Genomic DNA, 55,128 nt, shown 5'->3' with positions numbered 1-55,128 from the left:
CGCGGTCGAACCCGGCCTTGCTGGCGGCGATGAACTCCTTCGCCGGGCCCTGGAACCAGGTCGCCGTCATCCAGCCGTCGACCGGGTGCCAGACCGTGGCGAAACGGTCCCAGTCGCCGGAATCGCGCCACAGGGCCCAGTTCTCGACGAGCTCCCGCACCGCGAGACGGTCTTCCATCGCATTCTCCTTGTCGGTCAAGGGATGAACGGCGCGAGGTGCGTCCCGGCCGTGACGTGCAGGACTTCGCCGGTGATGGCGCGGGCGCGGTCGGAAAGCAGGAACGCGACGGCCCCGGCGATGTCGGCGGGCTCGACGAGCCGGCCCAGTGGCGACGCGGCGGCGAACCGGCGGGCGTAGGCCTCGACGAACCCGGCGTCGCCCTTCTCGGCGTTCAACGGAGTCCGCACGAAACCCGGCGCCACCACGTTCACCGTGACCCCGAGCGGGCCGAGTTCCCGGCACGCTTCCCGGGTCAGGCCGACGAGTCCCGCCTTCGACGCGGAGTACGAGCCGGTCGCGCCGCCGCCAAGCCACACCCGCGAGCCGATCGACACCACCCGGCCCCCGCCCTGACGGCGCCACCGGGGGACGCAGTGCTTGATCAGCAGCGCGGGCCCGGTCAGGTTGACTTCCAGCGTGGCGCGCCAGGTCGCCGGGTCCAGGTCCTCGAGCGAGTGCTGCGGTTCGATCCCGGCGTTGTTGACCACTGCGTCGATCCGGCCCCAGGTTGCCTCGACCTCGTCGAGCGCGGCGCGGACCGCGGCTTCGTCGGTGACGTCCGCGGTGACGCCGGTGGCGGATTCGCCGAGCCGTCCGGCGGCTTCCCGCGCGCCGTGCCGGTCGAGCAGCGCGACGCGGAAGCCGTCGGCCAGCAGGGCCGAGGCGATGGCCTGGCCCAAGCCGCCGGCTCCGCCGGTGACGATCGCGACGGGAGCGTTCACGCCGTCGCCTCCTTCGCGAAGCCGGTGATCACGCCGGCCAACGCGGCCGGCATGGACAGCATCGGCGAGTGGCCGGCCGCGAGCTCGCTCCACGAGCCCGTCCGGCTCGCCAGCCTGCGCTGGACGTCCGGGGTGCACGCCCGGTCCGCCGTGCAGACGACGAAGTGCGACGGCACGGCCCGCCAGGCCGCCCGGGTCACCGCGGTGGTGCGCGTGCTGACGTGCTCGGGGGTCAGCCGCTCGGCCGCGCGAGCCGCGTCGGCGGGGTCGCAGTCGTGGTAGAACGCGGCTCGCGCGGTCTCCTGGCCGATGACGAGGTGGTCGCCGACCTCCCGGATGTCGTCGACGCCCGCCTCGGAACCCGCTTCGGCGTCGTTGACCGACGCGACCGACTCCCCCGGTTCGAGGCAGAACGCGCTCACGAACACCATGGCCTGAACGCCTGCGGCGTCGCCGGCCTCGGTCAGCACCGCGCCGCCGTAGGAGTGGCCGACGAGCACGACGTCGCCGGGCACCTCGGCGAGCACCCGGGTGAGGTGGGCGCAGTGCCCGGTGAAGGTCTCGTCCCCCGGGGCCCGGTCCCGGCCCGGGAACGTGACCCGCACGCACGGGTGGCCATCCGCTTCGAGGAGGGCCGCGACGCGGTCCCAGGCCCAGCCGCCGTGCCACATCCCCGGCACGAGCACGATCGTCGGTTTCACGCGACTGTCCTTTCCGGAGCGTGGGTCGTGGTGGCCACCCGGGTGCGGTCCCGCAGGCAGTAGGTCAGGCCGATGCCGAGCACGTAGGTACCGGAGATGACCCAGACCGTGCCGCCGACGCCGAGCGGGCCCACGAGCCCGGCCACCGCCGGGCCGAGGAACTGGCTGACACCCGCGCCGAGGTTGAGGATCGCGACGGCGCCGCCGACGTGCTGGGGCGCCAGCGACGGCAGAATCGCCGAGAGCGGGACGAACCCCGCGAGCGCGGCGCCGTAGACGGCCGCGACGCCGAGGATCGCCCAGAAGTCCGGGCCGATGAGGTGCGGCACGTGGTAGAGCGCGGGCACGCTGATCGCGCAGGCCAGCCCGCCGCACCAGGCCACGGTCCGCACCCGGCCGATCCGGTCGGCGACGTAGCCGAACAGCACGTTGGCCAGGACGTTGACGAGCAGCATCGTCCCCCACACCGTCTGCCATTCCGCTGTGGACAGTCCGACGTCGCGGATCATGTAGGTGGTCAGGAAGACCACGAAGGCGTAGAAGCCGAGCGTGTTGATCACCCGGACGATCCCGCCGATGCCGACCTTCGGGCGTTCGAAGACGATGGTCACCGCACCGAAGACCGCGCGGAGCCCACCGCCGCGCTCGGCCCGGCCGCGGGCCTTGACCAGCAGCGCGACGATGAGCCCGCCCGCGCCGATGAACGCCAGCGACGACGCCAGCGTGGCGAACTCGCCGATCAGCGGGATGACGAGCCCGGCGTAGTAGGAGCCGAGCACGCCCAGACCGAGCATGGCGAAGAACCAGTACCAGCCGACGGCCTTGCCCAGCACGGCCTGCGGCGTTTCCATCGCCACCCAGACCAGGAAGCCGTAGGAGAACAGCGGGTAGCCGATCCCGCGCACGCCGAAGGTGAGCACCATGAGCCCGAAGTCCCCGCGCGCCAGCGCGACCAGGAACGCCACCTCGAACAACACCCAGACCGCGAACCCCGTCAGCATCGCGCGCTTGGGGCCGAAAGTCTCCGCCAGCGCGCCCGCCAGCCAGGCCGCCACCGCGACGACGAGCCCGTAGACGCCCCACAGCAGGGACACCTGCCCGGAGCCGAAGCCGCGCTCGTCGAGGTAGGGCGAGAGGAAGCCGGACTCGATGCCGTCGCCGACCATGAACAGGGTCAGCGCGGCGAACCCCCAGCGGAGGTTCGGGACGATGCCCTGCCGGGCCCAGAACCCGCTCATCGCGGCGACCACTCAGTGGCAGTGCGAGAGGGGGCACGCGATTGTTCTTCGTGACCGGTCAGCACGGCGAGAACCTCCTTGTTCGAGTCGTCCGTGCCACTGATCCTCAGCTCCAAGACCTTCGGAAGCCAGCGCGCGTTGCCACTCAGTGGCAGACCTGGCTATCCTCGCTGCGTGGCCGGACGGACGAACAACCCCGGGCAGTCCGTTTCGCGGCGGTTGCTCTCGGTCTTGGACTGTTTCGACGTCGCCCACCCGGCGCTGTCACTCACCGAAGTGGCCACGCGCAGCGGCCTGTCCGTGTCCACCGCCCGCCGGCTGATCGGCGAACTCCGCGCGTGGGGCGGCCTGGAACGGCTGGAGGACGGTCGCTACCGGATCGGCATCCGGCTGTGGACGATCGGCTCGCTCGCCCCGCGGCAGCGCGACCTGAGAGAGGCCGCGCTGCCCTACATGCACGACCTCTTCCAGGCGACCCAGGAGAACATCCAGCTGACCGTCCTGGACGGCACGGAAGCGCTCTGCATCGAGAAGATCTCCAGCACGAAGGCGGTCCCCACCCAGACCCACGTGGGTGGACGGCTGCCGTTGCACGCTACCGGCGTCGGCAAGGCGATCCTGGCCTTCTCCGGCCGGGACCTGCTCGCCGCGGTCGCGGCGGCCGGGCTGCCCCGGATGACCCCGAACACCATCACCCAGCCCGGCCGGCTCGCGGGGGCGCTCAAGGAGGTGCGGCGGACGGGCGCCGCCTACTCCTACGAGGAAATGACGCTGGGCGCGGCGTCGGTGGCCGCCCCGATCCTGCGACTGGACGGTGGGGTCCGGGCCGCGCTCGGCATCGTGGCCCATTCGCGCGCCGCCGTCGACCGGCTCGCTCCCGCCGTGCGCACCGCCGCGCTCGGCATCGCGCGCGCGACGAACTGAGCATCCGGGCTCACCACCGGTCCCAGTGCAGCACTTCGTCGACCGGGACCCGAGGCGCGGGCCGGAACCGCGTCCCGACGGTGTGCGCGACCGGGACGACCGCGGCCTGCATCACCGAGTCGTACGGAATGCCCAGCAGCGCGGCGACTTCCCGCTCCACGGCCATGTTCCCGGTGGTCCACACCGTGCCGAGCCCGTGCAGGCGCGCGGCGAGCATGAAGCTCCACACCGCGGGCAGCAACGAACCCCACTTGCCCGCCTGGCGGTCGGCTCCGAGGCCGTCGGTGCGCCCCTCGATGCACGGCACCACCAAAGCGGGCGCCCGGTGCAGGTTGTCCCCGAGATACCGCAGTCCGCTCCAGACCTTGTCCATCGACCCCGGTTTCGCGTACGCGCGGCGCTGGTCGTCCGCGGACATCGGGGTGTCGCCCTGGCCGAGACCGCGGCGCCAGAGCCGGGCCAGTTCGGCGCGGCGCTCCGGATCGGTGACCACGACGAAGCTCCAGCCCTGGCTGTTGCGCCCGCTCGGCGCCTGCAAGGCCAGTTCCACGCACCGGCGCAGGACCGCGGGGTCCACCGGCCGGTCGAAGTCCAGCCGGTGCCGGACCGCCCGGGTGGTGGTCAGCAATTCTTCGGCGGTGAGATCGAGTCGGTCCACGGCACACCTCCAACGGGTTCAGCGGTCCCGCGGCGCAGACGCGCCGTAGCGACAGCGGCGAGCAGGAAAACGAATGCCTCGTAGCCCATCGCCGCGCCCATCGCCCCCTCGGCGTAGAGGACACCGGCCAGAGCCACCCCCACCGTGCCGCCCAGTTGCTGCGCGGTCGGCAGCAGGCCCGACACCGAACTGGCGGCTTGGGGCGGTACCCGGCTCAGCACCAGGGAAAACGCGGACGCGGTGAACAGACCGAACGCGAACCCGCCCGCGCCCAGCACCGCCCACAGGACCGGCGCCGGCGCGACCAGCGCCGGAACGAGCAGCAGCGACACCGCGGCGAGGCAGCCCGAGGCGGCGGCCAAGGTCGCGGCGCCGAACCGGCGTGCCGCCGCTTCGGCGAGCCGGCTGCCCGGGACCGCACCGATCGCATAGGGCGCCACCGTCATCGCGGTCACCAGCGGATCGCGGTGCAGCGCACCCTGCAGGTGCAGGGAAAGCAGCAGGCTGAACGACGGGATGCCGGCGTTGAACAGCAGCACCGCGGCGATGCCCCAGCGGGTCGTCGCCGCGGTCAGCGCTTCGGGGTGCACGAGGGGGTGCCGGACTCGCCGCTGCGAAACGCCGAAGGCGGCGAGCAGGCCGATGGCCAGCACCGCGCTCAGCCAGGTCCACGCCGGCCAGCCCGCGTCTTGGCCCAGGGTCAGCGGCAGCACGAGCAGCACCAGCCCGGTCAGGGACAACGCGGCGCCGACGGGGTCGACCCGGCCGGTGCCCGCCGGCCCGCGCCCGCCGGGCAGGATCCGGACCGAGGCCAGCGCGGCGAGCCCGACCGGCACCGGCAAGGCCAGCGCCACCCGCCAGCCGGCGCCGAACGGGTCGAAGTGCAGCAGGACGCCGCAGCACAACGGCCCGGCCAGTGACGCGATGGCCATCGTCGCCCCGTACCGGCCCAGCACACCCGCGCGCCGGTCCGCGGGCACCGCGGTCTGGATCAGCGACAGGATCTGAGGCGCGACCACACCGCTGCCCGCGCCCTGCAGCAGCCGGGCGATCACCAGTGCCCCCACGTCCGGCGCGGCGGCGGCAGCCAGTGACGCGGCGGTGAACACGACCGTGCCGAGCACGAACAACCGCCGGTAGCCGAACCGGTCCCCGAGCCGAGCCGCGGTGATCAGCGCGCACGCGAAGGTCAGCGTGTAACCGGCCAGTGCCAGCTGCCCGGCGCCCGAACCGGCGGCGAGGTCGTGCCGGATGCGCGGGACGGCCAGCTGCATCACGGTGACGCTCATCAGCTGCACGAAGGTCCCCGACAGCAGCACGGCTTGCGCGGCGGGCCTCATGCCTGTTTTGCGATCCGCGCGACGAGCTCCGCGAGCTCACCGGGCCGGGTCAGGAAGGGCGAATGCCCACCCGGCAACGAGTACACCGAGAACGGGGATTCCGGCACCAGCCGGTCCGCCTCGGCGATCATCAGGTCCTGGGTGGCCGGAGGCAGGGCGAGGTCGTCGGTCAGCCGGATGTAGCTGCGGGGGACCCGGCCCCACCGCCCGGCGGTCACGGGGAACTCCCCGGCCAGCGACACCAGGGGTTCGTCGGGGTGGAGGGTGAGGCGCCAGCCGTGCCGGTCCGCGGGCCAGTCGTTCAGGAACGCCCGCCGGATGACCGCCACCTCGGCGGGATCCGGGGAGAGCGGGTTGATCCGGAACGCGCCGATCACCTCGGGATCGCCGGAGTTGGGCACGCGCACGGCACCGGCGTTCTCCGGCGCGCCGACGTAGTCGACGAAGCGCGACCGGCCCGCCGGCACGAACGCCGACAGGTAGACGACGTGGTCGGCCAGCTCCGGCTGCCGTTCGAGGGCGGCCGAGACCGGGCCGCCCCCCGCGCTGTGGGCCACGAGGACCACCCGCGCGAACCGGTGGCGTATCTCGGCGAGGTCGGCGACCAGCGCGTCCACCAGCGCGCTGGTGGTGAGCCCGGCCAGCGCGGACGGCTCGGTGGCCAGGGCGGGCTGACCGGGCCGCAGGTATCCGGAGGGCATCGGCGCGGTCACGCCGTGGCCGGGCAGGTCGACGGCCACGCTGGACACGCCGTGGGCGGCCAGCGCCCGCTGGGTCGCGGTCCAGTGCAGCGAAGAGTGCCAGGCACCGTGGACGAAAACACAGGTGGTGGTCTCGTTCATGACGGCCTTTCGACGGAGGGAGGTACCGGCTCCACTCCACCGCGCCTCGGCTTCGGTCATCCACTTTTATATCTGGATCACCCGCGCTTGATATGTTGAAAGTATGGAGTCGCGACACCTCCGGTACGCCCTGGCCCTCGCCGAGCACCAGCACTTCGGCCGCGCGGCCGCGTCTCTCGGGATCGCCCAGCCGCCGCTGTCCACCCAGATCGCCGCGGTGGAACGCGAAGTCGGCGAGCGGCTGTTCGACCGCACGCCCCGTGGCGTGTTCCCCACCGCCGCGGGCGCCGCGTTCCTCGCCCGGGCCCGCCGGGCACTCGGGGAAATGACGGCCGCGGCGGTCGAAGCGGGCCGCGCGGCGCGGGGCGAAACCGGCCGGCTGCGGATGGGCTTCATCGGCTCGGCCTTGCTGGCGCCGCTACCCGGAGTACTGGGCCGCTTCCGCCGGAGCCGGCCCGACGTGCGGCTCGACCTGCGCGAGATGAGCAGCCCGGAGGCGGCCGCGGCCCTGGTCGCAGGTGAGCTCGACGTGGCGGTCGGCCGCGGTGCCCCGCGCGGCGCCGGAGTCGAAGGGCTCGTGACCGTCCCGATCGGCGCGGACCACCTGGTCGCCGTCGTCGGGGTCGCGCACCCCTTCGCCGGCCGCGCCGAGATCCAGCTCGAGCAACTGGCGGCCGAGCACTTGATCATGTCGGCTCCCGAGCAGGAGCCGGCGGTGGCCGCTCACCTGCGCAGCCACTTCGGCCCCGGCACGACGGCGCTCGACGCGGCCACGGTGTCTCGCGACGTCCACACGATCATCGGCTTGGCGGCCTGCGACGTCGGCGTGGGCCTCGGCCCGGCCCGCATGCGGCTGGTCACCCGCAAGGACATCCGGTTCTGCGACGTCGTTCCCCGCGTCCGCCTGCCGGATCTCCAGCTGTCCTTCCGCGCGGCCGACGACTCCCCCGTGCTCGCCGCGTTCCTGGACATCGTCCGCACGAACTGCGCCGAAGTCGGCTCCCTCCTCGACGACATCCTCGCCGACCGGCAGAAACGCACCATCGAACCGGTTCCCGATCGCGGCTGACCACGCGGGAGTTCCCAAGATGAGGCACCAGCCGCTCACGGATCGGCGCCGTCGAGGTGGACCAACGCGCCGTCACCGGAAGCCCTCATCCAGCACCGCGACGACCTCGGCGAGCGCCGCCATGCCGGCCGGGTGTTCCGGGTCGGGGAGGTGGCCGCGTTCACGCCCGGCCGGACCTACCCGATCCGTGCCACGCACCAGGCGGTCACGACCACCCGAGAGGCCACCGCCGACCCGGAAGGCCGGCTGCACTTCGCACTCGACGCCGCCACGGGAGAGTTCGGGACCACTGGTGGGGCGACACCGGGAACGACGACGCTCACCATCACCTGACGACCGCGCCGCCCTGCCACGATCTCCGTGGCAGGGCGGCAGTAGCTCGCGAAGAGCGCACCGGCCAACTCGGCCACCACGACCAGGTCGGCGGGCGCAACACCGGCGCAGGTGCCGCATCGACAAGCACCCCGAGGCGCTCCGCACCATGGTGCCCGGCGCTCGTGGACCCGATCAGCTCGCCGCACCGCTCGCGGGTTCGCCGTCGGCCGCAGGCAGGCCGCAGCTGGAGAGGATCTGCCTGGTCCGGGTCACGTGCGCTTCGAACCTTGCTACGGCCAAGTCGGCATCGCGCGCGAGCGCGGCCTCGAGCAGACCCCGGTGCTCGGCGGCGACGTCGCGGTGCACGTGCCGAGTTCCGGCGGCGGACCATGCCCGGTAGAGCTCGGCGGTGTCGGTCAACCGAGCGCAGATGTCGAGCAGGATCGGGTTGCCGCAGGCCTTGATCAGGGCGTGGTGGAAGTCGATGTGCGCCCGAGCCCACTCGTCGTTGCGCGGCGGCGGGTCACCCGGCAGGAACAGTGGCTGGCTGGCCAGCCGGTGGTGCGCCGCCAGGACTTCGGACTCCCAGCTGACGTCACCCCGCTGCACCGACAGCCGCACCGCCGCACCTTCATTGATCAGCCGGGCCTCGGTGACGTCGGCCAGCGTCTCCTCCGTCAGCGGGGTGACGTGGAAGCCGCGGTTGCGGTCGATGCGCACGAGTCCCTTGGCGGCCAGCATGCCGAGCGCCTCCCGGACGACGCTGAGGCTCACGTCGTAGCGGCCGCTGAGGTCCGCGGGCTTGAGCCGCTGCCCCGGGAGCAGTTCGCCGCTGTTGAGGATCGCGGATCGCACCTGCTCGTACACGGCCACGGCCAGGCTCTCCCCACCCGCACGCTTCACCATGCCGGCAACGATACCACACTCTGACTTGCAGAATCGATTCTATGGTTGACTATCGAGACTTGGTGATGAACTATGAAATCGGAGGTCCTGCCCAGCTGAGCAAGGAGGCCATCGATGGGGCTGCACCGCCTGACCGACATCACCATCGGCGTCCCGAACGTCGAGGAAACCGCCGGCTACTACCGGGAATTCGGGCTCACCCACTCCGGCGAAGGCAACGGGCACCGGTTCGCCACCGTGGACGGAGGCGAACAGCTGCGGATCAGGCACAGTCCGCGCCGGCGGCTGCTGACCCTCGGCGTCGGCGTCGACGACCCGGACGACCTGGAGCGCATCACGGCGTCCTTGAACCGGCTGGACGTCGACGCTCGGCGCGAAGGCGACGTCCTCCGCACCGCCGACCCGGTCACCGGCCTCGAGGTCGTGGTGTCGGTAGCGCCTCGGCTGCAGCAGACGCCGACGCCCGCTCCCCCGTACAACACGCCCGGCGCGGCCACCAGGCCCGACGAGCGGGCACCCGGCGTCGAGCGGCAAGAGCCCGTCCGGCCCCGGAAGCTGGGTCATGTGGTCTTCGGGTCCGCCGACCAGGCCGCGACCCAGCGATTCTTCACCGAAGGTCTCGGCTTCAAGGTCAGCGACGAGGCCCCCGGGCTCGCGTCGTTCATGCGCTGCTCCACCGACCACCACAACGTCCTCGTCCAGCAGGCGCCCGTCAGCTTCCTGCACCACACCTCGTGGGAGGTCGACGACGTCGACGAGGTCGGCCGGGGCGCGACCGCGATGCTGGAAGGTCACCCGGAGCGGCACACCTGGGGGCTGGGCCGCCACTACATCGGCTCGAACTTCTTCTGGTACCTGCGCGACCCGGCAGGCAACTTCTCCGAGTACTACTCCGACCTCGACTGCATCGTCGACGACCAGCTCTGGAAACCCGGCATCGTCGCCGGTGAAAAGAGCCTCTACGCCTGGGGACCGCCGCCCCCGCCGTCGTTCCTCAAACCCGAGGACCTCGCGGAACTGATGACCGACTCGCACGAGAAAGCCTGATCCACCATGCGAATCGCCAATGTGGCAGGACGCCTGAACCTCGTCGTCGCCGACCGTGCCGTCGACGTGGCCAGTGCGAGCGAGGGCCGCTTCGCCGCGGACCCGCAAGCCGTGTACGAGGTCTTCGACGACTTCAAGCAGTGGGCAGCCGGGCAGGGCGACCACCTCGACGCGGCCGAGCCGGCCCCGGCGTCACTCGGCTCGCCCGCGCCGGCACCCCGGCAGGTCTTCGCGATCGGTCTCAACTACGCGGACCACGCCGCCGAGGGCGGTATCACCGAGCTCCCGGCGGAGCCGACGGTCTTCACCAAGTTCGCGAGCTCCTTCTCCGGGCCGGTCAGCGAGGTGCGCCTGCCGACCGCGGCCGTCGACTGGGAGGTGGAGCTCGTCGCGGTGATCTCCCGGACGGCTCGCCACGTCGACGTCGAGCACGCCTGGGGCCACGTGGCCGGGCTGACCGTGGGCCAAGACCTTTCGGAGCGCCGGTCGCAGCTGCGCGGACCGGTCCCGCAGTTCAGCCTGGCCAAGTCCCACGCCGGGTTCTCCCCCACCGGCCCGGTCCTCGTGACACCGGATGAGCTGCCCGATCCCGACGATCTGGAGATCGGGTGCACGGTCAACGGCGAGGAAGTGCAGAAGGCCCGAACGGCCGACATGATCTTCTCCGTCCCGGAGCTGATCGCCCACCTGTCGTCGGTCGTCACCCTCTACCCCGGGGACGTGATCTTCACCGGCACACCGGCCGGCGTGGGCATGGGCCGGAAGCCCGAGCGGTACCTGCGGCCCGGAGACGAGCTCCGCAGCTGGGTCGAGGGAATCGGCGAGCTGCGGCAGCGTTTTTTGGCGCACTGACAGAAGGAATCCCGATGAACACCCGGCAACGCATTCTCGCGCGGATCGAAAGCAAGACGCACCTGGGGCCGGACGCCCAGGTGGACGACCGGTACGTCGTCATGAGCCCAGCGCGTCCGGAGCTGACCGATCCTTTCCTCGTCCTGAGCGAGGACTGGTTCTCCTCTCCCGGCTTCGAATGGCACCCGCACCGCGGCGTGGAAACCGTGACCCTGGTCGTCGACGGCGTTCTCGAGCACGGGGACAGTGCCGGCAACAGCGGCGCGCTGGCCACCGGCGACGTGCAGTGGATGACCGCGGGCCACGGCATCATCCACCGCGAGCTCGCCTTCCGCGACGAACGGGCACACACCCTGCAGCTGTGGGTGAACCTTCCCGCCGACCGGAAGCTGACCGGGCCGCGCTACCAGGACCTGCTCGCCGGGCAGCGCCCCGTCATCGAGCGGGACGGGACCCGGATCGACGTGATCTCGGGCCGGGTGGGCGAGCTCAGCGGACCGGCTGTCAACGAGTGGCCCATCTCCGGCGCGATTCTCACGCTGGAGCCGGGTCGCCGGCTCGACCACCTCCTGCCCGGCCGCGACCGCGCGTTCCTCTACGTCCTCTCCGGCCGGGCGTCGATCGCCGGACACGCCGTCGAAGCCGGTCAGATCGCCTGGTCCGATCCCGTCCCACAAGCGCTCGTCTCATCGATCGCCGTGGAGGCGCGGGGAGAGATCCCTGTCGTCGTCATGGCCTACAGCGGCGAACCGATCGGCGAGCCCGTCGCCGTCGGGGGCCCGTTCGTGATGAACACCCAGGACGAGATCGCCCAGGCCTTCCGCGATTTCCACCGCGGCGATTTCGGTGACGTCCCCCGCCAAGCCCGCCTCCAGTACCGCTGACCGAACGGGGAAACCATGCGCCTGGTCACCTACGTCGCCCCCGGAGAGCTGCCGCGGGTGGGCATCCAGCACGGCGACGTCGTCGTCGACCCCGATCGCGCGCTGCGGGGTGCCGCGCGGCGCGGCGCGGGCGAGGAACCACGCGTTCCCACCGAGATGGTGGCCTTTTTCGGAGAAGGCGCTCGCGGGCTCGACCTCGGCGCGCAAGCACTCCTCCTCGCCGACGAGCACGGACCCGAGCTGAGCGCGCCGGACGGGAGACCGGCGGTCCTGCCCATGGACGACGTGCGGCTGCTGGCACCGGTCCCACGCCCGCGTCGCATCCGCGACTACCTGACCTACACCGACCACGCGGCAGGATCGGGGCTACCGGTTCCCCCGGCCTTCACGGCCATGCCGATCTGCTACCAGGGCAACGCCGAGACGGTCGTCGGCCCCGGTGATCCGCTGTTGTGGCCGTCCTACACCGGACAGCTCGACTTCGAACTCGAGCTGGGCTTCTTCACCTCCGGTGGCGGCGTCGACGTCACTCCCGACGAGGCGGGCCGCCTGATCGCCGGCGTGACGATCTTCAACGACGTGAGCGCACGGGACATCCAGTTCTTCGAGATGAGCCTGACCATCGGGCCGTCCAAGGGAAAGCACTTCTGCACCGCGATGGGACCGAGCGTGCTCACCATGGACGAAGTCGACGAATGGTCGATCGGGCTGACGGCCCGCGTCAACGGCGAAACCTGGTCGAGCGGAACCACGGCCAACCGGCAGTTCTCGTTCGCCGAGGTGCTGGCCTGGGCCTCCCTCGACGAACCCGTCCACCCCGGAGAGTTCTTCGCCCTCGGCACCGTAGGCGGCGGCTGCGGCCTCGAACTGAACCGCTGGATCCAGCCCGGTGACGTCGTGGAGCTGGAAGCGTCCGGCGTCGGCGTGCTGCGCAACCCGGTCGGCGCCCGGCAGATCCCGCCGCCCGGCGCCGGCCTGCCCAGCTACACCGGCGCGCCGCGCGCCCGGGCACACGAATCTTGAGGAAACCATGATCCGCGGCGGCAGCACCTCCGCGACTTCCCGCTGTCTTCCCAGCCCACCGAACCAGTCATACATAGAGGAGTACAGCCATGCCCGAAAACCCCGCCCCAGCCCCGCTCGACACCGGCCGTCCGGGTCGGCGCTACCTCATCCGCGGCGGAGCCGTCATGTCCATGGACCCGGATGTGGGCAACTTCGAGGTCGCCGACGTCCTGGTCGACGGGGACAAGATCGCCGCCGTCGCCCCCGCGATCGAGGCGAACGACGTGGACGTCGTCGACGCACGCGGACGGATCGTCATGCCCGGGTTCGTCGACACCCATCACCACCTGTTCGAAACCGCGCTGCGTTCGTTCCTCGCCAACGGCCTCCTGGTCGACGACGGATCCGGCACGCCGAGTGCGGACCCCGCCTACGTCGGGCACGTCCTGCAGCGGTTCGCACCGGTGTACCGGCCCGAGGACGTCTACATCAACTCGCTTTTCGGCGGGCTCGCCCAGCTCGACGCCGGCGTCACCACCGTGCTCGACGTCTCCCAGATCCACCACTCCCCCGAGCACACCGACGCCGCGATCCAAGCCCTGGCCGACGCCGGCCGTCGCGCGGCCTTCGGCTATTTCGAAGGCGACGGCCGCGCCGAAGCCCGCTACCCACAGGACGCCTACCACATCCGCAAGCAGTGGTTCTCCTCCGACGACCAGCTGGTGACCATGGTCATGGGCGGCGAGGTCCACCTCGGTGAGGAGGTCTACTCGAAAGCCTGGGGCATCGCCCGCGAGCTGGACCTGCAGATCGCCCTCCACGCCGTCGGGTCGTTCGGCATGCGACCGCGCTTCGACGACCTCGCCCACGGCCGCGGTGGGACCGGAAAGGACATCGGCTTCGGCCCGGACGTGCTCCTCATCCACATGACCGGCATGTCAGACTTCGCGTGGGAGCGCATTCGCGACGCCGGTGTCCACGTCTCGGTCGCCACACCGATCGAGATGACCATGCGCCACGGCACCCCTCCGCTGCTGAAAATGCAGGAGCTGGGCTTGGAACCTTCTCTCAGCTCCGACGTCGAGACCACCATGGCTCCCGACGCCTTCACACTCATGCGCTCGACGATGACCATGCAGCGCATGCTGGTCAACGAGAGCGTCCTCGCCCAGGGAAGTGTCAACCCGCCCGGCCACTACCCGACTCCTGCCCCGGGCACCCCGCAGCTCTTCACCGTCCGCGACGTGCTGCGGTTCGCCACCGTCAACGGCGCCAAGCACCTGCGTCTCGACCACAAGACCGGCTCACTGACGCCGGGCAAGGAAGCCGACATCGTCCTGCTCGACGCCACCGCACCCAACGTCACTCCACTCAACAGCGTGCCGGGGGCCGTGGTGTCGCTCATGGACCGGAGCAACGTCGAGACCGTCATCGTCGCCGGCAAGATCCGCAAGTGGCAGGGATCCCTGCTCGACGCCGACCTCGCCCGTCTGCGCGGTGAGCTCGAGGTGTCACGCGATCACCTGTTCCGCGCGGCGGACATCCGGCAGGACCTGTTCGCCTACAGCTGACGCCGGTCGGAGGCGCCGTCGAGGACTTCGCGCCGGGGCGCGCTCACCTCCGCGTTCGCGTCGCGGGTGCGCCGCGGCAGTGCGCCCGCGGGTCGAGGCGGGCGAGCCGCTCGAGCAGAAGGTCGACTTCGGCGCGTTCGGCCGCACTGAGCGGCCGTCCCGGCCTGCGCTGGATGTCGCTGCCGAGCAGCCCCCGGCGCCAGAGGACGTACTTGCGTGCCGCCAGCCCGATCCCGGGCTGCTGTTCGTAGCGGATGAGCGGCAGGTGGGCGTCGAAGAGGTCGTGCAGCTCGGCGGTGCGGCCCTCGCGCGCGAAGCCGGCCAGGTCGACCAGCAGCTCGGGGAAGCAGTACCCGGTCATCGCCCCGTCCGCGCCGCGCGCCAGCTCGAAGTCGAGGAACAGCCCGCCATTGCCGCACAAGATGGCCAAGCGTGGCGTCTCACCGGCTTCCTCGGCGGCTCGCAGCGCGCTGATCTTCTCCAGGCCCGGCCAGTCTTCGTGCTTGAGCATGACCACCGACGGCACCTCGCGCGCGATCCGGCACAGGACCGGCACGGACATGACGACGGAAAAGGTCAACGGGTAGTCCTGCACCACGATCGGCACGCCGGGCCCGAGCACGGAAGCGGCTTCGGCGTAGTAGCCGGCGATCTGGTCGTCGGTCCGCAACGTGGGCGGCGGCGCGATCATCACGCCCGCCGCGCCGCGGGACATCGCCTCTTCGGTCAACGTCCGCATCGCGCCGAAGCCCGGCGCGGACACCCCGGCGACCACCGGGAGACGCGCGCGCACGCCGTCGCCATCGCCTACGACACCGGCATCCTCCACTGCCGACTCCCGCACCTGCCGCTGACACAAGCAACACCGCAGTCGTGTCTTCCGTCGCCGTGCGGGCCGAGGCGACGAGACAGCGCCGTGAACACCTGACCATGCACCGGCCGACCATTTCCGGACCGTTTCATCCAGAACACCGGCACGTTACCAGATCGGGGACAGGTAACGCATGACCGCTTGATCCCGTAACACCTCCGGAGAGCACCGTCCCTGCACCGGAAGACAAATAGGTGACACGTCCTTTCAAGGGAACGACGAGCCTACAAAAGGCACAGCCAGGCGATTTCGCACAGTTGTCACCCGCTCCACCATTGTCGGCCCCGGCACCTATTTCGATGGTCCGGAAATTTCACTCGACTGGGCGGCGTCAATCACTTAACCAACCATGGAAAATGCGGCTCAGGTCGACAACATTTGATCCGACGTACGGTATATTCGGCCGCATTGAGCAGCACGGTTCACTCGCCACACCCGGCAGTCTGTCGTTCAGGTCCCCTCGCCCGGACAGCACCAGGAGGAACGGATGGGGCCATCCCGGATCGCCACCGTCGCCGCCCACTTCGGCCGCGACCTCGCGTTCGGCACGGCGCGCATCGCCACCCTGATCGAGGAAGCCCGCCAAGCCGGAGCGGCGGTTCTGGTCATGCCGGACGGCACGCTCGGCGGCTCCTTCGCCGACTTCGGCCGGACCGATCCCGAGCACCAGGCACCGGCGCTCGATCCGGACGGGCCCGAGGTGCGGGCGGTGGCAGCGCTGGCCGCGGAAATGGTGGTGTGCTTCGGGTACACCGAAGCAGGCCCGCGCGACGAGCGGTACTCGGTTGCGGCGTGCGTGTCCGGCGACGGCGTGCTCGGCCGGCACCGCAAGGTGCATCTCTCCGCGGCCGAGGCGCTGCACCGGCAGCCCGGCCGGGGATTCGCCGCCTTCGACACCCCCGCCGGCCGGGTCGGCATGTTGCTCGACTACGAGAAGGCCTTCCCCGAGCCCGCCCGCGGCCTCGCCGTCGACGGCGCGGAGATCGTCGCCTGCCTGTGCTCGTGGGCGACCGGCAGCCGCGCGCCGACCCTCGCGCGCGACCGCCAAGCCCGCCTTTTCGATGTCTACGACTGTGTGCGGGCCGTGGAGAACCAGGTGGTATTCGTTTCCGCCAACCAAGCCGGTGTCCTGAACGGAACCCGGTACCTCGGTTCGGCCAAAATCGTCGGCCCGGACGGCACCACCCGGGCCCGGACCGGTTCCCGTGCCGGTCTCGTCGTCGCCGAGCTGGACGTCGAGGCCGAAATCGCGGCGGCACGCCGCGTTCGCGACCACCTCGAGGAACGAAAGGGCGCTACGCCGAGCGTCGCTTGACCCGGTTAAGCAGAGCGTCGAGGGCCGAGAACACCACCAGGCTCGCGCCGATGAGCGGCAGGACCCAGGCCAGCACCGCGATCCCGAGCAGGGTCACGATCAGCGGGCCGCCGGCCAGCTGCCGCCACACCGGACGCGGCAACGACGTCCACCGCCCCTTGTACGGGTTGTGGATCCACCACATGCGGTACCCGAGCGCGAGCAGGACGAGCGTCGCGACCGCCACCAGCGCGAGGACGATCTGGTTCGCCAGCCCGAACAGCGTGCCGGTGTGGAACTCGGTCGCCAGCGCGCTGAGCTTCGCCGGCAGCGAGTAGTCGTTCCAGCCGATCCGCTCGGTCACCTCCGCCGTGTACGGGTCGATCGTGACCGCACCGCGGTGGATCGGCAGTCCCTCCGCCGGTTCCGTGGCGGTGTAGGGCGCGTCCGGCCGCGACGGCGCGACCACGGCGAGCTCGCCGCTCAGTCCCGCGGCCTGAGCGGCCGCCACCGCGCGGTCGATGCCGATCGGCTCGGCGCCCGGCCGGACCGGCACCGGGGCCGCCGCCAGGACCGGGGCCCGCAGGTGGATCGGGTCGGTCGCCGCGTCCGCGCGCCCACCCGCGAACTGGCTCATGGCCAGCCCGGTGACCGCTACCGCCAGCAATCCCGCCGTCAGCCACAGGCCACCGGCGCCGTGGACCGCGCGCAGCCGGGTCCACCCGGTCTTGTCCCGGGTGGCGGGTAGGAGCACCTCACGCAGCGGGCGCTTGCGGCGAGCACGGGCCAGCCACAGGATCACGCCGCCCACGGCGACGAGGGGTACCCAGCTCGCGGCGAGCTCGGCGTAGAGCCGGCCCGCCTCGCCCAGCTGCAGGTTGCTGTGCAGCTGCCGCAGCCACGTGTTGGCGGGCAGCCGGTTCTCGACGGTGCTCAGCTCGCCGTTGATCAGGCCGGTGTACGGGTCGACGAACACGGTGCGGTCCGCGGTCCCGGGCGGGCCGGGGACCGTCAGCACCACGCGAGTGGTGCGGTCGGCGGCGGGCGGCGTGAGGACCGACTTGAGCGTCGCCTCCGGGTGCGCCGTGAGCGCGGCGCGGACCTGCTCGGCGAGCGGGCGGCGCACCTCGCCGACGTGGTTCACGTGCAGGTCGGACCGGTAGAGGCTGTCGTGGATCTGCGGGCTGAACACGTAGACGAGCCCGGTGAGGCACAGCACCGCTAGGAAGGGGGCGACGACGATGCCCGCCAGGAAGTGCAGCCGCCGGGAGACGAGCTGGAGGACGGTGCTCAGGCGCGGCCGCGGTGACGGCCGAGTGGCCCGGTGCGAGGGGACGGTGGGGGTCGAAGACAAGGCGGCTCCCGCGCGGCTGGATGGGGCGTTCATCTCACGTCGATCGGCTGCTTGACCGTCTGCGTGCGGCCGTCGCCGGCCCGCAGTGTCAGCGCGAGCTCCCACCGGCCGGGTCCGGGCGCGCCCGCCCGCCCCGTCCAGTAGCCGGATCCGGCGCGGTCCAGCGGCACGGGCGTGGGGCCGAGCGCGGCGGTCACGGTGGTGTCGGCGCGCTGCGGGCCCAGCACCGACACACGCACGTCGAGCCGACCGGCCGCCGGGATGACGACGAGGTCCAGCGCGCCGGTGTCGTACGCGAGCCGCGCCGGCGCGGCCTGCTGCCGGATCGCCGCCGGAGCCTGACCCGCCGGGCCCTGCGCATGCGCGCTCTGGCCGGGGTCGAGCGCCAGCAGCGTCGCCGTGGCCACGGCGATCACCACCGCCGATCCCGCCACCGCGGTGATCCGATGGCCGAGCCGCGCCTTCACCGGATGGCGTGCGACGAACCAGGCGAGGACGGCGAGGACCGCCGCGAGCACGAGGGCTCCGGCGGGGAGCCAGCCGAGCCTGTGCCCGGACCAGGCTTGGGCGGTTCCAGCGACGGCGAGCAGCGCCCCGCACCCCGCCACCGACCGCGCGAAGCGGGACACCGTGTGCCGGTGGCGGGCGACGGGGGACCGCAGCAGCACCATGCCACCGGCCGGAACCGCGAGGGCGACGAGGAGGCCGATGTCCGCGGCGAGCGCGAGCACCGGCGGCGCGCCGGGTGGCCGCGGGTCGGCGAAGGTCCAGGTGGCGAGGACCGCGGCCGCGCAGCCCAGCACCGCCGCGCCGCGCAGCCGCCGGTCACCTGCGGTGGCCGCCGGCGTGCTTTTCACCAGCAGCGCGAGGCCCAGCGTGGCGGGGACGAGCGTGGCCAGGCGGGCGAGCAGCGCTCCCCCGGCGTCGGACTCGAACGCACCCGCCAGCAGCCGCGGGTCGAACGCGTCGCGCCACGGCACCCACGCCGCGTACGGCCCGAACGACACCAGGGCGACGAGCGTGCCTCCCGTCAGCAGCCACCAGGTGGTCTTGACCAGCCGGCGGGTGACCCGGGCCCGCGCGGCGGCGGGCCCGATCGCCGCGGTGAAGAACGCGAGGCCGGTGAGCACCACCATCGCCGCGACCGCCAGGGTCCGCGCCGTCAGGTGGACGGCCGCCACGACCGGGTCACGGGTCGTCTCGATCTCGGGCACGCCGTCCGGCCGGATCGGGTAGGACACGTCGAACGTGAAGGAACCGCTGACCGGCTCGAGCCGGCTCGACGGCAGCGTCCACGCCACGGCGTACGTGCCTTCGTGCCGCTCCGCCGGCATGGGCACGGAGATCGCGTCGTCGCGACCGTCCACGTGGGACGGTCGCGTGTAGACGACCTGGCTGCCGTCGGGGTCGAGGACGCGCACGGTGGCCAGCGCGGCCGGCACCGGGCGGTCGAAGGTCAGCACGACGGCGTCGGGCGACTTGACCACTTCGGTGCTGCCCGGGGACGTCGTCACGAGCACTGGATCCCCGCTCGCCGACGGGGTCACGGCGAGCAGGGTGCCCCAGCAGGCGGCGACCAGAAGCAGGAGCGCGACGAACCGCCCGGTCCCGTCGCGCGGCCGCGGGACCGCGACGCGGGGACGCTCTTTCACCGCCGTCATTCGACGCCTACCTCCGCGCGCGGGGACTCGGGTTCCGGGACGGGCGCGCGCAACCGGCGGCGGTGGGCCCGGTACCCGACCACCGTGATCACGACGAGCGCGAGGCCGAAGGCTCCCCACAGCACGGCGAAGGGCGGGCCGCCGGTGCTCTGCGGCACCTGGTCCGCCGGGACCGCGGCGTCGCCGACGGCCGGAACCGGTTGCTGCGCACCGGCTTCGGCCGCGGGAGCGACGGGTCCGGCGCCGAAGGTGATCGCCGGGGCGGGCGAAGTCGCCTGGTTCCAGTGCGCGACCGTGCCGTTGGCGAAGGCCTGCGTCGCCTCGAACAGCAGCTTCCCGTCGGCGGGCAGCGGCCCCATGGTGACGAGGAACTGCTCGAACTGCCTCGGCGCGACCGCGCCGCCTTCGACGACGAGGGTGTCCGCGACCTCGCGGACCACCGTGCCGCCGGCTTCGACCGGCGGGTTCAGCGGTCGCGGGCGGACGGTGGCGGTCCACCCCGGCGGCGCGTCGACCTTGACGTAGGCGACCGGTGGGGTCGGCGGGAAGACCAGCTCGAGCCGGGTGGACTTCGTGTCGGCCCGCTCGTTGGCCAGCCGGAAGGCGAAGGTGTGCGTGCCGCCGCCGTCGACGCGATCGGGCACGATGGACACTTGGGCCGCCGTGGGCGGGGCCAGTGCCAGTACGCCCAGCACGGCCGTGAGCAACGCGAACGTGGTGCGGGAAAGAGCTGTCCGGCGGTGCGCCATGGGATCTCCTCGGTCGGTGGGGTCCGGGGCCGGGTGCGAGACCCGGCCCCGGACCACTACCGCGATCGTCAGCAGGCGGACTGGCTGATGGGGTTGAGCTGCCGGCAGGTCAGCTGCGCCCGCCAGTTCCCCTTGTTCTGCTGGACCCATCCGTTGTAGACCAGCGGAACGGCCAGCACGCCCTGGCCGCCGTAGCCGGCCTTCCCGGCGATCGAACCGTCCATCTTGGTCGTCGCCGTCGGGTCGAGCGTCAGCTGGCCCGCGACCTTCGCGTCGTCGATGGCACCGTCGCCGTTCGGGTCGACGTCGATGATCTGCATGACGTTGGCGAACTTGTTCGACACGTAGCCGTAGTAGCCACCGCCCTTCTTGGCCCCGAAGTTGATGCCGTGGCAGCCCGCCGCGCACGGCAGGTCCTTGACGATCTTGTCGGTCCTCGGGTCGATGACGCTGACCGTCTGGGACAGCACGTTCGCCGCGAGCATGGCCTTGCCGTCCGGGGTCACCGGCAGCTGGATCGTCAGGCCGCCGAACGGGGCGCCGGGCTTCGGGCCGTCCTGCGGGCTGTAGTTCGCCCACAGGTCGATCGTCTTGCTGTGCACTTTCTGCCCGTTGTCCACGCAAGCGGGCGCCGCGAGCGAGACGCAGGTGATCGATTCGCCGGTGAAGTCCGCCGTGTAGAACTTCGAGGAGTCCGGGGTCATGCTCGAGGCGATCGGGAACTGGCCCGTCTTCTCGGTCCGGACGGTGCCGGTCGGCAGGTCGATCACCGACGCGTTGTTGGTCAGCACGTTCGGGGTGACGACGGTCTTGCCGTCCGCGCTGGTCCAGTGCGCGTGCGGGTGCCGGACCTCACCGGTCGGGCTGACCGTGATCTTCCGGAGCACGTTCGTGCCGCCGGGCGCCAGTTCGACGACCTCGTTGCCGGCGTTGATGCCGATGACGAGCTTGTCGCTGCCCGGCTCCGTCATCACGTGCGCCGGGTTCTGTCCGACCTGGGTCTGCCGGACGAACGCACCGGTCTCCCGGTCGAACACGTCGACCTTGTTGGAGAACCACTCCGTTTGGTAGAGGTACTTGTAGTCCTTGTCGGTCCACATGTTGTGCGGGTTGTTCATGTTGATCGACGGGGCGCCGATCTTGCGGTCGACCGTCCAGTTCGTGACGTTGACCTTGGTCGCCGAACCGACCGCCTTCTTGCCGGCCCACTCCTCGACCTCGGTGTCGATCCACACTTCGCCGACCCCCGGCGTCGCGGGGAGCTGGTTGCCCTTCGACAAGGTCTTCGGGTAGGAGAACTTCTTGTCGAAGTAGGCGTCCAGGTTCGGGATCAGCACCGGGTTGCCCGCGGCGTCGTACTGCAGGATCGGCACCGGCGGCTGGATCGGGTTGAAGCTGTTCTCCGAATCCGGCTTGAACTGCTGCCAGTTGTTCGGGTTGGTGATGTTGAAGAAGGTGTTCACCAGCCGGTTGACGATGTCGGAGTTGGTCGGGACGACGAGGTTGCGCGAGTTCACCATCGACGCCTTGCCGAAGTCGAGACCGATGGTGAGCGGGTCGTCGACCACGACCGCGCCCAGCATGTACGGGGTCACCATGTCGGTGAAGGCGTACAGCCCGGGCTCGGTCAGCTGGATCGACCGCTGGCCGAACATCGCCCCGCCGGGCATGTCGTAGGGGAAGCCTTCCGCCCCCTCGGGGGCGATCAGGCCCATCGGGTCCCGGGCGCCGGTGGACTCCTTCGGGTCGACCACGAAGTTCACCGTCACGGGCGGGCCCTTGACGGCGAACTGGGCCAGGTCGTTGAGCGCGCCCTGCAGGTCGAGGCCGATCGGCAGGGAGTTCAGGTTGAGCGGCTGGTCGGCGTGCATCGTGGTCAGCTGCTGGCCGAACTGCGCCAGCAGGTTCTCCGCCTTGAGGGCCGCCGGCGCGGCCTGCCGGTTGGTCGCCCCGATCGACTTCACCGCGGACAGGGTGCTGTCGAGGTTCAGCGCCTTCCCCAGCTCACCGCCGAGCGAACCGAGCAGCGGGACCTGGCCGAGGAGGTTCTGCGTCAGGTTCCCGACCGCGCCGGCGAGGTCGGAGTTGAGCAGGCTGGACAGTTCACCCCCGGTCGTCAGGCCGCCGAGCGTGCCGAGGCGGGGCATCTCCGCCACGGCCAGCGACTGGTCGCCGAACAGGTTCAGCCCGGAGTCGAACCACTTGCCGTTGTCGTCCTTCATGTGGAACGTGATCGGCACGGGACCGACCCCGATCGGCTGCTGCGCCGAGGCCGGGACCGCGGCCACCGCGGAGGCGCCGAGGGTGGCGACCGCGAGGGTGACCGTGACCGCCGACTTGGCGCGACGCCGCCTCGTGCGGGCTCCTGGCGGAGCTTCTGGGGACATGAGCTTCCTTTCGGTATTCGTTCGGGCCCGGCGGGAAACGGGCCGCCCGGACGAAGGAAAGTGAATCACGGACAGTGCGGCCGATTCCGGTTTTCTCTGTTAACGAGACGTGAAATAATTAGCCGAGAAATGCGGTGCCTTGGTGAGTAATTGTGTCCATAAAAGCGGAGAAACTATTTGCGTTGAATAGTTCCCTCGCTCAGCCGAGCAAGCCGAACACGGTGCACAGCAGCGGTCCGAGCAGCCCGCTCGAATCGCATTCCGGGGCGGACGGCGGGGCGGGTTCGGTGGGCGGAGGTTCGGACGGCTCCGGTGGCGCCGGTGACGTCTCGGGCGGCGGCTCCGAGGTCGGCGGCAGCGGCGGTTCCCCGGACGGCGGCGGGTATTCCCGGGTCGGCGCCGGCGGCCCGGGTGTTCCCGGTGGCGTCGTGACGACCGGGTCGCGGCCGGTCACGACGAGCCCGTCGGGCAGAGCGGGATCCGGTCCGGGCACCGATGGTGGAGACGTCGGAGCCGGCACGACGGGAGGCGGGCCGGGCGGCGTGACCGAGGGAGGAACCGGCGACGCCGGCTGCGGGGCGGCGACTGGGGACACCCATGGCCGGTGCTCCTCGCCGAGGTGACCGGCCACCGTCCACAGCGCCCAGCCGCAGGACGCGGCGGCCAGCAGGGCCGCCGCCCAGGTACCGAGTTTCTTCATCGTCACAGGCATTTCAGAGGTCCAGTACCAGCTTCCGGCCGCAGGAGCGGGACACGCAGATCATCATGGTTTCGTTCGCGGCCTGCTCCGCTGCGGTGAGCAGGGAGTCGCGGTGGTCGGGAAGCCCGCCGAGCACCGGGGTTTCGCACGTACCGCAGGTGCCCTCGCGGCACGACGACAGCACCGGCACCCCGGCGTCTTCGGCCACCTCGAGGATCGACCGGTCGGCGGGTACCGTCAGCGTCAGTCCCGACCGGGCCAGCTCGACGTCGAACCCGGCCGCGATCCCGGTGGCCTCCTTGGGCGAGAATCGTTCCAGGTGCAGTTCGAGGTGCGGTAAGCCGGCGCAGGCTTCCTCGGCGACGGCCAGCAGCGGCTCGGGTCCGCAGCAGTAGACCGCGGTGCCGGCGACCGCGGCACCCAGCACCCCGGGGATGTCCGGCAGTCCCGCTCGGTCCCGCGGCCACAGCACCACCCGGTCGCCGTGCTTCTCCCGCAACTGCTCCGCGAAAGCCATCGACGAGTGCGACCGTCCGCCGTAGAGCAGTTGCCAGCCGGCGCCGGCCGCGTCGGCCGCCGCCACCATCGGCAGGAGCGGGGTGATGCCGATCCCGCCGGCGAGGAACAGGTACCGCTCGGCGGCCACGAACGGGAAGTTGTTGCGGGGACCGCGGATCCGGACCCGGTCACCTGGGCGCAGCGCGTCGTGCACGAACGCCGATCCTCCGCGCCCGGCGTGCTCGCGCAGCACGGCGACTTCCAGCACGGAGCGGTCGCCGGGATCACCGCACAGGGAGTACTGGCGCACGATGTCCGGCCGCAGCAGCAGATCCACGTGGGCGCCCGGCGCCCACGGCGGCAGCAGGTCCCCGGCGGGGTGGCGGAACACCAGCCGGACGACGCCGTCGGCGATCGTTTCCTTGTGCGCCAGCAGCACTTCGAGGTCGAGGTCGGCCGAAGGAAGGGTGTTGACGGTCATGGCTCTCCCGGTTGTCCGCGTCGGTTCGCTCACCAAGTCAAACCAGCACCGGAAACAGCGGCATGGCTGAGAAATGAATTCCGTGTATCGCCGAATGCACGGCGCACGGGAGGAGCGGTGAAGTTTTTCATGACCTCAACTCGGCTCTGTTGTCAAATACTACTCGTTCGCGGCGGCACCGCAAGACGCACCTATTCGATTCCGGAATTTTCAGCCGAGCGAGAACCGCACCGACAGCCGACCGGCCCGCGGCTCCGGCCAGGTCCGCAGCAGTTCGTCGTGCTCGACGGGCCATTCGCAGACGACGAGGTTGAGGCCCCGGCCGAATTGACCGGTCAGCCGCGTCAGGAACTCGTCCGCCTGCCGTCCGTCGAAGGGCCCTCGCTGCGCCTGGAAGAACACCATTCCCCGGTGCGACAGGGCGAGCAGGAGGTTGACGTCGCCGTAGTAGTCACGGAACCCCGTCAGCAGGTTCTGCCGGCCCGCGACCGGGCCGCGCCGCGAACCGGCCGGCTTGTGCGGGGTCGTCCAGGCCAGCCAGAGGACTTCCGCGTCCGGGATCCATTCGTTGCCGGGCAGGGGTTCACGCGGCCGGCCCGACAGGACCCGCCCGCGCCGCATCTCCAGCAACCGGTGCTCTTCCACCAGCCCCCAGCGGGTCAGGTACTGCGACACCGTCGGCGAGCTGATCAGGATGCCGAACTCGCGGCGGACCAGCTCGGAGATCGCCTGCCGGGTCCAGAGCCGCTGGGGCAGCCCGCACAGCTCCGGCGGGCCCGCCACGATCGTCCGCACGACCCACGCCTGCTGCTCGGCCGACAGCGCGAACTGCTCACCGGGCCGCCGGCCCCGGCGCCGCGGCCGGAACGCCTCGTCGCCCTGGCGCTGGTAGGCCGCGACCCACGCGCCGACGGTCTTGCGCGAGACCCCGAACAAGCGAGCGACCTCCGCCCGCGTCACACCCGCTTCGACAGCCGCGACCGCCCGCCGCCGGAGGGCTTCCAGAGCGTCCGCGGACAGGCTGCGCGCGTCACGATCGGTCACGGTCAAGTCCCTGATGGTGGCAGCTGCGCTGTTCATGAGGAACGTCCTTTCGTGAACGGGATGTCACCACTCGTCCCTCCTGCGAAGGTCCCCGTAACCGGGCGGTAACGGAGCTTCGCGGCCGGGGAGGATCAGTGGGAGCGGCGGACACCCCATCTGCGCACCAGCTGGGCGCTCACCGCGGCCAAGAGCAGGATTCCCGCCAGGACCGGCCAGGAGAGCTCGTCGCGCGGCGGCGCGGCCAGCGCCTCCCCCGAGCCGGCCGAGCGCCGCGCGTCGAGCACCACCGGAGCCCCGCTGCCCGCCTGCGGCATCCCCGAACCGGCGGGCCCCGGGAAGCCCACCCCCGGCAGCTGACCCGGGATCGGGGTGCCGAACACCGCGCCGCCACCCGACGTCGACCCGGGCACGGCCGCGACCGTCCACTGCCGGCCCGCGACGGGCGTGCCACCGTCTGGGGCGCCGTCGGCCGCTCCGGGCGGCGCGGGGTTCGCCGGGGACGTCGGCGAGGAGCCCGCGGGAGTGCCCGGAGCCTGGCCGCGCACGAGGATGCCGCAAAGCGAGGCGAGCGAACCGCGCACCGTGGACACCAGCGGGGTGAGCACCGGTGCGAGCACGGGAAGCTCGCCGAGGCGCGTGACGACGGCGTCCGCGATCCGGGTTCCCGGGATCTCCGCCTCGCCGGCGGGGACGGTCCCGACCGGGATCGGGGCCGTGGTGGCCCAGATCGACCGGAAGGTGCCCGTCAGCAGGCCCAGCGGGTCCAGGCCGGACAGCGCGGACACCAGCGGCTCGGTCACCGATGCGGGAGCCAGCGCCACCTGCTCGCCCGGCACGCCGGTCACCGTGGCCGAGCATCCCGCCACCGTCGCCGGGGCCTCGGCCGCGATCGCGGGTGTCGCGCTCAGCAAAGTGAGCGCGACCGCGCCCGCGGTGAGAAATGGTGTGGTTCGCACGTGCCGCCTCCTCGGGCGCCGGACTCTTGGCCCGGTCTCAGGTATTCGCGGTCCCGATGTGCCAGTCTGGGAAAACTCCGACGTCGGCATGGTGGCAGCTTCGCCGCTTTCTTGACCAGTACGGCGAAAACGGGCCGGAGAGTTCGTTGCGGCCGTGTTGCCACTGCCGGACACAGCGCTCCTACCAGGACTTATGAGCGCTTCCGCGGAATGTGGACGGAAACCACGCACGGACCGCGAGGGGCAAATACCGGACGTCCCACCGGCCGGGCGGGCGAGGTCGTGATCGGGGCTGCTGTAACCCTTTCAAAGCGACCTCGGCACTCCTTTCTGGTGAAATCACCGGCCGCGTTCCGGAATCCGGTCAACTGTTTACGCCGGGGTAACACACCCTGAGCGCAAAAAAACCGCCGATCCGGAATCCGGATCGGCGGTTGGGGGCGCCGGGTTCAGGCCGGCAGTGCCTCGCCGTCGTCGAGCAGCGCCGCGTGGGCGGCGGGCCAGTCGTGCGGGACCAGCCGGACGTCACGGCCGCACTGGATCCGCAGCCGGCGCCGGAACTCGGCGATGCCGGTGAACGGTGTAGTCGCGGCGAGGAACTGCAGAGTGCCTCGGCCGCTCACCGCGACCAGGGCGTGCAGCGCACCTTCGCCCGTGGGCGACCGCGGGCGGGTCCAAGTCACCAGCAGCGTTCCCGGCGGGCAACCGGGTCGCCGGGAGAACACCCCGTCCCGGCCGGTCAGTTCCCACCGCAGCAGGTACTTGTCGATCGTCGTCCCGGCCAGCGCGAGGCCGCATTCCCGCGCGATCAGCTCAGCGACGGCTTTGCGCGTCCACACCAGCCACGGCAACCCGGCCTCGTCGGGTGGCCCGGCGGCCAGGACGTCGACCACCCGGCCCTGCTGGGCCGTGGACAGGACCAGCTGCTCCCCGGCCCGGCGGCCGCGGGGCCGGGGACGCAGCGTCGACTCGCCCCCGGACTCGTAGGCCCGCACCCAGGAGCCCACCGCTTTCCTGGACACGCCGAACATGCTCGCGACCCTCGTCTGCGACAGCCCCGAGCCGACCGCGGCGACTGCCTGCCGTCGTAGCTGCTCCAGTGCGTCCGTCGGCAGGCTTCGAGCGCCCGGACCCCGCTGAACCTCCACCATCGCCACCCCATCCGGTTCGTCGGGCTACAGCCGGACCTTCTCCCGCTCGGGAGTTTCATCGGCGGCTTCGGACCGGCCGCCGGGGCGCCGGCGCAGCCACGTGAAGCCCGCGGCCACGACGGCGACCACGAGCGCGCCCCCGCCCAGCACGCGACCGAGAACGTCCACATCGGACACCTCGGCCACGGCCGGGGCCACGGTGACAGCGGGCGCCGGGTCCTCGGGTCGTCCCGGCTGCGCGGGATCGGCCCAGCGCACGACCTGGCCGTCCGAATAGGTCTGCAGAGCTTGGAAGGTGAGCGTGCCCGCGGCGGGCAGGTCCCCGATCCGCACCGGGAACTCCTGGAACGTCCCGGCGGGCACGGTCCCGCCTTCCCACACGATCGACGTCACCGGCTTCTCCGCCATCCCGTCACCGCCGCCGGGCCGCATGCTGATCTTCCAACCGGGCAGGTTCTCCGGAACCGCCGAGCCGACGGCGGGCCGGTCCGGGAACACCACCTCGAGCCGCACCGTCGTCGCGCTCGTTGGGAACCCGGAAGGAGAGCGTGGCCGGTGCCCCCCGGGGCGACGGTGTCCGGCGTGACCGACACGTGGGCGTCCGCCACCGCCGGACAGGCGAACACCACGGCGATCCCGGCGAGGGCAGCCAGAGCGAAACGCGGCGGTTGCGGCCGCCCGATCCGCGGCGAAGGTACGCGCATGGTCTTCCCTTCGTGGTTCCACGTCGTGACCGGACCATTCCCGGTGCGGCCGGATGGCGGAACGGAGATCGTGGTCCGGCCAATAGTGCGGGACCACATGACCGATGGATGACGGCGCTGTTGACAACTCTTTACCGAAAGCTCCCCGTCACCGCGGAGCGCGGTGATCCAGCGCGCCTCGCGGCCGAAAGCGACCGGGCTGCCGAGAAAGGTGTCACATCGCCTGCGCGGCGCCGGACATTCCCGGCGCGTTCTTCCACGTCAGGCTAGCAGTGCCGCCGCCCTCTCACTCGATCGAGTGAGACACCTATTTGCCTGCGCGTCTTTTCCTTGACTCGCCCCCGTCGATCGGCAGCTTCCCGGCGGCCGGCTCGACGGACTGGGCATGAGCCCTGGAGAGATCCCCGTGAGCACCGCTGCCCAGGCCGGCCGCGACAGCGATCAGTCAGTGCTCGTTCCCGCGTACCCTGCCGAGGATGGAGGTGGAGGCCGCGATGCCCTGCCGTCGTTCTTGAAGCCGGCTCACACGATCATCAACCCGATCGCCCTCCGCCGCGGCGATATCGTCGCCATCGGCGCAGGCTTCGGCACCACCCCGGCGGCCGGGGCGAGCACCGTGTCGATCGGCGCCTACGGTCAGCTGCTGTTCCCGACCGCGCAGGTGCTGCGGCCGTTCTGGCGCGACCGCCAGCGCCGGGTCCGCTTCAGCATCGACGCCACCGTCGAGAACGCTCTCGCCTTCGCCGCGCTCGTCGGTGAACGCGCCGCCGCCGACCACACCGCGCCCACCGGGCCTGATTCCTGCCGCTGATCTTCGGCGTTGCTGTCTCGCAGCGATGAACGACCCCGACTCCTGCGCTTTCCCTGGCGCCGGAGTCCTTTGCCCTGCCTGGAAGGACGATGTCATCGAAGCTCGGACCCATGTGATCACCCTCGACGACTCCCAGGCCCGGATCGTCGACATCCGCGTCAACCTCAGCGTCGGCGACGCCGAGCTGCGCGTGCACGGCCTCAGCCCGATGGTCTCGCGCGAGACCCGCGACCGGGTGCGCGCGGCCATCCGCAACAGCGGCCTGTCGTTGCCGGACGGCGTCGTGCACCTCACCGCCTCCACCGTCTACCCACGAAGTGGGCGATGAGGTGACGCATCAGGGTCGGTGAGACCGGTTGCCAGCGTTCGGTCTCGCCTTTCTCCCGCAGCAGGATCGTGCACTGCGTCCGATCCAGGTCACGGCGACGCAAGGCCAGCGCACCACCACGTCGGCAGGCGCTCTCCTCGTGCAGCCGGCAGACCAAAGCGTCCAGCTCCGGGTCATCACCGGTGCTGGAAACGACGTCGTTGAGCTCGTTGACCCGGTCGGAGACGAGAGCCCGACGGGTGGAGGCGTTGCGCCGAGGCTTGGTGACGCGCATGGCGGGGTTGGCGCGCTCGTCGAGGCGTCCGTCGTTGACCAGGTGCTGTAGAGGCAACGCATGGCGGCGACGAAGTTCTCCGCGGCGTTGCGTCCGCCGCGGGAGTTGCGGCGGACGCGAGCGGCGTTGCGGACGTGCTCGGCCATCGCCTTGATCTCGGTGGCCGTGATCGTCGCCATGGGCCGCTCGCCCCACCGGGCTTCGGCCTTCTTCCAGTACGACCCGTAGGAGCTGACCGTGCTCGGCGGCACGAGGTCCGCGACGACGGGGATCCATTCGCTCAGCGTCGGCATCGGCGGGCGCTCGCCGTCGGTGTTGCCGGTGGGTGCGTCGCCGATGAGGTCGGCGGGATCGACGCCGAGGCGCGAAAGCAGTAGCCGCGCGGCTTCGAGGTCTGGGTGGTGGCGGTCATGATGCCTCCTCGGGGGCGGCGAGGGAGGTGTGGAAGGTGCGCAGCATCGCCTGTACGGCGGCTTCCGGATGCACGATGAGCACGTCGTGGCCGGGGTCGGCGACCAGCAGCAGGCGGCCGCCCGCCAGGGCTCCGCAGCCGCGGCGCACCGGCGCAGGAAGTGCGACGTAGGGCTTGCGGGGCATGACGAACACCCCGTCCGAACGCCGCCGGATCACCACCGAGGTCCTGACAAGCGTGATCAGCAGGCGATCCCCCGGGCTCCAGCCGAGGGCGGCGACGGCACCGCGGTCCTGCAGCCGCCCTCCCCCGTCCATCAGCGCGATCGACAACCGCGGACCATCAACCGCACCGAGATCACGCAACGGCGGGAGGTCCATCGGGACAGGCAAGGAAGCCACGCGTTCCCCATCTGGCGTGGCGACCCGCCCGGGTAGAGGCAGGGAAGGGATGCGGGTCATGCGGCACCTCCCCTGCGTGCTGCGCGAAGAGAGGGCGCGTACAAGATCAGCGTAGCCGAGACCAGCGGCAGCTGAACGCGAGAAAGACCCGCCGTGGCGGGCCAGTTACTCTGTGGTTTGGGAGATCTCCCACGTATTTGTGTCCGAGGACCGAGTTGATCTACAACCCCACGCTTAAGTTAGCTGCTGACCTGCAGCTTGAGTGCCCCAGGTCCGCGCGGGAAATTTTCACGTATGCTTGTTCAAAGGGTACTTGAACCCCATTAATGGGTATCTCCCCCCGATTTAGGAGATCATGCCGACGGTAGCGCAGAGTCACAGGCTGCTGTTCCTGCCCCTGTGCCCCACCGCCGATCCGCCGCCCGAGTGCGACCTGCCCGGTCGGCAGGGCGGTCGCCCGCAGCTGCCCATCGTCCCCGGTTTCCGGTTCGACCTTGCGGCCGGCCACGTCGGCGATCTGCGGGTCCAGCAGGTGGAAGTCGACACGCAGCGGGGTCATCGGCCGGCTCCGGTGACGACCTTCGAAGGGATCGCGGCGAGAGCCGCGACCAGGATGACAACGAGGTAGCTGAACGTCCAGCACATTGCGGGTCTTGCCACTGACCTGGTCGCCGCGGTGAACGCGGTCTTTGCGACCACGAGGATCGCCAGGCACGTCAACAGCAGCACCACCGCCGCCGGCAGCAATGTGTACTCGCTGAGCTGAACCGGGTCGATGGTCCGGCTCGCCAAAACCCGGGCGGCCTCCGAGGGGCCTGACCCAGTGTGTCGACCGGGGTCTTTCACGGGCGCGAATCGCACGAGCGGGTCGCCATGCTGGTGCATATCCAGAGAGGGGGTCCGGCGAGGGCCATACCGCCTCCCCTACCTGGATCTGTTCGTGCCGGAATTCGAGGGAAAGTCCGGGGCATGAGATGACCACGCTCGAGCAGCGAACGAGCCACGCGATCCGACCGTTCACCGTGTCCTTCCGCAAGGGGGCGCTCGACGACCTGCACCACCGGCTGGCGGCGACGCGCTGGCCGCGCCGGGAGCTCGTGGGCGATCGCTCCCAGGGGGTGCAGCTGGCGACGATCCGGGCGCTGGTCCGGTACTGGGCGAACGGGTACGACCTCGGCCGGGTGCAGTCCCGGCTGAACGCGCTGCCACAGTTCACCACCGAAATCGACGGGGTGAGCATCCACTTCATCCACGTGAAATCGAAGCATGCGGATGCGCTGCCGCTGATCATGACGCATGGCTCGCCCGGCTCGGTCATCGAGATGATCGACTCGATCGGCGATGCCGGACCCGTTCCGGGTCTCGGTCGTTCGGCAGGCCCGCTCACCGAGCCGGCCGCCGGACCTCGCAGGACCTGCTCGACCACGTCGCCGCCACCGGCCACGAAGGACTCTTGTAACCAGAGCTTGCCATTGACCGTTTGACCGCGAGTGTCGGCATCCAGTCTGTGATCATCCGCCGCTTCAAAGCACCACGCCTGTCGGAGAGCGGATCCCGCCACGGCCAGGCAGCATGCAGGAGGAGAATTGTCCCGACAGCCACAGTTCACGCCATCCACAGGATCTGGCCAGCGAACAGGAGGTGTTGAAGTAGCGGAACGCCAAAGATAGTACGGAAAGCGCCGCCAGGGGCTCGGCGACGTGGCCGAACCAGCGGGCCGACGCGCCGACGAATCCACCGCGCCCGAGCTTGGCCAAGGTGGCCAGGACGAGCGGGCCCAGGTGTCGGCAAGTGCGGCGCCACGGCGACCGCTTCCGGGAATGCCATTGGGGTTGGCCACGAACCCGCAAGCGTGACCAGCCTTACCTCGACTGCGGCGGTGACGGTCAGCGTCGTACCCGTCATGGGGACCGACGCGATGGTGGCGACCCGAGGATAAGCTTCGAGAAGTCGATTGTTGAGTAGTCTATGGCCTGGCCCCGCGGTGCCGCTGCAGGAGGGGCTGCCAGAGCAGGCGGGGTCGTGCCCGGAACTAGAAACGCGACTACTGGCTTTGTATACCCACCTGATGGCTCGCCGATCTTGAGTGCCACGCGGCCCCGCGTCGGAGTCCACAGTGTGGCATTTAGCCGTTGTCCTTTATAGACAGTCCGCAGGTCAGTGGTGAGCGGGGTGGACCGGGACACCGACTGTGCACCCAGCCAGGCATCGACCGAGGCCAAGTGTTCATTGTGCAGCTCGACCGCTGCGGTGGTCCCATTCGCGGAGCCGGACGACGCCTTGCCCGCTTTTGCCCACAGCCCCAGACAGTAGGCCCACTTCTTCGCGTTAGCCCGGACGCTCAGCACGGCGTCGATCCCTGGCACCTCGCTTGGGTCGACCGGGATCGACCAGTGCGTGGGCACGGCCCCCAACTCGCGGCTGAGTTTCAGGATGTCGATGTAGTCGCGCACCATGAGCGTCGTCGGGAATGCGCCCCGGAGCTCAGCCTCGAGCTTCTGGCGTGCCGTGTTGAGGGTGCGTTGCACGTCTGGCAGCGACGGCACCCACAGCCAGCAACCAGCGATCGCCACCTCAGCCACCACGAGCTTATGCACGGCACCCGACTCGGAGGCGATTGCGCTGGCGCGCACGAACTCAGCCCGCGCATCCCGTATAATCTCAGCCCTTTCCCGTGCCTTTCTCCAGGACACCGGAAGGTCCTGGAGGAACCGCCTGCCCGCGGCGATGTGCTGGTTGTACTCGCGGTCCGGGATGGCTGCCAGCTGGCGTTCGATCCGGACCAGCGCCGGGCCGTAGTCAACCGCCTTGCTCTGGCCGGCATGGTTGATCAGCTCGGCAGCGACCTCTGCGGTGAACCCGGCCAAGTCCTGCTGACTCGGCGAGTTGCCCTGGACGAGCGCACGCACCGCCGTGCTCGTCGTGAGCGCGAGCAACGCAACGGCAAGGTCGACTGCCATGCCCAGGGAATCGTTTGTCGGAGCTCAGATGCTACAGGGCCGTAGTTCCGCAGGCCCGCGCAGTCGAGTTCAGCCGCGTCGGGCCGGCGCGGCTCGCGGCAGGCGGGTGACCTGCTGCGCTTCGGCAAGCGCGGTGTGCAGCCGGGAGTTGTCGATGGCCAGCCGCTGGATCGTGGCGACGGCGAGATCGACGTGCTCGGTGAGTTCGCGATTCCGGCGGCGGAGGCGGGCGTTGTCCTCCTGCAGCCGGGTGTAGGCGTCGAGCGCGCCGGTGTCCGCGGCCGCGCGAGGAGCGCGGCCGAGTTCGGCGCACACGTCCGGGAAGTTGCGGCGGAAGGTCGTGTTGGCCAGCCCGAGGCGGGTGGCGAGCGCGAGCGCGCTCGGCGTCCGGCCGGTCTCGATCCGGGCGGCGTCGATCGCCGCGCGGACCTCTAGCTCGCTCGGCAGGGGGACATGGTGAGACACGGTCAGTTCTCCGATGTGGTCTGCAGCATCGCGGTGATCTTGTCTCGGCGGGTGGCGAGGTCGGCCAGCAGCAGGGGCGGCAGCGTCGGCCGGTGCGCGGCCTCGCCGGCCAGCCGGTCGGCTTCGGCCTGCAATGCGTCGGCGTTCGCCGCGGTGACCGCGACGTTGCGGCATTCCAGCGGCTGGCAGTCCGCGGGCACCGGCCGGGCGACCCCGGCGCCGTCCGTGCGGGGCCGGCACAGCGCCTTGTCCGGGTTGAACACGCAAGTGACGTAGGTGCCCGGGTAGACGTGCGGATCGTGCCGCTTGAGCACCCGGCGCAGCCGCGGGAGATCGGTGATGACGGCGCCGGCGAACCCAGCCCGAGCGGCGAAGGACTCCAGCCGGGTGGCGACGTCGGCGGCCGCGGGGCCGGTCAGGTGGTGTTCGTGCTGGGTGGTCATGGCCAGCAGGTGCTCGCCACGCGCGAGGGCCTGCTCCGCTTCGACTTCGGCGCGGAAGCCCGATTCACTGGTTCCGGCGTAGCCCTCGAACATGCGGATGCTCAGGTGGCGGTATTGGAGAGCACCGGCGATCGCGCCGCCCGGGCGTCGGGCGATGTACCAGGCGAGGGTGCGGCGGAACTGGCGGGTGGTGAGCTGCCAGGCTGTTCCGTCGACGTCCGGCACGGCGTCGTCGCGGCCGTGGTCGGCGCAATAGCGCTGGATCCAGACCAGCAGATCGCGCAGCAGGTCGTTGGTGTCTTTGACCCGCGGCGGCCGTTGGGCGTTGTCCGTCCTACCCGGGAGGGTGAGCAGCAGGTCGACCTCCGGGCGGTGCAGCTGCTCGAGGGTGTGGACCGCGCGGGCGGCGAGCCTGCCGACCACCCAGGTCGCCGGCACGCCGGCGGGGTCGTGCTCACCCTTGAACGCGAGGCTGGTGATTGTCCACCGGTAGGCCGCGCCACGGGCGTCGCGGTGGGTGCGCAGGCAGCCGCGCCGCAGGTGCTTGATCTCGCTGTCGCGCATGCCGGAGAGGTAGGCGATCGCGATGTAGCAGGCGGTGTGGAGAACACGGACCAGGCGTTCACGGCCGTAGGGGCCCTGGGATCCGCCGGTGATGGCCCGGATCCACGGTCGTCCATCGAGCCGGCCGGTGACGGGCACGTCGAGGTCGTGGCCGTCGGTGAGCCCGACCAGCACGGCGGTCTCCGCGAGCGCCTTCCGCTGGGCCGCGGTCATTCGGCTGAACTGGCGGATGCCGGCGGCGATGTTCACCAGTTGCATGTTGGGGCGGCCCTGAAATCCTGGCAGGGGTGTGCCGCTGACCTGGTGTTCGCTGAGCAGGCGGTGCAGCCGGGCGGTCCGTTCAGCCGGGGGCATCGCGTCGTGGCGGGTCCTCGACGGCGCTGGAAGCGGGGCGGGGGTGTGGTGGTGTGCGGCGAGGACGTCCGGGCCGAAGGTCTCGATGATGCGGGTGCACCAGGCCAGCAGCGGGCCCATGACGTCCTCGGGGATCCGCGGTGTGGTGTTCTCGCCGCGGGCGCGGCGCGTGCTCTGACCCCAACCGTCGGCGAACAGCGGGTCGACGGTCAAAACGTCTCCGGGCAGCACGGTGCGGTAGCGCCACAGGAACCGCACCGCGCTCAGCGCGACCTCGCGGCTGGCTTCGCCGCGTAGGGTGCCGCGGACGTGCTGGACGTACTCGGCGAGGTCATCCAGCGTGATCTCCGCCAGCCGGGGCGGCCCCGGCCGGGTCACGGCCCAGCGGGTGAAGCGGACGAATTCGGTGAAGTGCCGCTTGATCGACATGATTTTCGGCCGGGGTTCGTGCGGCGGCAGCGGCCCGGACAGCATCGCGAAGACCAGCTGTTTGATCGCCGGGATGTAGGAGTCCGGGATTTGCCGGAAGTCCACCCGTTGGTGGCCTTGCTGGCGTTGCAGCAGCGCCGCGCCGAGCTGCCAGGCCTCGTCGGCGTAGCGCGAGGTCGTGGCGAGATCGGTTCCCGGCCGCAACGGGCGCCCGGACAGCACGAAGGCGTTGTTATCGGTGAACTCGGGCGGGGCCGCGGCGGTGTGCGGGGTCAGGGGCGATGCCATGGGGCCTCCACGAGGTCGAGCAGCGCGTCGGGCGCCGGTTCGGTGCGGGCGAGTTCGAGTTCTTCTGGCGTGAAGCGAGGCAGGATGTCGTGTCGGATCGCCGACCACGCGGGGCCGTAGCGTCGCCACCAGTCGGCGACCGCCATGGCTGCTCGGCGGTCGTCGAGCGCGTCCAGTAGTGCCAGCAGCCGCGGCAGGTGGGTCCGGGTGATCACGCAGTTGCCGCAGTGGAAGCAGTCAAGGAACGAAGCGCGGCACGCGCGTCGCGTCGCGGGGTGATGCTCGTGATCGCGGCAGCCGGACCAGGCAGTCGCCGTTGCCGCTGGGTCGGTCTCCTGCCCGGGTAGGACGGTGAGTGCGCCGTCGTGGGCGTCCAGGGTGCGGCGGTGCGCGGCGAGGGCCGCGGCCTCCGCGTCGGCGATGGCGTCGGTGGTGATGCCCTGGGCCCAGTCCATTGTGGTCGGATCGTCGCGCAGGTAGTCGCGGAACAGCACCGGGACGGTGTTGCTGCGCGCGGCTGAGGGGAGGTGGCCGCCGAGCGTGCGGGTGCGGCGGACCTCGACGCTGGTGCGCAGCCGGTTGGCCGAGACGATCAGTGGCTCGCCGGCGTCGTCGAGCAGCTGGTGACTTCGCGCCCACGGCAGCAGGTCGATGCCGGCGGTCATCGATGCACGGAACGGGTTGTCGTGGCGGTGGCGGCGGAGCTGGTGGCGGCAGGACCACAGCCACCGGGGATCCTCGGCCAGGGCACGACTGCGGGCCATCAGCCGGTGCAGCAGCAGGTAGAGCCCGCCGGGCCGGCCCAGTTGCTGGCTGGGTTTGCCGATTTCCCAGGTCACGGTCTCTGACCAGCCGTGGCCGCGACCGCGGCGCCGTTTGGTCAGCCGCAGCTCGACCGCCCGTCCCTCAACAACGCGATGTTCGGCGGGCAGCTCCTTGATCGTCTCGATGTTGCAGCCGGTGACCGCGACCATCAGCAGCAGCATCGCCGGCAGGTCCGCGCGGGTCACGAACAACGCCGGAGCCAAGGTCTTGACGTTGTCCTTCTTGGACAGCTCCGCGCCGAGCGCCAGCTTGCGCAGCGTGCGCGCGCGATCGAGATCGGAGCCAGCAGGCATGCCTGGGCGGTCCAAGCTGGACAGTGCTGCCTCGCCCAGCACGAGACGTTTTCGTACCCGCGCGACGTCGCCGCGGGCCGCCGAGACGAGACGATGCAGCTCCCCGTCGGAGTACCCGGCGACCGCCGTGACCCTCAGCGGGACCCGCTGCCGCAGCGCGGAGTGGACCTCCGGCGCGATCACCGACGCGATCGGCTCCAACCGCAGCAGCGCCGCCACGTTCTCGACCTCGCGCAACCCGTAGAGCTGCTCCCGCTGCCGCGTCCGGTCCTCGATGAACCAACGGACGTGCCCGACCCGCAGCTGCCCCGGCTGCTGCGGCGGCGCCGGCGCGTTGGCCAGCGCCTGCAGGAACAGCACCAGGGGCCGCCAGGCTCCCGAGACCGCCGACGCCGAGGTGCGCAACCCACCGCCCGGACCGACCCGTTTCGCCAGGACCGCGGCGAGGTCGCGATGCCAGCCCGGCAGCGGGCAGCCAGCGAAGTCGAAACTCCGGCGCCGGCCATCCTCGCCGGTGAACTCGACAACGACAGAGCCCCCTGCGATCACCGAGACCGCGGCCGGGGCTTCGTAGGAGCCGTCGGGCAGCGCGGCGCGCATGCCGGGGCGGGTGCGCCGACGTCCGCGGGGCGTCACCGTGTTTCTACCGCGCGGTCGAGCGGGTCGGCCAGATCCCAGCCGTCGGGCACCAACGCCAGCCGCGTCTCCATCTCCAGCTGCGCCAGCATGTGCAGGTAGATCTGCGTCGTCGTCACCGACCGGTGGCCCAGCAGGCGCCGGACCCAGTCCAGCGGATCCCCGAAGACCCGGGTGTAGTGCTCGCGTTGCTCCGGCCGCTGCTCGGCCAGCGCGGCGATGTGTCCGCGTTGCAGCAGCTCCAGCGTGACCGCGGCGAAGGTGTGCCGCAACATGTGCGGATGGCAGCGCAGGTCGATCCCGGCCGCCGCGCACCGCGCGTTCGCCGTCGAGAACGTCTCCTTCCACGCCGACACCGTCAGCGGCCGCCCGCTCTCACCGAGCCAGAACATCCCCGGCTCGAGCCCGTCGGCGGTCTCGACCAGCAGCAGCCGCCGCTCCGCCGGCCGCAGATGCTCCACCTTCACCCGCTCGCCCGCCCCGACGCGCCGGGCGACCGGCACCGCCGGGTCCGTCACCACCCACGGCCGCCTCCACCGCGCGTACCGTCCCGCCGCTCGAGCTTCGGCAACGACAGCTGACCGGTCCCAGCGGGCAAGAGCCTCCACGTCAGCCAGAACCGACATCGGGACGTAGACCCATCGGGCGGAGCCACCTTTCGCGATCGCGGCGGGTAGCCAGAAGCGGCGATGACCGCTCGTTTGCGTGCCGCGACGCGGCAGGTCGAAGACCGTCAGTGACGCCTGTTCGGACAGGCGCAGGCCGGTGCGGACCATGAGGTCGGCGAAGGTGGCGTTGCGCGCGGCCCACCGTCCCCGAAAATCACTCCGTGGCAGCCCGTCCGCGCCGTAACCACGCAGCCCAGCGTCGCGCCAGGACCGGTAGGACGCCGGCGGCAGCCACTCGACCCGTTCCCGCACCGTGTCGTGCGCGTAGGTGGCTGGGCGGTGCTCATCGAGCGTGCGCCGCCCCAGCGCGCGGCCCAGGCCCGGCCGGCGGGCAACCTGCGGAACGGGACCGGTGACCATGTGCCCGTGTCGAACTGCCCAGCGGTAGAAGGCATCGACTGCAGCGACTTCCCGATCCCACGTCGCACCGGCAACCATCGGGCCGGCCGGATCCCGGCGCCGCCACGCCAGATACGCCAAGTGGTCCTCTTCGACGGCGTCCCGCCACGCCGTCCGACCGCGCGCCGACCACAGGAACGTCAAGAAGCCCGCCAGATCTCGGGCGTAGCCGGCCTGCGTCGTTTCCGCCTTCGCCCGCATGCCGGGCGAGCGGAAGAAGTCGTTCAACGTCACGTCGTACTCGAACGTCGGCGAGATCAGAAACGGCGTTCCAGGCTCCAAACCGACCCGGCGCAGCCAGGCGTCCCGATCCACGCCGGCAAGCTCGGCGTCGAACGGAGGCAGCGCCGACGGCCGCGCGAGGTCCTCGGTCGTCGTCTGCACCGTCCACACGTTGTTGATCATGGATGATGATCATTCGGTCATTGACCACCTGTGCACAAGGCATCGTCGCCAAGCGCGGGGCGTCCAGGCACTGACCGGTTTCGAGGGCGAACCGTTCCTTGTGTAGGCTGCGGCGATCTCGCTGCCGCCGATGACCAGGTCCCACTTCTGCGCCAGCCGACTGTCGTGGCCGCATGCCTTCGCAAGCGGGGACGGCCCGACCGGGACGCCGACGCAGAAGGTCGGCGCGGTGGTGGCAGCCTCGACGAGGTGGTCGCAGAGCTCCAGCAGGATCTCCTCGGCGCCCGCACCGCGACACCATGCTGCTCGGCGAGCGCGCGCAGCGCGAAGGCGGGTGCACCCGGGTCGACCGGGTAGTCCACTGCGGCGCTCACGGCGGTGTTGAACGCCACGACCGGCCACTCGGGCCACGCCGAGCCAGGCGCTGACGACGGCGCCGGGCTGCTACCCTGACACCAGCCACAAGATCCTCGACAAAGCCACCCGCACCACTGGCTCCGATGCTCGAAGAGCGACCGCGGCCGGGTCGCCTGCCCGCCCCGTCGCCGGCGCTCGTGCCGTCTCGCCCGGCTTCGATGTCCGTCCTCGACGCGGTCGGCACCGTCGTGCACTGCAGCGAACGCGGTGAACGCGGCTGCCTGCCGACCACGGTCGCGATCGGCGACGGACCGCCGCGCCGGGTGCTCGCGACAGCCGGGCCGTGGCTGATCCGCCCGACGCTGCCAGGGAGGCAACGGCGGGCTGTGGTGCGGTTGCAAGTGGTACTGGAATGCGACAACGACGACATCGCATTGCTGATCGCGGGCGCTATCGGCGGAGATCCACAGTGGACAATCGATGGCGAATACGAATATCGGACCCGATCGAGCATCGAGCCCGGAACCAGCGCAGGCGCTGATGATCCGGCCGCGGACGGCCACGTGATCGGTGCCTGTCGCGCTGGAGCCGACGATGCCTGGGGCTTGGACCCGGCTGCGGCTGCTCATCCTCGTCCAGATGGGCTGCGACCCCGGTCTCATGGATGCGGAATGGGCCCGGCGCGATGTCGCACACTGCGCTGATCAACTCGCGGGCGTGGAGGGTTCGGCGCTTTCGTCGTCGACGGTGACGACAGGGCAGGGGTACGCGCGAGCGACGACCTCGGCGTTGCTGGAGTGGTTGCGGGGGGCACCGGGCTCAGGACCGTCGATCTGCACGCGCTCAACATGGGGTCCAACCGCTCTTGACAGAAGCATGTGTGGTGTGGCGCCAACCGCTCGGCGCCACGCGCGGGTGACGAGCGCGGGCGCACCTTGCCCCGGATGAGGGCTCGAGTCCACTCTCGCAATTGGCCATCGGGAACGGCAAGCAGGACGGGACGCCGAGCAGAACCGTCAGCCGTGCCACCGATTTCCGCGTGCCCTCCGCTCAGCTGGATTTCGAAAGGCTGACGTCTATGTTGGATCCGCAAAGGTCACCATCCGAGGACGACCAGCCGCTCGTCCTCGAGGGCGAACCCCTGCCTCTGCCCGCCGGGACGGTGGCCGCCGCCGACTCCGATGGCTGGTACTACCTGCGCGCGCACTACCTGAGCGAGTCCGGGCAGGACCTCGTCGGGTACCTCTGCCCGTTGGGCCCCAACGCGACCCAGTCCTTCTGGGACTACATCGTCATGCGTCCTGACGTCGCCGGCGCCTGCCAGTTCAAGCTGGAGGACACCGATGACCGGGGCTGGTCGAAGTGGTTGATCAAGGAGGACGGCAACCACCTGTGCCTCAAGGCGACCGGCTGGTACTACCGGGCCTCGGCGTACACGGCGAGGTTCGCCATCATCGACGGCGAGCTGCACAACGACTACTGGCGGGGACCGGCGGGCGCGGTCTACCACAGCTTCCTCGTGTCCTCCGGCTACTACGTCGGCCAAGACCTGGGTGATCGCGCGACGTTGACGAACTGCGCACTGGTCCCGGTGGGCGCCGAAGCGGATGTCCCTGCGTCGGTCGGTGCTGCGGAGCCCCGCGCGGTCAGCCCTTCCTGAGGGTCACCGCCTTGTCCGGTGCTGTGTCCTCGGGGTTCTCCGGGGTGGTCGCCCCGGGCCGTGACCACGCTGTCGACTCGACGAATGCGTGCCGGGACAGTTGAGTGCCTCAGTCGCGTGGGTAGCTCACCAGTACTCGGGACGCGGGGTCTCGGGGACCGGCGGCGGCCTGCCGGGATGACCACGCCGCACCGTCGGGGCGGTGCCGGATAGTACGGGTCATCGCAGCAGGCCGCCGCGCCCTATCTGCCGACTGCGCGGAATCGTCCCGCCTCGCCGAACCCACGCGATGCGGCCTGCATCAGGTTGAAGCGGCCCGGCAGCTGCGCTCTCGACCACACCGTCATCGGCGGCGGTCCAGGAAGCGAACGGCGAACCCGGCGGCCTCCGCTTCGGCAGCTGCGTCGCCATCGCCGCTCGGTTCGCCCGCGCCGCCGGCGGCGATCTCACGCTCCACCCAGCACCCGGAGACGGCCTCGACGCCACCGTCCACTCCCGCGGCGCGAGCACACGGGCCATCCTCGCAAACCGGCGGCGGGAGGCCGTATCCCCTGCGATGGAACCGGGTGAGAGGTGTCCCGTACCGGCTGCCCATCGCGCGGGCCGCGACGCCGGCCAGTGGTCAGGTCGCGTGGCGGCCGCCGTCCACGTCAAGGACTGCACCGTGGACGAAACTCGCGTCGCGACCGGCGAGGTAGACGATGGCGGCGGCGATCTCTTCGGGCGCCGCCGCTCCGGCCGGCCGGAGCGGCGGCGGCCATGCGGTCGAGTCCTGGCCCGAACCCCTCGGTCCCTTCAGTCCGGGCGGGGCCCGGGCTGACCGCGTTGACCCGTACGCCGCGGGGCCCGTATTCGGCTGCCCATGCGTGGGTCAGCGACATCAACGCGGCTTTGCTGGAGCCGTAGACAGCGAACCCGGACATTCCGAACCGGGCAACCATGCTCAGGACATTGACAATGGCTCCCTGACCGTGGTCGGCCATCGCGGGATCCAGTTCGGCCACCAGGCAGCAACGGCGCCCGGACGTTCACCGCGTACACGGAGTCGAAGTCGTCCTCGCGGACCTCGGCCGTCGATGCGGGAGCCGGATAGGCGGCAGCGTTGTTGACCAGGACGTCGACGCGTCCGCCGCCGACCTCGGCGGCCTCACGGGCCAGTGCGCGCACGGCGCCGGCGTCGCCGAGGAACTCGGCCTTGCCGCCGGCCCGGCGCATCGCCGAGACCACCGCGTCGCCGCGCTCGGCGTCCCGGCCGCCGGTGATCACGTGGGCGCCGGCTCCGGCGAGCGCGAGCGCGACCGCGCGCCCGATTCCGCTGGTGGCGCCGGTCACCAGGGCCGTGGCTCCCGAGAAGTCGGTCGACGTCATCCGAAGAGACCCTTTCGGTGGGTGCGGCACGGTTCAGGCGCGGTCGTGGACGGTGATGGCGTAGCCGTCGGGGTCGGTGAACGTGAACGTGCGCCCGAACGGGCCGTCGAAGGGGGCCGCCGTGATCGGGACGCCGTCGGCGGCCAGCCGGTCGTGCAGCGCTTGCGCGTCGTCGGCGCCCAGCCACAGGACCACCCCGGCACCGGGGCCCGGGGTGACGGCATCGAGGTCGATGCCGGGCAGTGGCTCGCGGACCGCGAACGCCGGTGTCGTGGCGAAGACGACGGCGTGCGCGGGCGCCCCCGGCGCCCGCTTCAGCCCGAGCCGGGACCGGGCGGCTACTACCGCGAAGGCCCCGCCGTCACCGCCGAACTGATCACCGCCGCCCCGATGCCCCATCTGAACGGCGTCATCGGCATCGCCGCCGACCCCGACCCCGGCGAGATCGCCGAGTTCACCGGGTCGGAGCGGCTGACCGCCGTCGCGTGGAGCATCCAGGTCCGCGGCGAGCGGGTGGCCGACCCGATCACCGCCACCGCCGCAGCACACGGCTTGACCCAGCGGATGCACCTGCCGTTCATGCTCAAGGACCTCGACACCCGCGACACGCGCGAACCGGCGGGTGACGTCGAGGTCCGGCGGATATCCAGTGTGGACAGTGAGCTTTACCTGACGACGATGGCCGCCGGGTACGAGGTGCCGGACCCGCTGTTCACCGCGTTCGCCCGGCCGTCCGTGCTCGACCACCCCACCATGCGCGCCTACGTCGCCGAAGTCGGCGACACGCCCGTCGCGACCTCGTTCGGCGTCCTCGTGGACGACGTGGTCGGCGTGTTCAACATCGGCGTGCCACCGCAGTTCCGCCGCCGTGCTGCGCGAGGCCTACGCCCTCGGTGCGCGAACGGCCTTCTTGCACGCCAGCCCGCTGGGCGTCCCGCTTTACGAAGAAATGGGTTTCGGACACGCCGAAACCTGGACCCTGTTCACCTCCTGAAAGAGGACGAAATGCCCGAACCGAAGAACCTGGTGCTCGTGCCCGGCGCCTGGCACCGACCCTGGTGCTGGGAACCGCTGCTGCCCGAACTGGCCGGCCGCGGCTGGACCGTGTCCACGTTGGACCTGCCGAGCACCGCCGGCGACCCCGCCGCCGGGATGCACGCCGACGCCCGCGCCATTGAAGCGCACCTGGCCACGATCGACGGCCCGGTGACCCTGCTCGCGCACTCCTACGGCGGCATCCCCGCCACCGAAGCCTCGGCACCGAACGTCCGCGCGCTCGTCTACCTCTCAGCACACGTGCTGAAGGCGGGCGAATCCTTCGTCTCCCCGCTGGGCGGCCCCTGGTTCCCACCGGAGACGGAGTTCGTGCCCGGTGCCGATCCGCACGCGGCTCTCTACCACGACGTTCCCGCCGGCCTGGCCGCGGAAGCGGTCGCGCACCTGCGGCCCCAGAGCGCCAAGGCGTTCACCGAGCAGCTGACCCGCGAAGCCTGGCGCGACACCCCCTCCGCGCTGATCGTCTGCGACGACGACCGGGCCATGCCCGAACCGATCGTCAAGCGCGCCATCGAGGAGGAGCTGACGGACGTCGTCCGCCACCTGCCCGGCAGCCACTCACCGTTCCTGGCCCGGCCCGCCGAGCTGGCCGGGCTGCTCGACGACGTCGTCGCGGCGCTGCCGCGACGTCCAAACCCGCCCGGTCAGGACGTCACGGCCAGCCCCTCCGGCTCGCTGCCCACCGGCACGGTCGTCGCCACCGTGTTCGTCACGATGTCGATCACCGACATCGAGCCCGACGCCGAGTTCGTCACGAACACGTGGCCGGCGTCCAGGGGCCGCCGGAGTGGCGCCGTGTGCCCCGGTCTCCAAGCCGACTTGCTCTTGCGACCTCTGTGGTGCTCCGGCCTCGAGCGTTGACGTACGCCAGCACCGTCAGCACACGGCGGTGTCCGCTGTCGCTCGCGGGCAGGCTCAGGTCGCGAGCGCGAACTCGGGCAGGGTGAGTGCCGAGTGAGCCGGTCGTCCTTCCTTGGGCGGCACGGCGGTGAGGCTGCGCAGTCGGTCGTTGCGCTGTTGCAGCGCGTCGGCGGTGACCGGGAAGAGCGTGGCGCTGCCCCTGCCGACCAGGTCCTGGTTCATGGTCACGAAACCGCGGGTGCTCTCCTCGTAGGCGGCTAAGCCCTCGGCGTGGTCGCGGCCGGCGAGTGAGCCGGCGAGCATGTAGGCGCCGACGAGTGCGAGGCTGGTGCCCTGGCCGGTGAGGAACGAGGGTGCGTACGCGGCATCGCCCGCCAGCGCGACCCTGCCGCTCGACCAGCGGGGCATGCGGATCTGGCTGACCGCGTCGAAGAACAGGTCGCTCGAGTCGCGTGCGGCGGCGAGCATGCCGGGGACCTCCCAGCCGGCGTCGGCGAAGACCGTGGTGAGCAGGTCCCGCTGGGCCGCCGGGTCACCGAACGCGTGGAACGGCGGCTCCGGCTGGGCGAAGTTCAGGAACGCGTGCACCTCGTCGTCTCCGACGGCGTACAGCGCCGCGGCCCGGCCGGGGGTGTTCCACATGACGGTCTCGTAGGAGAGTCCGAAGGTGTTGGGCATGGTGAACACGGCGAAGCAGTAGCCGAGGTAGCGGTGGAACTGCTCCTCCGGGCCGAAGAGCCTCTCGCGGGTCTGCGAGTGGGTGCCGTCGGCGCCGAGCACCAGGTCGAACGTGCGGGCGCCGCCGCCGTGGAAGCGGACGTCGACCCCGTGGCCGTGCTGCTCGAGGGTGCGGATCGAGTCGTCGAACAGGAACTCCACGTCGTCGCGGACCGCCGCGTGGAGCGCCTCCGTCAGGTCGCCGCGCCGGACCTCCAGGTCGCGTCCCTCCACGCCGCCGGTGATGGCGTGGGGGTGCAGCGAGGTCACCTCGCTGCCGTCGCTGTGGAGGAAGGTGAGCCGGCGCAGGTCGATGTGCGCGTCCTGCAACCGCGGGAGGACTCCCATCCTCCGGATGACCTCGAGCGCGGTGCCGCGGATGTCGATCGGGTAGCCACCGCTGCGCGGCGCGCTCGCCTTCTCGACCACCGTCACCTCGTACCCGTAGCGGTGCAGCCAGAAGGCGAGCACCGGACCCGCGACGCTCGCCCCGGAGATCAGGACCGTGCGCCGGGGCGTGGTGGGCAGACCTGCTCGGTCGGTGCGGATCATTCCGTGACTCCTTTGCGCATGGTGCGGGTGATCAGCAGGGCCAGCGCGGTGACGACGCCGGCGATGACGAGGCCGATGACGAAGGCCGACTCGGCGGGGACTTCGGACCCGGCGGGGATGCCCGCGGTGAGCACGGCGCCGCTGAACTGCACACCCACCGCGAAGCCGAGCACCCGCGTCACCAGGACCAGGCTGGTGGCGATGCCGGTGTCGCCCTGGTCGACGGAGGTGGCGGTGCTGCTGACCATCGCCGTGACGCACAGGCCGTTCGCGAGCGCGATCAGCGCCTTGGCGACGATGAGGTGCCAGACCTCGGTGTGCACGGCGGCCAGGGCGAGCAGGGCCACGGCCATCATGACGGCGCCGGTGGTGACCACGGCACGCGAGCCGAACCGGCGCGTCCCGATCCCGCCGAGCGGCCCGGCCAGTGACGCGGCCACGGCTCCCGGCAGGAGGTAGAACCCGATCAGGGTGGCACCGGCACCGAAACCGTAGCCGTCGCCCGAGACGGCGAACAGTTGCGGGACCAGGTAGACCGCACACGCGGTGCCGACGCAGATGACGAACGTCAGCAGGCACGACTTCCACACGGCGGGCTGGGCCAGCATGCGCAGGTCGACCATGGGCGCGGCCGAACGGCGTTCGACGGCCACCCATCCCGCCGTGAACGCCGCCAGCAGCACGACGAGGCCGACGACCACGAGTGGCTTCGAGGCAACGTCAGATGCCAGAGCGAGCAGCAGCATGAGCGTGACCAATGTTGCGCTCAGGAGGGCGAAGCCGGGCCAGTCGATCCTGGCGCCTTCGGAGCGGCCGGGGGAATCGCGCGGCATCAGCCGGTTCAAGGCCATGGTCGACACGATGACGGCGATCGTGGGCAGCGCGAACATCCAGTGCCGGGACAACTGCTCGGCCACGGGACCTGCAGTCAGCGTGCCCACCATGCCGCCGCCGACGAAGAGCCCGCTGACCCACCCGATGGCGACCTTCGCATCCCCCGCGGGCAGGTGCTTGCGCACGAGGATGAACGACAGGGGCAGCGCACCCACCATCGCGCCCTGGAGCACCTGGCCGAACAGCAGCACGGGAAGGTTCGGGGCGAGGGCCGACACCAGGCCACCGACGCTGACCACGGACATCAGCTTGATCAGCACCGGTTTTCCGCCGTAGCGGTCACCGAGCTTGCCGGCGATCGGGGTGATGAGCGCGCCGGTGATGAGGAGCACGATGCTGAGCAGCGCTCCTTCGGCGGGGCTCATACCGAGCTCGCGTTGCAGGAGCGGGAGGGTCGGTGTCACCACCGACTCGAGGGCGCCGGTGGCGAGCGCCAGCGCGCTGAGCGCTACGAGAGCGGGCTTGCCCATGGTCACCGGAGGTGACGCAGCTTCGGTCATGACGGTCCTTCTGGTCGGTTCCGGGTGGGTGAAACGCCTGCCGTGCGCGTGGTGCTGTCGGCGGCGGAACGGACGGACGCGTGGCCCACACCGCTCACCACCAGGACGACCGCCGCCGCTACCGCCACGGCGATTTCCGCGTGCACCTGGCACAAAGCCGCACCGGCGACCGCTCCGACGACGAGGAGGGCGACGGCCGCCACTCGCCGTTTCGTCCCTTGACGGCGGCCCGCTCCCAGCCGGGAGTCCGCCGCCAGCCCGGTCAGCGTGGAGGTGACGACGACGGTGGTCACGTCCTTGACCGCCAGGTGGCGGGCCGTCGCCGCCTGCACCCCCATGGCCAGCGCGAGCGACGCCGCGAGCACCGCACGGGTCGCGGTGGCGCCGGTCCCGATGGCGGCCACGCCGGGCGCCGTGGCGGCCAGCAGCAGGCCGGCGCCGCCCAGCAGCCCGGTGTGCGGGCGGCTCCAGCCAGGGGCGGCGGTCCGCAGCACCCGGCCGGCCGCGGCCGCGCCGGCGAGGAATGACAGGAGCGCCACGGCCGGGCCGAGCACCGGCAGCTCCGTCCCCGCCACCGCCGCCATCCCGAGGATGACCACGTTGCCCGTCATGTTGCCCGCGAACACCCGGTCCAGGCGCAGGTACCCGACGGCGTCGACGACACCGGTCGTGAAGGTGAGCGCGAGCATCAGGTGCACCGGGGTCACCTGCCACCGCACGGGCCGGCGCGCGGTCGCGGAGCCCGTCATCGCCCGACCGCGTAACCCTGGGCACCACGAGGGTTCGCCGCCGCGCGCAGGACACCGGTGCCCGGATCACGGGTGACGACCGACAGCCGGCCCTGGCTCCACGGTCCGGAGACGGTCACGTCGTGGCCGCGGGCGGCCAGCTCGGCGACCACCGCCGCACCCGCTCGTTCCTCCACCACCAGCCCACCCGGCGTCCAGGTCCGCGGCCAGAACGAGCTCACCACCGCGGTGGTGTGGAACGTGGGCGCGTCGATCGCCTCCTGCGGGTCGAGGCCGAACACGAGCGTGCGCAGCAGGTACGGCAGCTGCCACTGGTCTTGCTGGTCACCTCCCGGGGTGCCCAGCGCCGCCACCGGCAGGCCGTCGCGCAGCAGCAGGGTCGGGCTCAGCGTCGTGCGAGGTCGTCGTCCCGGCGCCAGGCGTGCCGGGGCGGCGGGGTCGAGCCAGGTCATCTGGAGCCGCGTACCCAGCGCGAAACCGAGTTCCGGCACCGCGGGCGACGACTGGAGCCAGCCTCCCGACGGGGTGGCGGAGATGATGTTCCCCCAGCGGTCGACGACGTCGATATGGCAGGTGTCGCCCCGCGTTTCCCCGGTGTGCTGCACGGTGGGTTCCCCGACCCCGTCGGCCAGGTCGGCGTGTCGCCTGGCGACCAGGGTGGGGACGTACGGCGCGATGCCGATGTCGCCGGGCCGGAACTCGGTCGACGCGACCTCACCGACGAGGCCGGCGCGTTCCTCGCTGTACCGGCGGGACAGCAGACGGCGCACCACGGGCTCCGCGTCTCCCGGGGCCAGGTGGCCGTAGTACGCCTCCCGGTCCGCCATGGCGAGCTTCACGACCTCGGTGATCGTGTGGATCCCCCGGGCGGTCGACGGATCGATCTGCTCGTCGTCGAAGTGGTCGAGCACGGTGAGGGCCTGCAACAGCACGGGACCCTGGGACCACAGGCCGGCCTTCGCCACCGTGGTCCCGCGGAACTCCGCGGTCACCGCGGGTTCGAGCGACGGGGTGAAGTCGGTGAAGTCGGCCGTGGTGATCACCCCGGCGTGGTCGCCACCGGAGGAGTGCCGGTGCGGCACCTTCGCGAACTCGGCCACCTCCGCCGCCACGAACCCCGTTCGCCAGGTGTCGCGGGCGGAGTGGATCCTGGCCGTCCTCGTCTCGCCGGTGGCCGCGGCGCTCAGCCTGCGCAGCGTCCGGGCGTAGGTCGGGTTCGCCAGCGTGCTGTGCGGCTGCGGAACGCTTCCTCCCGGCATCCACAACGCGAACGACGTCGGCCAGTGGGTGCGGAACAGATCCTCCACTGTGGACAGGACGTGGGCCAGCCGGGGTACGACCGGAACGCCGCGCTCCGCGTAGCCGATCGCGTAGGCGAGGACGTCGGCGAGCTCCCAGGTGCCGAGCTCGGCGAGCAGCCACAGCCAGGAGTCGACGGCGCCGGGGACGGCGGCGGCCAGCGCGCCGGTGCCGGGAACGTGGTCCAAGCCCTCGGCCAGGAAGTGGTCGATCGTGGCCCCTCGCGGGGCGTGGCCCTGGCCGGCCAGCACAAGCGGGGACGGGTCCGTCGCGGTCGCGAGCACGGCGACGAGGTCACCTCCCGGACCGTTCAGGTGGGGTTCGGCCACGTGCAGCACGAAGGCGCCCGCCGTGGCCGCGTCGAACGCGTTGCCCCCGCGCTCCAGCACGGACTGGGCGGTGGCGGAGGCCAGCCAGTGCGTCGACGCGCACATGCCGAAGGATCCGCGGAGCGTGGGACGCGTCGGGTGGGGCAAGGCGTCGATCGGTGGTGGTGAACCGGCCATGGACGTCGGACTCCGTTCAACGGCGGTACGTGGTGGCTTGGTGGTGCGCGTCGTGGTGGTCGGCCAGCACGTCGCCGCCGAAGTCGGTCTCCGGGTCCCGCCACACGGCGTGCGCGTGGTTGGCACCGCGGTGGACGTTCGTCCACTCGATGAGCAACCGGGGGCCTTGCAGCCGGTAGTAGTGCGGTTCGCCCGCCGTGGTGGAGCCGGCCCAGGCGAGGTGCACGGCGTCCAGCGACGCCGGGTCGTCGTACCGGGACAGCGGGGACACCCCCTCGGGAACCCGGTCGAGGTAGGTGCCCAGCAGGCCGCGCAGCAGCTCCCGCTGCGCGGCGTCGAGCTCGCTGCCCGCGACGCCCCGGGGAGCCGGGGTGAAGGCCAGCGCACGCTGGTCGGCACCGTCGAGGCCGGTGACCGGCTGCTCGGCGCGATCGGGGACGTGGTGCCCGGGACGCCACAGCTCGGCGCGCTTCACCGCGCGGTCCGCGACCCGGGCGCTGTTGCCCGTCACGACGTCGTTCGGCGGGCGGGGCAGCAGCACCGCGCGGGCGGCCAGCTCGGGGTGCAGGGACCGGACCAGTTCCCGTGCCAGGTCTTCGGCGCTCCCCAGCGGACGCAGCGCCGCGCCGCCCAGCAGCGGTGCCGCGGCCGGATCGGCACCCAGGAAGTTCGGGGTGGACGCGGCGATCCGCCCGTCCACCACGAGGTAGTTGAGCGAGACGTGGTGGCCGCCGAACCGCCACCCCCACGGCCGCGGTCCACCGGGCTCACCGAACACCCGCAGGTAGTACTCGCCGGGATCGCGGGTGCGCTCCCTCCCCCAGTTCACCGAGAAGCCCTCGACACGGTCGAGCACGTTCTCCAGGCCGAGGATGGTGGCAACGGTGGTGTAGCCGGCTTCGGACAGTCCACTCGCGACCAGGCGCATGACCAACCGGTGCTGGGCCGGACGCTGTTCGTGGAAGGTCAGGCCGCCGTGGTCGGTGGGCGTGTAGTACCACCGGGTGCGTTCCACCTCGGACTCATCACCGGCGGCAGGCGGCGGTCCGACCGCCATCTCGCGCTGGCCGGGATCGAGGGAGTCGAGCCAGGCACCGGCCGCCTCCGCCATCCGCGTGGCGACCTCGGTCCGGCCGGCCGTTTCCTCGGCTCCGGGCTTCCCTGCTCCTGATGACAACGCCGCTCCTCGCCAACGCGAAGTGTAACTGATATACGATTTGAGACGACTCTACCAGATTGTGGGCAATAGAGAATGGCTGGACGAAGATTGTCCGAAGTGGAGTTACCGCGGCCGGAACGCGGGTCACGGGTGCGGCTCGGCGAACGGCGTCACGCGAGCGGCGCGCGCGTCAGCCGACCCGCGCCCAGCCGCGCAGCGCGCCGCAGTACGCCTCGGTCAGCCGCGTGATGACCTCCCGGCGCGACAGGCGCCTGCCTTGCAGCAGGTCCAGGACCTCACGCGGGTCGAACATCATGTTGTTGAGGAACAGGGCGTCCTCGATCAGGTCCTCGGAGAGGCCGAGGTCCCTCAGCAGTCCCAGCACGGGTTCGCTCCAGGCGTCCCGCATGGTCACGATGATCTCGTTGCCGTCGTGGAGCCGCTCGAGGTAGCCGCGCCGGGACCGCAGCTGGACCAGCGCCGGGCCGTGGTCGCAGAGCAGGTCCACCCACTTGTCCGCCACGGCCTCGAAGAGCGGCCGACCCTGCGCGGTGGAGGCCGCGGTGAAGTCGCTGAGCTCTTCGACGACGCTGAGCACGTAGGCCGCGAGCACCTCCTCCATCGAGGAGAAGTAGCGGTAGGCCGTGGCCGGGCCGATCTCCGCACGCGACGCGACCGCCTGCATGGTCAGCTCGTCGGGTGCCTCCCTGGCGAGCTCACCGACGGCTTCGAGGAGACGCCGGCGGTTGCGGCGGGTGTCACTGCGCAACTTGCGCCCCCCACGCGGGGCGGGCTGCTGATCGGACACGGTCTCCTCCGCCTCGTAGAAGTGCCGGCAAAGGGTAACGCGTTCGATCACCGCGTCGTCCACCGCCGCGGTCGGTCACGGGCCGGGGACGCCGAGGTGGCCGACGATGCGGTCCAGTCCGGTCCGCAGGTCGTCCTCGGCCGCCGCGAACGAGATCCTGATGTGCCCCTCGCCGGAGGGTCCGTACTCCGCACCCGCCCTGACCAGCACCTTCCGCTCCGCGAGCTCGCGGACGACCTGTTGCGAAGGGCGGCCGGCCTCGTAGTGGAGGAACCCGTAGAACGCGCCCTCCGGCGGAACCAGGCGCAGGCCGCGAACGCCCGACAGCCGCGCCGTCACCAGCTCACGACGCCGCCGGTAGGTGTCGACCATGGTGCGCACGACGTCGTCCGGCAGGGCAAGGGCGGCGAGGGCGGCGCGCTGGACCGCCGTGTTGACGGAACCGTTGAGGGTCCGGTGCACCTGGGCCGCCGCGTCCACCACCGCGCGCGGGCCGGTCAGGTACCCCACCCGCCAGCCCGTCATCGCGTAAGTCTTCGAGAACGTCTGCACGTAGACCGTCCGGTCCCGCAGCGATTCGACCGCCAGCGCCGAGATCGCCTCGTACCCCGGGTAGACCAGGCGGTGGTACGCCTCATCGCTCACGACCAGGGTGCCCGAGCCGTCGAGGAGGTCTCCGAGGGCCTTCAGCTCCCGCTCGTGGTGCACGATGCCGGTCGGGTTCGACGGGTTCGAGAAGATCACCATGGCGGCACCGGGAAGCGCGGCGGCCAGCGCGTCGAGGTCCCAGTGCAGGTCCTGGCCGAGCGGGACGAAATCCACCGTGCCACCGGCCAGGACGACCAGGTCGGCGTACAACGAGTAGGCGGGCTCCGGGATGACCACGCGGTCGCCGGGCCCGACCAGCGCGAGCACCGCCGCTGCCAGCGCACCGGTGGCGCCGTGGGTGACGAGGAGGTCGTCAGCGCTCCATGTCCGGCCGGGGTACGCCGGCAACCGCTGCGCGAGAGCCGCGCGCAGTTCCGGCAGGCCCTTCTGGTCGGCGTAGTGGTGATCCCCGGCGCGCAGGGCGGCCACGGCAGCCTCGACCACGGGCGGCGGGGTCGGGAAGTCCGGCTCGCCCATGGCGAGGGAGACCGCACCCGGCGGCGCGGGGGTCAGCGCCGGACGCCGCGAGAACCGCCGCAGCTCCTCGAGCCGGCGAGCGGGCAGCACGGCGGTCATCGAGCCATCACCGCACCGCCGGGACGCGCGGCGAGGATGCGCTTGCGCAGAGCGTCCTCCTTCTCGCCGATCCCGTCGACGGCGTCGACGACCTCCCGCACCCGGTGCCGCGGCACGACCACGACGCCGTCGGCGTCACCGACGAGCACGTCGCCCGCCGCCACCACCACGCCGCCGACCGCCACCGGCGCACCGATGCCGCCGGGCCCGTCCTTGAACGGCCCCGCGGGGGTGACCGCCCGCGCGTAGACGGCCAGCCCCATCTCGGACAGCGCCTGGACGTCGCGGACCGCACCGTCGACCACGGCACCCACGACGCCGGTGTTGACCATGATTTCGCCGATGAGATCGCCGACCAGCGCGCGCGTCAGGTCGCCGTGCCCGTTGACGACCAGGACGTCTCCCGGCCGGGCTTCGTCGAGCGCGCGGTGGACGGCCAGGTTGTCACCCGACCGCACGTCCACCGTCAGCGCGTTGCCCAGCAGCTTCCCCCGTCCGGCGAGCAGCCGGATGCCGCCGTCCATGACGGTCATCCGCTCCAGCGCGTCACCGACGTTGGCGGCCGGCACCTCCCCCAGCCGGCGGATCTCCGCCGTCGCTGTTCTGGGCCAGCCCTGGGCAAGCGACACCCGGTCGGTCGCTGCGACTATATACACGACGGTAGTCCATTCCTAAATGAGAAGATCTTATCAATTGGCTACCCTAGCTTCCTTGCGAGACGTCGACAAGGTGTTGTCCGGAGCCATCGCCGGCCGCGGGCCGACGGGCGTCACGAACCGACCGGGCGAGCCTGCCCGGGCGGCGCGTTCAGACGCCGTGCGTCCAGAACTCCTCCGCGGATCCGGCGAACGACTCCGGATCGCCGGCGAGGAAGAACTCGTCCCACGTGGGCCCGTCGGCGAGTTCCCAGTGCTCGACGGCCAGACCGTCCTTGAAGCGCCACGCGCCCATGCCCACGCGGGTCCACTTCCAGTCGCCGCGAGTGGTGCGGAACGTCCCGTGAACGATCCCGTAGTGGTCATCGGCGAGGATCTGGTCGAACTCGACGGGTTCGACATTGGCGTCGGCGAGGCTCGCCCGCCGCTTCGTGTAGCGACGAAGGAAGTCCAATCCGCCGGTCGCCGCCAGGCGTACGCCCCCGGTGTGGATCACCAGGTCCGGGGACATCCGCCCCATCACTTCGTCGGTGTGCTCCTGCAGTCGCCGCAGCCGCTCCTCCTCGCTGAGGTTCGGATTGGCCGTGATCTTCGCACCGCCTCGGTACATCTCGGCCAGCCACACGGCGTTCGGATGGGTGTCGGACAACATGGCGCCCCCTGACGAGGTAAGAGTGGGTACAACCCGATCTGAGGCAACCGTATCACTCTGGAGTGAGCTATCACAGGTCATTCTGATGGTGCACTTCATTGTCCCTCTAACCACGCGGTAGCCCGCCAGGGCGGCCCGACCCCCTATGCCGCAGGTGGTTTCTTTGAGTCAAGTGAGATAACTCTATCGAAACATCGCTTTTACCCACGGTTGAACCCCGGGACGAAACCCCGCCATGGACTGACGCCACTACCGGGTACGGCGAGCCGTCCGCCGACGGGCCCAGGTCTCACCCGAGCGGAGCAGGCACCAGCGCTTCGGGCGCGAGCAGCTCGGCCGGCCGCTGCCCGCTGAGCAGGCAGGACGGCGATCTGCGAATGGCGACCTGAAGTCCACTCCGACCACCGGTCGCGGCGAACATCCCAAGCGGCGCGTCCCGGCGCGGGTTGCGCGCTTCGCCGGAGATCACCGCGGGTGTCATCACCCCGGCGAAGGAGAAGAGCAAGCCGGCGCTGGTGATGGCGGTCAACGTGGCGCCCACACCGTACGGCGCCCAGCCACCACGGCTTCGATGCTGGGCGAGCCGAAGCCGCTGGCGACGAACAACACGACCGTCACCAAGGGCACCAGGACCTTGAACACCACCAGGACGTTGTTCACCCGGGCCGGCAGCACCACGCCGAAGTAGTTCAGCACCACGAACACGACGAGGATCACGACCGCGAGAGCAGGCCGAGCGAGGTGAGCCGCCCGCCGGCGAACAGGCCCGGCCAGTAGCTCGAAACGTACTGGATGATGGCCGTCGTCTCTCCCGGTGTCGCGACCGAGATCTGGACGAACGCGGCCCAGCCGACGATGGCGCCGACCAGCGGACCCGACGTCAACCGCGGCCACCGGACGTTGCCCCCGGCCACCGATCGTCTGGGGCCCTCAGGTCGCCGGGCGCAGCCGCCGTACCTTCGCCGGGCCGTCGACCGCGCCGCGGGCGATGCGGTTGGCCAGCTCCTCGAG

General features: G+C 71.2%; 57 protein-coding genes and 3 pseudogenes (1 of these 60 only partly in view). 16 read left to right on the top strand and 44 right to left on the bottom strand.

Annotated features, from left to right (window positions below; genetic code table 11):
• The 4 genes in view from ABFJ78_RS46460 to ABFJ78_RS46445 are tightly spaced (at most 17 nt apart) and all read right to left on the bottom strand, a layout consistent with a single transcriptional unit that may run on beyond the window.
• Positions 1–178: the 5' portion of a nuclear transport factor 2 family protein gene (locus tag ABFJ78_RS46460; protein ID WP_436393856.1), read on the bottom strand. The gene continues 428 nt to the left of window position 1, outside the view; the window shows 178 of its 606 coding nt (coding positions 1–178); it begins with the start codon at positions 176–178; its stop codon lies off the left edge, out of view.
• Positions 179–195: 17 nt separating this feature from the next.
• The gene (locus ABFJ78_RS46455; protein WP_436393855.1) at positions 196–942 is read right to left on the bottom strand and encodes an SDR family NAD(P)-dependent oxidoreductase; all 747 of its coding nucleotides are present in this window, start codon (positions 940–942) and stop codon (positions 196–198) included.
• Complete coding sequence (locus ABFJ78_RS46450; RefSeq protein WP_436393854.1) at positions 939–1,643, bottom strand: alpha/beta fold hydrolase; 705 nt, start codon at positions 1,641–1,643, stop codon at positions 939–941. The genes ABFJ78_RS46455 and ABFJ78_RS46450 overlap by 4 nt, the downstream gene beginning before the upstream one ends.
• Positions 1,640–2,881 (bottom strand): MFS transporter, encoded by a 1,242-nt coding sequence (locus ABFJ78_RS46445; protein WP_436393853.1) that lies wholly within the window; start codon positions 2,879–2,881, stop codon positions 1,640–1,642. The genes ABFJ78_RS46450 and ABFJ78_RS46445 overlap by 4 nt, the downstream gene beginning before the upstream one ends.
• 174 nt (positions 2,882–3,055) lie before the next feature.
• On the opposite strand from ABFJ78_RS46445, the gene ABFJ78_RS46440 reads away from it, so the two are divergent.
• Positions 3,056–3,805 carry an IclR family transcriptional regulator gene (locus ABFJ78_RS46440; RefSeq protein WP_436393852.1) on the top strand — a complete coding sequence of 250 codons (750 nt, stop codon included), beginning with the start codon at positions 3,056–3,058 and terminating at the stop codon, positions 3,803–3,805.
• A 10-nt stretch (positions 3,806–3,815) separates the two neighbouring features.
• On the opposite strand, the gene ABFJ78_RS46435 is transcribed toward ABFJ78_RS46440, so the two are convergent.
• Genes ABFJ78_RS46435 through ABFJ78_RS46425 form a run of 3 tightly spaced genes read right to left on the bottom strand, consistent with a single transcriptional unit; the run spans position 3,816 to position 6,645 of the window.
• Positions 3,816–4,463, bottom strand: coding sequence for a nitroreductase family protein (locus tag ABFJ78_RS46435; RefSeq protein WP_436393851.1), 648 nt, complete (start codon positions 4,461–4,463; stop codon positions 3,816–3,818).
• Positions 4,427–5,803 (bottom strand): MFS transporter, encoded by a 1,377-nt coding sequence (locus ABFJ78_RS46430; RefSeq protein WP_436393850.1) that lies wholly within the window; start codon positions 5,801–5,803, stop codon positions 4,427–4,429. Before ABFJ78_RS46430 ends, ABFJ78_RS46435 begins: the two co-directional genes overlap by 37 nt.
• On the bottom strand, positions 5,800–6,645 hold the full coding sequence (locus ABFJ78_RS46425; RefSeq protein WP_436393849.1) for an alpha/beta hydrolase: 846 nt from the start codon (positions 6,643–6,645) through the stop codon (positions 5,800–5,802). The genes ABFJ78_RS46430 and ABFJ78_RS46425 overlap by 4 nt, the downstream gene beginning before the upstream one ends.
• Before the next feature lie 103 nt (positions 6,646–6,748).
• On the opposite strand from ABFJ78_RS46425, the gene ABFJ78_RS46420 reads away from it, so the two are divergent.
• Both ABFJ78_RS46420 and ABFJ78_RS46415 read left to right on the top strand, forming a co-directional pair.
• The gene (locus ABFJ78_RS46420) at positions 6,749–7,714 is read left to right on the top strand and encodes a LysR family transcriptional regulator (protein ID WP_436393848.1); all 966 of its coding nucleotides are present in this window, start codon (positions 6,749–6,751) and stop codon (positions 7,712–7,714) included.
• Between the two features lie 132 nt (positions 7,715–7,846).
• Entirely contained in the window at positions 7,847–8,047 is a 201-nt protein-coding gene (locus tag ABFJ78_RS46415) for a hypothetical protein (protein ID WP_436393847.1), read from the top strand.
• 174 nt (positions 8,048–8,221) lie between these two features.
• Here ABFJ78_RS46415 and ABFJ78_RS46410 read toward each other — a convergent pair whose 3' ends face one another.
• Positions 8,222–8,935, bottom strand: coding sequence for a GntR family transcriptional regulator (locus ABFJ78_RS46410; RefSeq protein WP_436393846.1), 714 nt, complete (start codon positions 8,933–8,935; stop codon positions 8,222–8,224).
• A gap of 114 nt (positions 8,936–9,049) precedes the next feature.
• Between ABFJ78_RS46410 and ABFJ78_RS46405 the strand changes: the two genes are divergently transcribed.
• From ABFJ78_RS46405 to ABFJ78_RS46385, 5 genes are all read left to right on the top strand, one after another.
• A complete protein-coding gene (locus ABFJ78_RS46405) occupies positions 9,050–9,982 on the top strand; it encodes a VOC family protein (protein WP_436393845.1) in 933 nt (310 codons plus the stop codon).
• Positions 9,983–9,988: 6 nt separating this feature from the next.
• Entirely contained in the window at positions 9,989–10,834 is an 846-nt protein-coding gene (locus ABFJ78_RS46400; protein ID WP_436393844.1) for a fumarylacetoacetate hydrolase family protein, read from the top strand.
• A gap of 14 nt (positions 10,835–10,848) precedes the next feature.
• Positions 10,849–11,718, top strand: a complete 870-nt coding sequence (locus ABFJ78_RS46395; RefSeq protein WP_436393843.1) for a pirin family protein — start codon at positions 10,849–10,851, stop codon at positions 11,716–11,718.
• Positions 11,719–11,733: 15 nt separating this feature from the next.
• Positions 11,734–12,741, top strand: coding sequence for a fumarylacetoacetate hydrolase family protein (locus ABFJ78_RS46390; protein ID WP_436393842.1), 1,008 nt, complete (start codon positions 11,734–11,736; stop codon positions 12,739–12,741).
• 89 nt (positions 12,742–12,830) lie between these two features.
• Positions 12,831–14,294 (top strand): amidohydrolase family protein, encoded by a 1,464-nt coding sequence (locus ABFJ78_RS46385; protein ID WP_436393841.1) that lies wholly within the window; start codon positions 12,831–12,833, stop codon positions 14,292–14,294.
• A gap of 43 nt (positions 14,295–14,337) precedes the next feature.
• Here ABFJ78_RS46385 and ABFJ78_RS46380 read toward each other — a convergent pair whose 3' ends face one another.
• A complete protein-coding gene (locus ABFJ78_RS46380; protein WP_436393840.1) occupies positions 14,338–15,087 on the bottom strand; it encodes a dihydrodipicolinate synthase family protein in 750 nt (249 codons plus the stop codon).
• A 565-nt stretch (positions 15,088–15,652) separates the two neighbouring features.
• On the opposite strand from ABFJ78_RS46380, the gene ABFJ78_RS46375 reads away from it, so the two are divergent.
• A complete protein-coding gene (locus ABFJ78_RS46375) occupies positions 15,653–16,480 on the top strand; it encodes a carbon-nitrogen hydrolase family protein (RefSeq protein ID WP_436393839.1) in 828 nt (275 codons plus the stop codon).
• On the opposite strand, the gene ABFJ78_RS46370 is transcribed toward ABFJ78_RS46375, so the two are convergent.
• The 10 genes from ABFJ78_RS46370 to ABFJ78_RS46325 all read right to left on the bottom strand — a co-directional run bounded on the left by ABFJ78_RS46370 (position 16,461) and on the right by ABFJ78_RS46325 (position 27,953).
• A complete protein-coding gene (locus tag ABFJ78_RS46370; RefSeq protein WP_436393838.1) occupies positions 16,461–17,813 on the bottom strand; it encodes a PepSY-associated TM helix domain-containing protein in 1,353 nt (450 codons plus the stop codon). The genes ABFJ78_RS46375 and ABFJ78_RS46370 overlap by 20 nt on opposite strands.
• 29 nt (positions 17,814–17,842) lie before the next feature.
• Positions 17,843–19,465: a copper resistance CopC family protein gene (locus ABFJ78_RS46365; RefSeq protein ID WP_436393837.1), complete on the bottom strand. Its 1,623-nt coding sequence runs from the start codon at positions 19,463–19,465 to the stop codon at positions 17,843–17,845.
• Positions 19,466–19,470: 5 nt separating this feature from the next.
• A complete protein-coding gene (locus ABFJ78_RS46360) occupies positions 19,471–20,223 on the bottom strand; it encodes a DUF1775 domain-containing protein (protein ID WP_436393836.1) in 753 nt (250 codons plus the stop codon).
• A 68-nt stretch (positions 20,224–20,291) separates the two neighbouring features.
• Positions 20,292–22,610 (bottom strand): copper oxidase, encoded by a 2,319-nt coding sequence (locus tag ABFJ78_RS46355; RefSeq protein WP_436393835.1) that lies wholly within the window; start codon positions 22,608–22,610, stop codon positions 20,292–20,294.
• Positions 22,611–22,809: 199 nt separating this feature from the next.
• Positions 22,810–23,310, bottom strand: coding sequence for a hypothetical protein (locus ABFJ78_RS46350; RefSeq protein WP_436393834.1), 501 nt, complete (start codon positions 23,308–23,310; stop codon positions 22,810–22,812).
• Between the two features lie 13 nt (positions 23,311–23,323).
• The gene (locus ABFJ78_RS46345; protein WP_436393833.1) at positions 23,324–24,289 is read right to left on the bottom strand and encodes a PDR/VanB family oxidoreductase; all 966 of its coding nucleotides are present in this window, start codon (positions 24,287–24,289) and stop codon (positions 23,324–23,326) included.
• A gap of 210 nt (positions 24,290–24,499) precedes the next feature.
• Positions 24,500–25,333, bottom strand: a complete 834-nt coding sequence (locus ABFJ78_RS46340) for a helix-turn-helix domain-containing protein (protein ID WP_436393832.1) — start codon at positions 25,331–25,333, stop codon at positions 24,500–24,502.
• Between the two features lie 131 nt (positions 25,334–25,464).
• Positions 25,465–26,289 carry a hypothetical protein gene (locus ABFJ78_RS46335; RefSeq protein ID WP_436393831.1) on the bottom strand — a complete coding sequence of 275 codons (825 nt, stop codon included), beginning with the start codon at positions 26,287–26,289 and terminating at the stop codon, positions 25,465–25,467.
• A 449-nt stretch (positions 26,290–26,738) separates the two neighbouring features.
• Complete coding sequence (locus tag ABFJ78_RS46330; RefSeq protein WP_436393830.1) at positions 26,739–27,440, bottom strand: helix-turn-helix domain-containing protein; 702 nt, start codon at positions 27,438–27,440, stop codon at positions 26,739–26,741.
• A gap of 24 nt (positions 27,441–27,464) precedes the next feature.
• Positions 27,465–27,953 (bottom strand): DUF1775 domain-containing protein, encoded by a 489-nt coding sequence (locus tag ABFJ78_RS46325; RefSeq protein ID WP_436393829.1) that lies wholly within the window; start codon positions 27,951–27,953, stop codon positions 27,465–27,467.
• A gap of 597 nt (positions 27,954–28,550) precedes the next feature.
• On the opposite strand from ABFJ78_RS46325, the gene ABFJ78_RS46320 reads away from it, so the two are divergent.
• Together ABFJ78_RS46320 and ABFJ78_RS46315 are read left to right on the top strand one after the other, a co-directional pair.
• The gene (locus tag ABFJ78_RS46320; RefSeq protein WP_436393828.1) at positions 28,551–28,955 is read left to right on the top strand and encodes a hypothetical protein; all 405 of its coding nucleotides are present in this window, start codon (positions 28,551–28,553) and stop codon (positions 28,953–28,955) included.
• A 112-nt stretch (positions 28,956–29,067) separates the two neighbouring features.
• A complete protein-coding gene (locus tag ABFJ78_RS46315) occupies positions 29,068–29,283 on the top strand; it encodes a hypothetical protein (protein WP_436393827.1) in 216 nt (71 codons plus the stop codon).
• On the opposite strand, the gene ABFJ78_RS46310 is transcribed toward ABFJ78_RS46315, so the two are convergent.
• Positions 29,246–29,557 (bottom strand): hypothetical protein, encoded by a 312-nt coding sequence (locus tag ABFJ78_RS46310; protein WP_436393826.1) that lies wholly within the window; start codon positions 29,555–29,557, stop codon positions 29,246–29,248. The genes ABFJ78_RS46315 and ABFJ78_RS46310 overlap by 38 nt on opposite strands.
• 60 nt (positions 29,558–29,617) lie before the next feature.
• Between ABFJ78_RS46310 and ABFJ78_RS46305 the strand changes: the two genes are divergently transcribed.
• The gene (locus ABFJ78_RS46305; protein WP_436393825.1) at positions 29,618–29,785 is read left to right on the top strand and encodes a hypothetical protein; all 168 of its coding nucleotides are present in this window, start codon (positions 29,618–29,620) and stop codon (positions 29,783–29,785) included.
• 180 nt (positions 29,786–29,965) lie between these two features.
• On the opposite strand, the gene ABFJ78_RS46300 is transcribed toward ABFJ78_RS46305, so the two are convergent.
• On the bottom strand, positions 29,966–30,349 hold the full coding sequence (locus ABFJ78_RS46300) for a hypothetical protein (RefSeq protein ID WP_436393824.1): 384 nt from the start codon (positions 30,347–30,349) through the stop codon (positions 29,966–29,968).
• A gap of 241 nt (positions 30,350–30,590) precedes the next feature.
• Positions 30,591–30,929: a hypothetical protein gene (locus ABFJ78_RS46295; protein WP_436393823.1), complete on the bottom strand. Its 339-nt coding sequence runs from the start codon at positions 30,927–30,929 to the stop codon at positions 30,591–30,593.
• 415 nt (positions 30,930–31,344) lie between these two features.
• On the opposite strand from ABFJ78_RS46295, the gene ABFJ78_RS46290 reads away from it, so the two are divergent.
• The gene (locus ABFJ78_RS46290) at positions 31,345–31,854 is read left to right on the top strand and encodes an epoxide hydrolase N-terminal domain-containing protein (RefSeq protein ID WP_436393822.1); all 510 of its coding nucleotides are present in this window, start codon (positions 31,345–31,347) and stop codon (positions 31,852–31,854) included.
• Positions 31,855–32,271: 417 nt separating this feature from the next.
• Here the strand turns inward: ABFJ78_RS46290 and ABFJ78_RS46285 are convergent, their stop codons facing one another.
• The 5 genes from ABFJ78_RS46285 to ABFJ78_RS46265 form a co-directional block, all read right to left on the bottom strand.
• Complete coding sequence (locus ABFJ78_RS46285; protein ID WP_436393821.1) at positions 32,272–33,330, bottom strand: hypothetical protein; 1,059 nt, start codon at positions 33,328–33,330, stop codon at positions 32,272–32,274.
• Positions 33,331–33,399: 69 nt separating this feature from the next.
• Positions 33,400–33,795: a hypothetical protein gene (locus ABFJ78_RS46280; protein WP_436393820.1), complete on the bottom strand. Its 396-nt coding sequence runs from the start codon at positions 33,793–33,795 to the stop codon at positions 33,400–33,402.
• Positions 33,796–33,797: 2 nt separating this feature from the next.
• The gene (locus tag ABFJ78_RS46275) at positions 33,798–35,873 is read right to left on the bottom strand and encodes a hypothetical protein (RefSeq protein ID WP_436393819.1); all 2,076 of its coding nucleotides are present in this window, start codon (positions 35,871–35,873) and stop codon (positions 33,798–33,800) included.
• The gene (locus ABFJ78_RS46270; RefSeq protein WP_436393818.1) at positions 35,858–37,591 is read right to left on the bottom strand and encodes a hypothetical protein; all 1,734 of its coding nucleotides are present in this window, start codon (positions 37,589–37,591) and stop codon (positions 35,858–35,860) included. Before ABFJ78_RS46270 ends, ABFJ78_RS46275 begins: the two co-directional genes overlap by 16 nt.
• Before the next feature lie 32 nt (positions 37,592–37,623).
• Positions 37,624–39,099 carry a tyrosine-type recombinase/integrase gene (locus ABFJ78_RS46265; protein WP_436393817.1) on the bottom strand — a complete coding sequence of 492 codons (1,476 nt, stop codon included), beginning with the start codon at positions 39,097–39,099 and terminating at the stop codon, positions 37,624–37,626.
• A 575-nt stretch (positions 39,100–39,674) separates the two neighbouring features.
• Between ABFJ78_RS46265 and ABFJ78_RS46260 the strand changes: the two genes are divergently transcribed.
• Positions 39,675–40,160, top strand: coding sequence for a hypothetical protein (locus ABFJ78_RS46260; protein WP_436393816.1), 486 nt, complete (start codon positions 39,675–39,677; stop codon positions 40,158–40,160).
• A 374-nt stretch (positions 40,161–40,534) separates the two neighbouring features.
• Positions 40,535–41,116, top strand: a complete 582-nt coding sequence (locus tag ABFJ78_RS46255) for a hypothetical protein (RefSeq protein WP_436393815.1) — start codon at positions 40,535–40,537, stop codon at positions 41,114–41,116.
• Positions 41,117–41,738: 622 nt separating this feature from the next.
• On the opposite strand, the gene ABFJ78_RS46250 is transcribed toward ABFJ78_RS46255, so the two are convergent.
• From ABFJ78_RS46250 to ABFJ78_RS46235, 4 genes and pseudogenes are all read right to left on the bottom strand, one after another.
• Positions 41,739–41,819, bottom strand: coding sequence for a hypothetical protein (locus ABFJ78_RS46250; protein ID WP_436393958.1), 81 nt, complete (start codon positions 41,817–41,819; stop codon positions 41,739–41,741).
• 91 nt (positions 41,820–41,910) lie between these two features.
• Positions 41,911–42,099, bottom strand: a pseudogene (locus ABFJ78_RS46245) (SDR family oxidoreductase); the annotation flags it as partial.
• Positions 42,100–42,187: 88 nt separating this feature from the next.
• Positions 42,188–42,484 (bottom strand): annotated as a pseudogene (locus tag ABFJ78_RS46240) (SDR family NAD(P)-dependent oxidoreductase); the annotation flags it as partial.
• 33 nt (positions 42,485–42,517) lie between these two features.
• Positions 42,518–42,883 (bottom strand): VOC family protein, encoded by a 366-nt coding sequence (locus tag ABFJ78_RS46235; protein ID WP_436393814.1) that lies wholly within the window; start codon positions 42,881–42,883, stop codon positions 42,518–42,520.
• Here ABFJ78_RS46235 and ABFJ78_RS46230 point away from each other — a divergent pair.
• Positions 42,875–44,119 (top strand): annotated as a pseudogene (locus ABFJ78_RS46230) (alpha/beta hydrolase); the annotation flags it as partial. The gene ABFJ78_RS46235 and the pseudogene ABFJ78_RS46230 overlap by 9 nt on opposite strands.
• 65 nt (positions 44,120–44,184) lie before the next feature.
• On the opposite strand, the gene ABFJ78_RS46225 reads toward ABFJ78_RS46230, so the two are convergent.
• The 13 genes from ABFJ78_RS46225 to ABFJ78_RS46165 form a co-directional block, all read right to left on the bottom strand.
• A complete protein-coding gene (locus tag ABFJ78_RS46225) occupies positions 44,185–44,271 on the bottom strand; it encodes a hypothetical protein (protein WP_436393957.1) in 87 nt (28 codons plus the stop codon).
• Positions 44,272–44,455: 184 nt separating this feature from the next.
• Positions 44,456–45,670 carry an FAD-dependent monooxygenase gene (locus tag ABFJ78_RS46220; protein ID WP_436393813.1) on the bottom strand — a complete coding sequence of 405 codons (1,215 nt, stop codon included), beginning with the start codon at positions 45,668–45,670 and terminating at the stop codon, positions 44,456–44,458.
• Complete coding sequence (locus ABFJ78_RS46215; RefSeq protein ID WP_436393812.1) at positions 45,667–47,064, bottom strand: MFS transporter; 1,398 nt, start codon at positions 47,062–47,064, stop codon at positions 45,667–45,669. Before ABFJ78_RS46215 ends, ABFJ78_RS46220 begins: the two co-directional genes overlap by 4 nt.
• A complete protein-coding gene (locus ABFJ78_RS46210) occupies positions 47,061–47,813 on the bottom strand; it encodes a YoaK family protein (RefSeq protein ID WP_436393811.1) in 753 nt (250 codons plus the stop codon). The genes ABFJ78_RS46215 and ABFJ78_RS46210 overlap by 4 nt, the downstream gene beginning before the upstream one ends.
• The gene (locus tag ABFJ78_RS46205) at positions 47,810–49,546 is read right to left on the bottom strand and encodes a gamma-glutamyltransferase family protein (RefSeq protein ID WP_436393810.1); all 1,737 of its coding nucleotides are present in this window, start codon (positions 49,544–49,546) and stop codon (positions 47,810–47,812) included. Before ABFJ78_RS46205 ends, ABFJ78_RS46210 begins: the two co-directional genes overlap by 4 nt.
• Positions 49,547–49,634: 88 nt before the next feature.
• Positions 49,635–50,795: a DUF3500 domain-containing protein gene (locus tag ABFJ78_RS46200; protein WP_436393809.1), complete on the bottom strand. Its 1,161-nt coding sequence runs from the start codon at positions 50,793–50,795 to the stop codon at positions 49,635–49,637.
• A gap of 172 nt (positions 50,796–50,967) precedes the next feature.
• Entirely contained in the window at positions 50,968–51,636 is a 669-nt protein-coding gene (locus ABFJ78_RS46195; protein ID WP_436393808.1) for a TetR/AcrR family transcriptional regulator, read from the bottom strand.
• A 24-nt stretch (positions 51,637–51,660) separates the two neighbouring features.
• A complete protein-coding gene (locus ABFJ78_RS46190) occupies positions 51,661–52,809 on the bottom strand; it encodes a pyridoxal phosphate-dependent aminotransferase (protein ID WP_436393807.1) in 1,149 nt (382 codons plus the stop codon).
• The gene (locus ABFJ78_RS46185; RefSeq protein WP_436393806.1) at positions 52,806–53,465 is read right to left on the bottom strand and encodes an RraA family protein; all 660 of its coding nucleotides are present in this window, start codon (positions 53,463–53,465) and stop codon (positions 52,806–52,808) included. Before ABFJ78_RS46185 ends, ABFJ78_RS46190 begins: the two co-directional genes overlap by 4 nt.
• 151 nt (positions 53,466–53,616) lie before the next feature.
• Positions 53,617–54,117 carry a hypothetical protein gene (locus ABFJ78_RS46180; RefSeq protein WP_436393805.1) on the bottom strand — a complete coding sequence of 167 codons (501 nt, stop codon included), beginning with the start codon at positions 54,115–54,117 and terminating at the stop codon, positions 53,617–53,619.
• Between the two features lie 289 nt (positions 54,118–54,406).
• Positions 54,407–54,646 (bottom strand): hypothetical protein, encoded by a 240-nt coding sequence (locus ABFJ78_RS46175; protein ID WP_436393804.1) that lies wholly within the window; start codon positions 54,644–54,646, stop codon positions 54,407–54,409.
• Positions 54,643–54,834, bottom strand: coding sequence for a hypothetical protein (locus ABFJ78_RS46170; RefSeq protein WP_436393803.1), 192 nt, complete (start codon positions 54,832–54,834; stop codon positions 54,643–54,645). The genes ABFJ78_RS46175 and ABFJ78_RS46170 overlap by 4 nt, the downstream gene beginning before the upstream one ends.
• Positions 54,831–55,001: a hypothetical protein gene (locus ABFJ78_RS46165; protein WP_436393802.1), complete on the bottom strand. Its 171-nt coding sequence runs from the start codon at positions 54,999–55,001 to the stop codon at positions 54,831–54,833. The genes ABFJ78_RS46170 and ABFJ78_RS46165 overlap by 4 nt, the downstream gene beginning before the upstream one ends.
• Positions 55,002–55,128: the final 127 nt, after the last annotated feature.

It is taken from the genome of Amycolatopsis sp. MEPSY49 (assembly GCF_051337345.1).
Lineage (GTDB): Bacteria > Actinomycetota > Actinomycetes > Mycobacteriales > Pseudonocardiaceae > Amycolatopsis.
This window is presented reverse-complemented; position numbering and strand designations above follow the sequence as displayed.

What these genes read in the sequence shown, in the direction of transcription:
- ABFJ78_RS46285 (WP_436393821.1), bottom strand. Translation starts at nt 33,330, where the DNA reads ATGGCAGTCGACCTTGCCGTTGCGTTGCTCGCGCTCACGACGAGCACG.
- ABFJ78_RS46445 (WP_436393853.1), bottom strand. Translation starts at nt 2,881, where the DNA reads ATGAGCGGGTTCTGGGCCCGGCAGGGCATCGTCCCGAACCTCCGCTGG.
- ABFJ78_RS46215 (WP_436393812.1), bottom strand. Translation starts at nt 47,064, where the DNA reads ATGACCGAAGCTGCGTCACCTCCGGTGACCATGGGCAAGCCCGCTCTC.
- ABFJ78_RS46210 (WP_436393811.1), bottom strand. Translation starts at nt 47,813, where the DNA reads ATGACGGGCTCCGCGACCGCGCGCCGGCCCGTGCGGTGGCAGGTGACC.
- ABFJ78_RS46205 (WP_436393810.1), bottom strand. Translation starts at nt 49,546, where the DNA reads ATGTGCGCGTCGACGCACTGGCTGGCCTCCGCCACCGCCCAGTCCGTG.
- ABFJ78_RS46330 (WP_436393830.1), bottom strand. Translation starts at nt 27,440, where the DNA reads ATGGTGGAGGTTCAGCGGGGTCCGGGCGCTCGAAGCCTGCCGACGGAC.
- ABFJ78_RS46220 (WP_436393813.1), bottom strand. Translation starts at nt 45,670, where the DNA reads ATGATCCGCACCGACCGAGCAGGTCTGCCCACCACGCCCCGGCGCACG.
- ABFJ78_RS46430 (WP_436393850.1), bottom strand. Translation starts at nt 5,803, where the DNA reads ATGAGGCCCGCCGCGCAAGCCGTGCTGCTGTCGGGGACCTTCGTGCAG.
- ABFJ78_RS46260 (WP_436393816.1), top strand. Translation starts at nt 39,675, where the DNA reads ATGTCCGTCCTCGACGCGGTCGGCACCGTCGTGCACTGCAGCGAACGC.
- ABFJ78_RS46275 (WP_436393819.1), bottom strand. Translation starts at nt 35,873, where the DNA reads ATGGCATCGCCCCTGACCCCGCACACCGCCGCGGCCCCGCCCGAGTTC.
- ABFJ78_RS46420 (WP_436393848.1), top strand. Translation starts at nt 6,749, where the DNA reads ATGGAGTCGCGACACCTCCGGTACGCCCTGGCCCTCGCCGAGCACCAG.
- ABFJ78_RS46305 (WP_436393825.1), top strand. Translation starts at nt 29,618, where the DNA reads ATGGCGGCGACGAAGTTCTCCGCGGCGTTGCGTCCGCCGCGGGAGTTG.
- ABFJ78_RS46385 (WP_436393841.1), top strand. Translation starts at nt 12,831, where the DNA reads ATGCCCGAAAACCCCGCCCCAGCCCCGCTCGACACCGGCCGTCCGGGT.
- ABFJ78_RS46310 (WP_436393826.1), bottom strand. Translation starts at nt 29,557, where the DNA reads ATGCGCGTCACCAAGCCTCGGCGCAACGCCTCCACCCGTCGGGCTCTC.
- ABFJ78_RS46395 (WP_436393843.1), top strand. Translation starts at nt 10,849, where the DNA reads ATGAACACCCGGCAACGCATTCTCGCGCGGATCGAAAGCAAGACGCAC.
- ABFJ78_RS46300 (WP_436393824.1), bottom strand. Translation starts at nt 30,349, where the DNA reads ATGGACCTCCCGCCGTTGCGTGATCTCGGTGCGGTTGATGGTCCGCGG.
- ABFJ78_RS46235 (WP_436393814.1), bottom strand. Translation starts at nt 42,883, where the DNA reads ATGGGGCATCGGGGCGGCGGTGATCAGTTCGGCGGTGACGGCGGGGCC.
- ABFJ78_RS46360 (WP_436393836.1), bottom strand. Translation starts at nt 20,223, where the DNA reads ATGGCGCACCGCCGGACAGCTCTTTCCCGCACCACGTTCGCGTTGCTC.
- ABFJ78_RS46375 (WP_436393839.1), top strand. Translation starts at nt 15,653, where the DNA reads ATGGGGCCATCCCGGATCGCCACCGTCGCCGCCCACTTCGGCCGCGAC.
- ABFJ78_RS46355 (WP_436393835.1), bottom strand. Translation starts at nt 22,610, where the DNA reads ATGTCCCCAGAAGCTCCGCCAGGAGCCCGCACGAGGCGGCGTCGCGCC.
- ABFJ78_RS46350 (WP_436393834.1), bottom strand. Translation starts at nt 23,310, where the DNA reads ATGAAGAAACTCGGTACCTGGGCGGCGGCCCTGCTGGCCGCCGCGTCC.
- ABFJ78_RS46410 (WP_436393846.1), bottom strand. Translation starts at nt 8,935, where the DNA reads ATGGTGAAGCGTGCGGGTGGGGAGAGCCTGGCCGTGGCCGTGTACGAG.
- ABFJ78_RS46265 (WP_436393817.1), bottom strand. Translation starts at nt 39,099, where the DNA reads ATGATCAACAACGTGTGGACGGTGCAGACGACGACCGAGGACCTCGCG.
- ABFJ78_RS46400 (WP_436393844.1), top strand. Translation starts at nt 9,989, where the DNA reads ATGCGAATCGCCAATGTGGCAGGACGCCTGAACCTCGTCGTCGCCGAC.
- ABFJ78_RS46225 (WP_436393957.1), bottom strand. Translation starts at nt 44,271, where the DNA reads ATGTCGGTGATCGACATCGTGACGAACACGGTGGCGACGACCGTGCCG.
- ABFJ78_RS46345 (WP_436393833.1), bottom strand. Translation starts at nt 24,289, where the DNA reads ATGACCGTCAACACCCTTCCTTCGGCCGACCTCGACCTCGAAGTGCTG.
- ABFJ78_RS46405 (WP_436393845.1), top strand. Translation starts at nt 9,050, where the DNA reads ATGGGGCTGCACCGCCTGACCGACATCACCATCGGCGTCCCGAACGTC.
- ABFJ78_RS46295 (WP_436393823.1), bottom strand. Translation starts at nt 30,929, where the DNA reads ATGACCCCGCTGCGTGTCGACTTCCACCTGCTGGACCCGCAGATCGCC.
- ABFJ78_RS46180 (WP_436393805.1), bottom strand. Translation starts at nt 54,117, where the DNA reads ATGTTGTCCGACACCCATCCGAACGCCGTGTGGCTGGCCGAGATGTAC.
- ABFJ78_RS46190 (WP_436393807.1), bottom strand. Translation starts at nt 52,809, where the DNA reads ATGACCGCCGTGCTGCCCGCTCGCCGGCTCGAGGAGCTGCGGCGGTTC.
- ABFJ78_RS46270 (WP_436393818.1), bottom strand. Translation starts at nt 37,591, where the DNA reads ATGCGCGCCGCGCTGCCCGACGGCTCCTACGAAGCCCCGGCCGCGGTC.
- ABFJ78_RS46290 (WP_436393822.1), top strand. Translation starts at nt 31,345, where the DNA reads ATGACCACGCTCGAGCAGCGAACGAGCCACGCGATCCGACCGTTCACC.
- ABFJ78_RS46390 (WP_436393842.1), top strand. Translation starts at nt 11,734, where the DNA reads ATGCGCCTGGTCACCTACGTCGCCCCCGGAGAGCTGCCGCGGGTGGGC.
- ABFJ78_RS46255 (WP_436393815.1), top strand. Translation starts at nt 40,535, where the DNA reads ATGTTGGATCCGCAAAGGTCACCATCCGAGGACGACCAGCCGCTCGTC.
- ABFJ78_RS46425 (WP_436393849.1), bottom strand. Translation starts at nt 6,645, where the DNA reads ATGAACGAGACCACCACCTGTGTTTTCGTCCACGGTGCCTGGCACTCT.